General features: G+C 44.5%; 43 protein-coding genes and 2 tRNA genes (1 of these 45 running past the window's edge). 18 read left to right on the top strand and 27 right to left on the bottom strand.

The window, feature by feature from the left end; genetic code table 11:
- Window positions 1–67 precede the first annotated feature (67 nt).
- On the top strand, window positions 68–601 hold the full coding sequence (locus ACQY2W_RS04770; RefSeq protein WP_428049904.1) for a type IV pilin protein: 534 nt from the start codon (window positions 68–70) through the stop codon (window positions 599–601).
- Window positions 602–646: 45 nt separating this feature from the next.
- Here ACQY2W_RS04770 and ACQY2W_RS04765 read toward each other — a convergent pair whose 3' ends face one another.
- Entirely contained in the window at window positions 647–1,210 is a 564-nt protein-coding gene (locus tag ACQY2W_RS04765; protein WP_428049902.1) for a type IV pilin protein, read from the bottom strand.
- 310 nt (window positions 1,211–1,520) lie between these two features.
- Complete coding sequence (locus ACQY2W_RS04760; RefSeq protein WP_428049900.1) at window positions 1,521–1,694, bottom strand: hypothetical protein; 174 nt, start codon at window positions 1,692–1,694, stop codon at window positions 1,521–1,523.
- Window positions 1,695–1,911: 217 nt separating this feature from the next.
- On the opposite strand from ACQY2W_RS04760, the gene smc reads away from it, so the two are divergent.
- Both smc and ACQY2W_RS04750 read left to right on the top strand, forming a co-directional pair.
- The gene (gene smc, locus ACQY2W_RS04755; protein ID WP_428049898.1) at window positions 1,912–5,394 is read left to right on the top strand and encodes a chromosome segregation protein SMC; all 3,483 of its coding nucleotides are present in this window, start codon (window positions 1,912–1,914) and stop codon (window positions 5,392–5,394) included.
- Window positions 5,394–6,131, top strand: a complete 738-nt coding sequence (locus ACQY2W_RS04750) for a metallophosphoesterase family protein (protein WP_428049896.1) — start codon at window positions 5,394–5,396, stop codon at window positions 6,129–6,131. The genes smc and ACQY2W_RS04750 overlap by 1 nt, the downstream gene beginning before the upstream one ends.
- On the opposite strand, the gene ACQY2W_RS04745 is transcribed toward ACQY2W_RS04750, so the two are convergent.
- Window positions 6,128–7,465: a glycosyltransferase family 39 protein gene (locus tag ACQY2W_RS04745; RefSeq protein WP_428049894.1), complete on the bottom strand. Its 1,338-nt coding sequence runs from the start codon at window positions 7,463–7,465 to the stop codon at window positions 6,128–6,130. The genes ACQY2W_RS04750 and ACQY2W_RS04745 overlap by 4 nt on opposite strands.
- Before the next feature lie 117 nt (window positions 7,466–7,582).
- On the opposite strand from ACQY2W_RS04745, the gene ACQY2W_RS04740 reads away from it, so the two are divergent.
- Both ACQY2W_RS04740 and ACQY2W_RS04735 read left to right on the top strand, forming a co-directional pair.
- On the top strand, window positions 7,583–8,248 hold the full coding sequence (locus ACQY2W_RS04740) for a type IV pilin protein (protein ID WP_428049892.1): 666 nt from the start codon (window positions 7,583–7,585) through the stop codon (window positions 8,246–8,248).
- 54 nt (window positions 8,249–8,302) lie between these two features.
- Window positions 8,303–8,375, top strand: a tRNA-Ala gene (locus ACQY2W_RS04735).
- Between the two features lie 177 nt (window positions 8,376–8,552).
- Here ACQY2W_RS04735 and ACQY2W_RS04730 read toward each other — a convergent pair.
- The 4 genes from ACQY2W_RS04730 to ACQY2W_RS04715 all read right to left on the bottom strand — a co-directional run bounded on the left by ACQY2W_RS04730 (window position 8,553) and on the right by ACQY2W_RS04715 (window position 12,289).
- Window positions 8,553–9,767: a hypothetical protein gene (locus tag ACQY2W_RS04730; RefSeq protein ID WP_428049890.1), complete on the bottom strand. Its 1,215-nt coding sequence runs from the start codon at window positions 9,765–9,767 to the stop codon at window positions 8,553–8,555.
- 77 nt (window positions 9,768–9,844) lie between these two features.
- Window positions 9,845–10,672 carry a deoxyribonuclease IV gene (locus ACQY2W_RS04725; protein ID WP_428049888.1) on the bottom strand — a complete coding sequence of 276 codons (828 nt, stop codon included), beginning with the start codon at window positions 10,670–10,672 and terminating at the stop codon, window positions 9,845–9,847.
- Window position 10,673: 1 nt separating this feature from the next.
- Window positions 10,674–11,717, bottom strand: a complete 1,044-nt coding sequence (locus tag ACQY2W_RS04720; protein ID WP_428049886.1) for a threonine aldolase family protein — start codon at window positions 11,715–11,717, stop codon at window positions 10,674–10,676.
- A 62-nt stretch (window positions 11,718–11,779) separates the two neighbouring features.
- Window positions 11,780–12,289: a type IV pilin protein gene (locus tag ACQY2W_RS04715; RefSeq protein ID WP_428049884.1), complete on the bottom strand. Its 510-nt coding sequence runs from the start codon at window positions 12,287–12,289 to the stop codon at window positions 11,780–11,782.
- A gap of 133 nt (window positions 12,290–12,422) precedes the next feature.
- On the opposite strand from ACQY2W_RS04715, the gene ACQY2W_RS04710 reads away from it, so the two are divergent.
- Entirely contained in the window at window positions 12,423–13,394 is a 972-nt protein-coding gene (locus tag ACQY2W_RS04710) for a KpsF/GutQ family sugar-phosphate isomerase (RefSeq protein ID WP_428049882.1), read from the top strand.
- 23 nt (window positions 13,395–13,417) lie between these two features.
- On the top strand, window positions 13,418–15,193 hold the full coding sequence (locus ACQY2W_RS04705; RefSeq protein WP_428049880.1) for an ABC transporter ATP-binding protein: 1,776 nt from the start codon (window positions 13,418–13,420) through the stop codon (window positions 15,191–15,193).
- 397 nt (window positions 15,194–15,590) lie between these two features.
- Here the strand turns inward: ACQY2W_RS04705 and ACQY2W_RS04700 are convergent, their stop codons facing one another.
- The 7 genes from ACQY2W_RS04700 to ACQY2W_RS04670 form a co-directional block, all read right to left on the bottom strand.
- A complete protein-coding gene (locus tag ACQY2W_RS04700) occupies window positions 15,591–17,771 on the bottom strand; it encodes a hypothetical protein (RefSeq protein ID WP_428049878.1) in 2,181 nt (726 codons plus the stop codon).
- Between the two features lie 42 nt (window positions 17,772–17,813).
- The gene (locus ACQY2W_RS04695; protein ID WP_428049876.1) at window positions 17,814–18,902 is read right to left on the bottom strand and encodes a Fic family protein; all 1,089 of its coding nucleotides are present in this window, start codon (window positions 18,900–18,902) and stop codon (window positions 17,814–17,816) included.
- An 87-nt stretch (window positions 18,903–18,989) separates the two neighbouring features.
- Window positions 18,990–19,994, bottom strand: a complete 1,005-nt coding sequence (locus ACQY2W_RS04690; protein ID WP_428049874.1) for a tyrosine-type recombinase/integrase — start codon at window positions 19,992–19,994, stop codon at window positions 18,990–18,992.
- A gap of 141 nt (window positions 19,995–20,135) precedes the next feature.
- On the bottom strand, window positions 20,136–20,318 hold the full coding sequence (locus ACQY2W_RS04685; protein WP_428049910.1) for a helix-turn-helix transcriptional regulator: 183 nt from the start codon (window positions 20,316–20,318) through the stop codon (window positions 20,136–20,138).
- Between the two features lie 242 nt (window positions 20,319–20,560).
- Window positions 20,561–20,758, bottom strand: coding sequence for a helix-turn-helix transcriptional regulator (locus ACQY2W_RS04680; RefSeq protein WP_428049872.1), 198 nt, complete (start codon window positions 20,756–20,758; stop codon window positions 20,561–20,563).
- A 22-nt stretch (window positions 20,759–20,780) separates the two neighbouring features.
- Window positions 20,781–21,863, bottom strand: coding sequence for a hypothetical protein (locus tag ACQY2W_RS04675; protein WP_428049870.1), 1,083 nt, complete (start codon window positions 21,861–21,863; stop codon window positions 20,781–20,783).
- A 553-nt stretch (window positions 21,864–22,416) separates the two neighbouring features.
- Complete coding sequence (locus ACQY2W_RS04670) at window positions 22,417–23,415, bottom strand: hypothetical protein (RefSeq protein WP_428049868.1); 999 nt, start codon at window positions 23,413–23,415, stop codon at window positions 22,417–22,419.
- A 566-nt stretch (window positions 23,416–23,981) separates the two neighbouring features.
- On the opposite strand from ACQY2W_RS04670, the gene ACQY2W_RS04665 reads away from it, so the two are divergent.
- From ACQY2W_RS04665 to ACQY2W_RS04640, 6 genes are read left to right on the top strand one after another with little or no spacing between them, the layout of a single operon-like run.
- The gene (locus ACQY2W_RS04665; protein WP_428049866.1) at window positions 23,982–24,668 is read left to right on the top strand and encodes a hypothetical protein; all 687 of its coding nucleotides are present in this window, start codon (window positions 23,982–23,984) and stop codon (window positions 24,666–24,668) included.
- Entirely contained in the window at window positions 24,664–25,395 is a 732-nt protein-coding gene (locus tag ACQY2W_RS04660) for a glycosyltransferase family 2 protein (protein ID WP_428049908.1), read from the top strand. Before ACQY2W_RS04665 ends, ACQY2W_RS04660 begins: the two co-directional genes overlap by 5 nt.
- Window positions 25,385–26,092, top strand: a complete 708-nt coding sequence (locus ACQY2W_RS04655) for an HAD family hydrolase (protein WP_428049864.1) — start codon at window positions 25,385–25,387, stop codon at window positions 26,090–26,092. The genes ACQY2W_RS04660 and ACQY2W_RS04655 overlap by 11 nt, the downstream gene beginning before the upstream one ends.
- Window positions 26,013–26,336, top strand: coding sequence for a hypothetical protein (locus tag ACQY2W_RS04650; RefSeq protein WP_428049862.1), 324 nt, complete (start codon window positions 26,013–26,015; stop codon window positions 26,334–26,336). Before ACQY2W_RS04655 ends, ACQY2W_RS04650 begins: the two co-directional genes overlap by 80 nt.
- Window positions 26,317–27,372, top strand: coding sequence for a WavE lipopolysaccharide synthesis family protein (locus ACQY2W_RS04645; protein ID WP_428049860.1), 1,056 nt, complete (start codon window positions 26,317–26,319; stop codon window positions 27,370–27,372). The genes ACQY2W_RS04650 and ACQY2W_RS04645 overlap by 20 nt, the downstream gene beginning before the upstream one ends.
- Window positions 27,350–28,462, top strand: coding sequence for a WavE lipopolysaccharide synthesis family protein (locus ACQY2W_RS04640; RefSeq protein WP_428049858.1), 1,113 nt, complete (start codon window positions 27,350–27,352; stop codon window positions 28,460–28,462). Before ACQY2W_RS04645 ends, ACQY2W_RS04640 begins: the two co-directional genes overlap by 23 nt.
- A 651-nt stretch (window positions 28,463–29,113) precedes the next feature.
- On the opposite strand, the gene ACQY2W_RS04635 is transcribed toward ACQY2W_RS04640, so the two are convergent.
- Window positions 29,114–29,185 (bottom strand) — tRNA-Val (locus ACQY2W_RS04635).
- A 204-nt stretch (window positions 29,186–29,389) separates the two neighbouring features.
- Entirely contained in the window at window positions 29,390–30,490 is a 1,101-nt protein-coding gene (locus ACQY2W_RS04630; protein ID WP_428049856.1) for a linear amide C-N hydrolase, read from the bottom strand.
- Window positions 30,491–30,661: 171 nt separating this feature from the next.
- Between ACQY2W_RS04630 and ACQY2W_RS04625 the strand changes: the two genes are divergently transcribed.
- Window positions 30,662–31,210: a type IV pilin protein gene (locus ACQY2W_RS04625; RefSeq protein WP_428049854.1), complete on the top strand. Its 549-nt coding sequence runs from the start codon at window positions 30,662–30,664 to the stop codon at window positions 31,208–31,210.
- Between the two features lie 46 nt (window positions 31,211–31,256).
- On the opposite strand, the gene ACQY2W_RS04620 is transcribed toward ACQY2W_RS04625, so the two are convergent.
- The 4 genes from ACQY2W_RS04620 to ACQY2W_RS04605 are packed head-to-tail and all read right to left on the bottom strand — an operon-like array spanning window position 31,257 to window position 37,615.
- The gene (locus ACQY2W_RS04620) at window positions 31,257–34,475 is read right to left on the bottom strand and encodes an efflux RND transporter permease subunit (RefSeq protein WP_428049852.1); all 3,219 of its coding nucleotides are present in this window, start codon (window positions 34,473–34,475) and stop codon (window positions 31,257–31,259) included.
- 3 nt (window positions 34,476–34,478) lie between these two features.
- On the bottom strand, window positions 34,479–35,630 hold the full coding sequence (locus ACQY2W_RS04615) for an efflux RND transporter periplasmic adaptor subunit (RefSeq protein WP_428049850.1): 1,152 nt from the start codon (window positions 35,628–35,630) through the stop codon (window positions 34,479–34,481).
- A 3-nt stretch (window positions 35,631–35,633) separates the two neighbouring features.
- Window positions 35,634–36,968, bottom strand: coding sequence for a TolC family protein (locus ACQY2W_RS04610; RefSeq protein WP_428049848.1), 1,335 nt, complete (start codon window positions 36,966–36,968; stop codon window positions 35,634–35,636).
- Window positions 36,965–37,615 (bottom strand): TetR/AcrR family transcriptional regulator, encoded by a 651-nt coding sequence (locus tag ACQY2W_RS04605; RefSeq protein WP_428049846.1) that lies wholly within the window; start codon window positions 37,613–37,615, stop codon window positions 36,965–36,967. The genes ACQY2W_RS04610 and ACQY2W_RS04605 overlap by 4 nt, the downstream gene beginning before the upstream one ends.
- Window positions 37,616–37,762: 147 nt before the next feature.
- Here ACQY2W_RS04605 and ACQY2W_RS04600 point away from each other — a divergent pair, with 147 nt between their 5' ends.
- Window positions 37,763–38,290, top strand: a complete 528-nt coding sequence (locus ACQY2W_RS04600; protein ID WP_428049844.1) for a type IV pilin protein — start codon at window positions 37,763–37,765, stop codon at window positions 38,288–38,290.
- A gap of 9 nt (window positions 38,291–38,299) precedes the next feature.
- On the opposite strand, the gene rlmB is transcribed toward ACQY2W_RS04600, so the two are convergent.
- The 3 genes from rlmB to ispH are packed head-to-tail and all read right to left on the bottom strand — an operon-like array spanning window position 38,300 to window position 41,042.
- Entirely contained in the window at window positions 38,300–39,055 is a 756-nt protein-coding gene (gene rlmB, locus ACQY2W_RS04595; RefSeq protein WP_428049842.1) for a 23S rRNA (guanosine(2251)-2'-O)-methyltransferase RlmB, read from the bottom strand.
- A gap of 11 nt (window positions 39,056–39,066) precedes the next feature.
- Complete coding sequence (locus ACQY2W_RS04590) at window positions 39,067–40,167, bottom strand: 6-phosphofructokinase (protein WP_428049840.1); 1,101 nt, start codon at window positions 40,165–40,167, stop codon at window positions 39,067–39,069.
- Window positions 40,164–41,042 carry a 4-hydroxy-3-methylbut-2-enyl diphosphate reductase gene (gene ispH, locus ACQY2W_RS04585; protein WP_428049838.1) on the bottom strand — a complete coding sequence of 293 codons (879 nt, stop codon included), beginning with the start codon at window positions 41,040–41,042 and terminating at the stop codon, window positions 40,164–40,166. Before ispH ends, ACQY2W_RS04590 begins: the two co-directional genes overlap by 4 nt.
- A 94-nt stretch (window positions 41,043–41,136) precedes the next feature.
- On the opposite strand from ispH, the gene ACQY2W_RS04580 reads away from it, so the two are divergent.
- Window positions 41,137–41,835, top strand: a complete 699-nt coding sequence (locus tag ACQY2W_RS04580; RefSeq protein ID WP_428049836.1) for a type IV pilin protein — start codon at window positions 41,137–41,139, stop codon at window positions 41,833–41,835.
- Between the two features lie 54 nt (window positions 41,836–41,889).
- Here the strand turns inward: ACQY2W_RS04580 and ACQY2W_RS04575 are convergent, their stop codons facing one another.
- The gene (locus ACQY2W_RS04575; protein WP_428049834.1) at window positions 41,890–42,738 is read right to left on the bottom strand and encodes a hypothetical protein; all 849 of its coding nucleotides are present in this window, start codon (window positions 42,736–42,738) and stop codon (window positions 41,890–41,892) included.
- A 220-nt stretch (window positions 42,739–42,958) separates the two neighbouring features.
- On the opposite strand from ACQY2W_RS04575, the gene ACQY2W_RS04570 reads away from it, so the two are divergent.
- A complete protein-coding gene (locus ACQY2W_RS04570; protein WP_428049832.1) occupies window positions 42,959–43,480 on the top strand; it encodes a type IV pilin protein in 522 nt (173 codons plus the stop codon).
- Window positions 43,481–43,544: 64 nt separating this feature from the next.
- On the opposite strand, the gene ACQY2W_RS04565 is transcribed toward ACQY2W_RS04570, so the two are convergent.
- Entirely contained in the window at window positions 43,545–45,908 is a 2,364-nt protein-coding gene (locus ACQY2W_RS04565; protein WP_428049830.1) for a sodium-translocating pyrophosphatase, read from the bottom strand.
- A gap of 148 nt (window positions 45,909–46,056) precedes the next feature.
- Between ACQY2W_RS04565 and ACQY2W_RS04560 the strand changes: the two genes are divergently transcribed.
- Complete coding sequence (locus tag ACQY2W_RS04560) at window positions 46,057–47,220, top strand: ankyrin repeat domain-containing protein (protein WP_428049828.1); 1,164 nt, start codon at window positions 46,057–46,059, stop codon at window positions 47,218–47,220.
- Between the two features lie 63 nt (window positions 47,221–47,283).
- Here the strand turns inward: ACQY2W_RS04560 and ACQY2W_RS04555 are convergent, their stop codons facing one another.
- Together ACQY2W_RS04555 and ACQY2W_RS04550 are read right to left on the bottom strand one after the other, a co-directional pair.
- On the bottom strand, window positions 47,284–47,805 hold the full coding sequence (locus ACQY2W_RS04555) for a ferritin-like domain-containing protein (protein WP_428049826.1): 522 nt from the start codon (window positions 47,803–47,805) through the stop codon (window positions 47,284–47,286).
- A 111-nt stretch (window positions 47,806–47,916) separates the two neighbouring features.
- A protein-coding gene (locus ACQY2W_RS04550; protein ID WP_428049824.1) for a type IV pilin protein crosses the window boundary here: on the bottom strand, window positions 47,917–48,000 show its 3' portion. It continues 441 nt past the right edge of the window; 84 of the gene's 525 nt are visible here — the last part of the coding sequence; the start codon falls outside the window, past its right edge; the stop codon is at window positions 47,917–47,919.

The following is a 48,000-nucleotide window of genomic DNA, read 5'->3' as shown; positions in this document are numbered from 1 at the left end:
AAAAAATAAAACTTGACATCGTTTTTTTTTTTTGCTACATTTTATTTAATGATAAAAAGGAGGTTGTATGAAAAACAAGCAAGCATTTACGTTGATTGAATTATTAGTAGTGGTACTTATTATCGGCATACTCGCGGCGGTTGCGGTTCCGCAGTATCAAAAAGCGGTAGCTAAAAGCCGGCTTACGCAAATGTTAGTGCGCGTGAAAGCGTTGCATGACGGTGCGGAAGTATATTATTTAGCCAATGGATTTTATCCGAATGATGTGCGTGATGTAGATATAGATATTACAAGCGGAGCTGAAGTGAAGCAAAATGTAGGGTGGACGAACAGTTCTATTCCGTCCGCATTTTATCCGGACGGAATGGAATGTATTATTATCGGAGGACATTATGTCGGTTGTGCGCAATGGTCTAAAGATGTGTATGTGCAAAAGTCGTTTAACCATGCCGTGGGATCGGACGTCTCCACTGCGGGCAAAACCAGTTGTTGCGGCGTGCAAAATACAATGATGGACGAGGTTTGCCGTTCCGTTGCCCACAAAACGACACACGATTGGGTTAATGGTAATTACCATTATAATTGTTACTTTTTGGAATAGCATGCCTTACTAAAAAACACCCCGCTTAAAGAGCAGAAGCAATTTTTAGTTGGTAAATAAAAAATAGTTCATCCCGCCCGTGAAATTCGGAATTTCAGTTCCGCGGAAAATTTGTTGGCAATATGCACCCTTGTTTTTGCTAAATTTATGTTGTACATAACTGCGGGAGTAACCCTCTGCGCAGAAAATACTTTCTGTCGGAAAATCGCCGGGGCGGTCTGCGTATATTTCAAAAGCCGTTCCCTGATACGGGCCCGAAATGCGCCCGATAGATACACCGTTCCCGTGGCTATCCGGGCTGCTAAAAAGCTGCAAGGACCATTCCCCGTTGGAAAGTGGGGCTTTATAAGCCCCCGTTTCGTACCATTTTTCATGTCCGGTCCAAGGGATATCTACGGCCAGTTCGTCTATGGAGCTGGGCCAACTTCCGTTGGCTAACTGATAGGCCTTGGCGGCCTGATAGACCGATTTTAATAAAGTAAGTGCCTGTGCCCCCTTAGATTTTTCCACGGCTTTTTGATACTGTGGCAGAGCCACGGCCGCGAGTATGCCAATAATAAGTACCACTACTAATAATTCAATGAGCGTAAACGCTTGTTTGTTGTTCATATTTGGACTCCTTGTTTTTTTATCCGTCCCTTTATTATCGTTTTTTTTTTTGATCTGTCAAGCAAAATTTGGCGGTTTGTTAAAATTACGATGAATTTTAATAGTTTGAAAATCAGGTGAGAAATGTGTTTGAGGGAAAAAGTACAAAAACACCCCCAACCCGGGCGTGTTCCTTTTACCAACAAAAAACACCCCGCGGTTTCGGGAGTGTTCCTTTTACCAAAGAAAACACCCCCCGGTTTCGGGAGTGTTCCTTTTACCAAAGAAAACACCCCACTCAAACGAGCGGGGTGTTTGGCAAAACGTAAACTTATTTGGCGTTTACCATTTTGGCGCGAGAGATATCACCTTTCTTATCTAAGAAATAGAGATATCCTTTTTCTTTTCGGGCCATTTGCACACGGGCGATATCACCGTCTTTGTCAATGTAGTACAAGAAACCGTCTTCGCGGTCCATGCCTACTTTCAATACTTTTTCAGCCATTGTTAAACTCCTCCTTATAAGGATCGTCGTTAATATTAACGTACACTAACGTACACATCAAGTGTAATAAAAAAAATTAAATTTTGCAAGCATTTTTTTTCGTCTTATGTCCCTCGGGGGTCAATTCCTCCGTTCGCGTAGGGAGTCGTTTTCCCGCTTTTTTACCTATATAATAGGGTAAAATGCTATAATCAACCTATATACCTAGGGGAAGATTATGTATTTAAAAGCAATAGAGATTATGGGGTTTAAGTCGTTTGCCGATAAATCCCGCCTTGATTTTGAACCGGGCATTACCTGCGTGGTTGGCCCGAACGGATGCGGTAAATCTAACGTGATTGATTCCGTGCGCTGGACGATCGGCGAGATGAGTTGGAAAGCGTTGCGTTCGGCGTCCATGGTGGATATTATTTTCAACGGTACGGCTAAACGCGCTCCTTTAAATATGGCGCAAGTGAGCATGATTTTTGATAATGCGTCGCGCCAACTTCCCTTAGATTTTAACGAAATTACCGTTACCCGCAAAATTTTCCGCTCCGGCGAAAGTGAATATTTTTTAAATAAAGTCCAATGCCGCTTGCGCGATATCCGCGATCTGTTTTTAGATACCGGTATCGGCGGCGAAGGGTACGCAATTATTGACCAGGGCGGTGTGGAAAGCGTGCTTTCCGCGTCGGCCGAACAACGCCGCGAAATGTTTGAAGAAGTCGCCGGCGTATCCAAATATAAAGCCAAACGCGAAGAATGCGTGCGCCGCTTGGAGCGCGTAGATTTGGATCTGGCGCGTCTAGCGGATACGGTTGCGCTTATCCAAGAGCAAATCAAAAAGTTAGACAGCGAAGCTAAAAAAGCGCGGCTCTATCAAAAGTACCGCGAAGAACTCAAAGAAAGCGAAATTGCTATTTCCGTTTGCTCTATTAAAGAAGCCGACGGACTTATTGCCAAACACACCGCCGAATTAGACCCTATTGTTACTAAACAAAACGATTTGGAAAACCGCATTTCTGCCCAAGAAGGCGCGTGTGCGGCGTTAGACCTTAATTTAACGCACAAACAAAAAGAGATGGCGGAGTTTAACGAAAAAATTTCCGCCAGCAAATACCAAGTGGGTTTGTTGGAAGGCGCGATTAAAAACTGCGACAACTTAACGGCCGAACTGACCGCCCAAGTAGCCGCCTCCGGCGCGGAAGCCCAGCGCGGACAAAACCGTTTGCAAGAGCTCGTGCCGACGATTGCCAAACTCAAAGAACAGTTGGCGCAAGTCAGCGCGGAATTAGACCCCTTGCAAAAAAATTACAACGAACAAACCGCCGCCGCGCAAAAGTTAGAAAACGATTTGCGCCAAGCGGAAAGTGATTTGCAACGTGCATCGGGCGAACTAATGAACATCGTGCAAAAACAGATGGAAGTTTCCAACCGCATTTCGCTGGAGGAATCTTCCGCCCAGCGCGAAAACGAAGATTTAATTGCGGCCGAAAAAGTCAGCCAAACACAAACGCAAGGCCTCGCCGAGCAAGAAGAAAAGTTAAAAGAAATCGTTTCGCGCGTAGAGACGGCACAAGCCGCCGCTAACCAAGCACGCGAAGATATTTCCAAGAGCGAAACTGCTTTGCGCGAACTCCAACAAGAGCGCAGTACGCTTAACGAAAAATTATCCGCCGTCAAATCAGCCGTAGCCGGACTAAAAGCCAAGTTGGAGATGATTCAAACCCAAGGTAAAAACGACCCGTACTGGGTGGGGGCGCAACTGGTCAGCAAGAGCGGACTTTCCGGCGTAAAAGGCACACTTCGCAAAGCGTTAAAATATCCGGCGGAGTTAGGTGTTATCGTAGAAGAAGCGTTTGGAAAATACTTAGACGCGGTGATGTGCGAGAGCGAAAAGACCGTTACTGCCGCCGTCACGCTACTTAAAGAACACGGCAAAGCGCGTGCTAAATTTATCGTTTTATCCAAAGTACCTGCGGCTAAACATACCGCGCCGCAAAACGCGCTCAAGGCGCAACTTTCGTATCAGCCGGAGTTGGAAAATTTAGTGGACTATATCATCGGCGGATACAGTTACCAAGACGGTACGGTGCAAGATGAGTTTTTCATTGGCGGCGGTGCAAAAGACGTGCGCGCCCCGGAAGCATACTGGGGCGAAGAAGAAACCGTCCGCGGCGAAATGACAGCTAAATCGGCCGAAGAAGAAACATTGTCCAAAGAAATTATTACTAATTACGAAGCGTTGCAAAAAGCCGAAGAAAATTTAAAAACTTTGCGTACAAAATTGCAGGAAACCGCTGTGGCGCTCAACACGGTGCAAAACGAACGCACTAACCAAGAACGTCAAATTGCGCAAACGAAACAGGAACTGGACCGTGCCGCCCGTCGCAAACAAGAAATTACCTTGCGCGTAGATAACCGCAAACAAACGGTGGAGGCGCTCAAAAAACAAGTAGAAGAATTAAAAACGCGCCACGCGCAAACGCAACAACGCGGCGAAGAATTAAAACAAAAACAAACCGATTTGCGCGCGCAGGCCGAAACCTTAAAAGGCACGCTTAATGAACTAAGTGCTAAACTCTACGACGTGCGTATTAAGAAAAATAACGTGGAGTTAGATTTAAAATCTACCGAATTTGAATTTAATAGCTTAACCGACAGCGAAGGCAAACGTAACGAAAAAATCGCTTCGTCCAACTTGCGCTTAAAAAGTTTGGCCGAAGAAAAACTGTCTACGCAAGCCAAGCTTTCTTCCGAGCGCGATGCGCTAGCGCAGTTGGAACTGACCGAGCATCAAATGCGCGGCGAAGTAGAAGCCCTTAAAAAAGAATTTAACGAAAAAACAACCGCGCTCAATGCGTGCAAAAAAGAGTTTTCCGACTTGACGATCAAAAAGAACGATTTGGAAAACGCCCTTTCCAATGCGCGCCGCCAACGCACGACGGTTGTAAACAATTTGTTTGAAAGTTGGAACATCACGCCCGAAGAAGCGCAGCTTAATTACGGCGATAAAACCGTAGATTACGAGCGCGTAAAAATGATGCGAAAACGCATTGAAAATATGGGAGCCGTCAATATGACCGCGCCGGAAGAATATGACGCACTTACCGAGCGCAACAACTTCCTAAAAACGCAAATTAACGATTTGGAAAGCGCGAAAAAAGATTTAAAATCGGCGATTAGCAAAATCAACCAAACCACGCGCGAAAACTTCCGCTACACGTTTGACCAAGTGCGTATGCACTTTAAGAATATCTATCAAACGCTGTTCCGCGGCGGCGAGTGCGACTTGGTGCTTACGCAACCGGATAATTTGTTAGAAACCGGTATTGAAATTTTTGCCCAACCGCCGGGTAAAAAATTGCTTAACATTACCTCTATGTCCGGCGGCGAAAAAACGTTGACGGCGATGTCGCTATTGTTTGCTTTCTTTACGCACAACCCCTCGCCGTTCTGCATTATGGACGAAGCCGATGCCGCTTTGGACGAAGCCAACGTGGAACGCTACGTAAACCTCATTAAAGAATTTTCCAAAACTACGCAATTTATCGTTGTTACGCACAACAAACGTACTATGGAAGCGGCGCGTATGCTCTACGGTATTACGATGGAAGAGAGCGGGGTGTCTAAGGTAATGTCTGTGAACTTGGCAGACCGCACCAACCCCGAAGACGTTAAAAAGAAAGAAGCCATAGAAGCCCTTGCGGAGGCCTAATGAAAGTAGGTGTATTTTCCGACGTGCACGGCAACTTGGAAGCGTTGAACGCTTGTTTGGAGCGGTTAGATAAAGAACAGGCGGAGCGGTTTATTTTCTGTGGCGATTTAATCGGCTACGGGCCGGACCCGGAAGCATGCGTGCAAAAAATTTTAAAGTTGCCGCTACTGGCGTGTGTGCTGGGCAATCACGATGCGGCTTTGCACCAACCGGAGTTGGAAGCTTTCTTTAATTATGATGCGCGTTTGGCGTTGGAAAAAAGCCGCAAAATGCTTTCCTCGGCGTCATTGGATGCGTTAGCCACCTTGCCCGACCGGGTACAGATGCCCAGTTTCTGCGTTGTACACGGCACGCCGGCCGACCCGATTAAAGAGTATTTCTCCAGCGCAAAACAATTTCAGGTATATTTGCCGTTGTGGGAAGGGACGGTTTGTTTTGTAGGACACACCCATCTGCCGTTTTCCATGAAAGGCACGCCGCGCAGCTGCTCGGTTACGCTGTGCAGCACAGATAAAACCGTCATCAATTTTACCCGCCATTCACGTTATGTGATCAACCCCGGTGCCGTCGGTAAACCGCGTGATAAAAACCCGCAGGCCTCTTTTGGCATGTGGGATACAAAAGCGGGTACATTTACGTTTTTTCGCGAGCCGTATGATGTCAAAACAACGCAGGCCAAAATGCGTAAGTGTAAATTTCCCTCTTTTTTAATTGAAAGTTTGGCAGTAGGTTATTAGTTTTTTGATGAGTTTTTATGTTGCGCAAGCCACGTGCTTGCCACGATACCTGCCGTGATACAAAGCACAAATTCAAACGGCGCGCGAAGCCGCGCGTACGTGCCAAAGAAACCGGACCCCACGGCCCAAAAGTAACCGATATATATTCCCAAAAACAAAGCTGTTTTAACATGGGTTTTGGCTAGTTGCCACAGCCCCCAACTTCCCAAAAATACCACGCTTATTATTTGCAGAAATGCTAAAACAAATAGTAGTTTTTCCGCTAGTGTAGAGAGCCACGGACGCGGCAAAAGAGCTGTTTGATTGAGCGTTTTTTCCGGCTCATCGGCGCGTGCTAACAACAGGCGCGTTAAATGCACGTGATTGGTGCCCAGGAGCGTTTTTCCGGCCCACAGCGGCCAGTGCGTCAGACGGTGTTTCCAACTTTGTTTAAGTAACGGCGCGGCTAAGCGTTTATATTCTTTTACCTGTGCGGGAGCCGGCCACGTGTCAAATCCGGCGGGCAACAGCGCCAGTAATTTTTGATGCGCTTGCGGCACGGTCAGCCCGCTTTGCTTAGCGATAAAATCTTCGTTCCAAATATACAGATTATACGCGCCGACGGATGTAAACCCGCCGTACCCCGTTTGATATTTATTGCGCACTTGCCACGCCCCGATTGAAACGATCAGCGGCACCATAAAACAAAGTACCGTTTGCTTAAAAAGCGTACGCGATTTTTGGCGTAAAGCAAGTGCTAACAACAACATAAATGCCATCGGCACAAAATAATACACAGCAGGGCGCACATAGACAGCCGCGGCTAATAATACGGCGGCCCCTATTAGATCACGCGCTTGCGGATTTTCCAACCACCGCACCGCCAAAAACACAAACCACGCGAGCAGAAACACACACAAGGTTTCCGTTAATACCGCAAACGATAGCGAGAAATATAACACGCTTGCCGCACAAAACCCGGCGGCCCAACGGGCGGCGGATAAATCAGCCAAGCGGCGTGTTGTTAAATAAACGGGCAGTAAAAGTACAAGAGATAAAAGGTTTTGTGCGGCGGCCACGGCCCATGTCATATTACCGGTTACAAATTGCACAAGTGCCAAAAATGCGGGATATCCCGGCGTGCGCATGAGGAGCGGACTGGCGGATACGGCCTCCCAAAATTGACCGTAAGCCAAAAAAGTTTGTGCGGGATAAACGTAGGTAATTGAGTCGGGGAACGCAAGCACTTCTTCGCCCAGCGGTCCGAAAAAATACAAGCACAGCAAAGTTGCCAGTTTAATACTTGCGCAAACCGCTATAATCTGCCACAAAATTTTATCTTTATACCACGGCATACGTTTATTGTATGAAATAACGTCGTTAATTTGCTGAAGAAAAACTTTTGCTTGACATCGTTTTTTTTTTTGCTACATTTTATTTAATGAGATAAGGATATCATTAAGGAGCTTTGTATGCAAAGAGAAAATGGAAAAGATGTTAATAATAAATGTCATACCCGAAGGTTTTTGTCGGGTATCTCAACCGCTTGGAAAACACAAGGAGAAGATCCCCGAACCCTGCGGGCCGCACGTTGCACGCCGCCAACCTCGGGGATGACACCTGATTCTAAAGGAATAGGCCCCGGACTCCGGCCTTCCGGGGCTCCGCTTCGCTCCGGTTTTACGCTTATTGAATTATTAGTCGTTGTTCTTATCATCGGCATTTTGGCGGCGGTGGCGTTGCCGCAATATCAGTTAACGGTGGCAAAGGCACGGTTTACACAACTGGTAACTATCAGTAAAGCCATTGTAGATGCACAACAAGTTTATCATTTGGCCAACGGTGTATATGCGTCGCGTGCGGACGAACTGTCTATTGAATATCCAATGAATGCAAGTGGAACTCTCTTTAAAACGGATAAATGGCAGTGTGAATTTACGTATGCTAATTCCGTGGTGGGCGGACCTCCCCGCACTAGCTGTACATTGTATAATCCTCATATTACGCTTCAGTGGGAGCATACAAGTCGGGGTTTCAACTGCTGTACTTATGGGGATTATAAAGGGGAAAAACTTTGTCAAAACATCACGCAAAAAAAGACGCCTTATGGGTCGCATTGTTACAGCGGAACGCGATGAGCTAATGGAACGGTTTGCACTTTTTGGATAAAACTGATATAATAAATACATAACGGGCCTGTAGCTCAGCTGGGAGAGCGCCTGCATGGCATGCAGGAGGTCGCAAGTTCGATCCTTGTCAGGTCCACTTTTTAAAAAAGAAACCCGCGCGAGAGCGTGGGTTTTTTTTGAAAATGTGGCTGACGGCAGGCGCTACGGCAACGCCGTTGCGGCTGAGGAGGTCGCAAGTTGGGTCTTCGTCAGGTCCACTTTTTAAAAAAGAAACCCGTTCCAATGAACGGGTTTCTTTTTTTAACTGCTAAAATTATAACATCCCATCTACCCGGAAAAACCGATTCTTTTTCAGATCCAGGTCATACGTATATTTATACTGTCCGTCCGGGCCGGCAATATGCACATACACCCGCGTGGCGTGGTCTAAGTCCGGGATAAATTTATCTAAATCGTGCAACGACCAGAGCGGATTTTTGTCTAACGTGGCCGGAGTTGCGTTATCATACGTAACGTCTATTTGCATAATGCTTTCGTTAAGTTCAATTTTGCCGACGATTTGTCCGTTAAACAAAACGACCCGTGCGGCACTATGCGGCGTTTCATATTCGCGCAATAAATATTCTACGTGTTTCAAAGGGATAAACTCGCTCACTGCGTTTAAACCGTCTTTGAAGAATTTGCGTTTGTGCGGGGGGACCCACGTGCCTGCTTTTCCGGCGGCGTCGTAAGACGTGTTGTAAATGCCCAAGGCATGACCATTCGCATCCACTACAAGCCCGCCTTGCATAGCCAAAGGGGAATAGAGCTGCGACGTATGCGCAAGGCCGCGTTCGCTGGTCTGCATAAACGGAGCCAGACCCATTTTATACAAATTGCCGTCATCATGAAAACCATACGCTAACGCGCCTCCGTTTACGGTGTTGCGGGTGCTGGGAATTACCGGCAACGCCACTTCGGCGATATCTTCCGGCACTTCAATTAACGCCGCATTGCTTCCGTCCGCACTTCCTTGCGCAACAATTTTGCCCGGGAATGAAATGGGACGTTCTTGCGGAATAGTAAAAGTTAGGCGCACATCCGGTCCGGTCCGGGTGGCGATATCGGCGGTGGTAATGCCCCACAAACGCACCGTGCCGTTGGGCAAATTCTGGGCAAATACAAAGCCGGAACCGACGGGCTCCGTGTTGTACCCTTTGGGGGAAACTGTAAAAACAAAGCGTTGGATATTGTTATCCAGCGGTTTAATGGAAGGCGGTACAAAAAGGGATCTTTCTAAGGCAGCGTTGGCTAATAAATTAACTGAATTTTCCAAGGCATCATGCGCGGACATCGCTTGGGGCGATGAAAATTTGTGATATAAAAAATGGGGTGAAACTGTCGGAGAACTGCGTAACGGGTTTAAAAACGGTTTTCCCATGCGGGCGCTGCGCAACAACGCGCGTGCACCGCCTGTGGGCGGAAAACCGGCCCATGCGCTGTTGGCCGCTAAACAGGCAACTAAAAACAAAAGTATAGATTTTTTCATACTTATACTATATTGAAGTATGGACAGAGAAAACAGAGTCTTTAGACCCAGACCCGGCTGGGTCTTTTGGACTCTGTTTAACGAGCCAAACTGCGCAGTAGTTTTATTTCGCGTGCGTAGCCGTCTAAATCGTTAGGAGTTTCCAAGCAGAAAGGCAGATTTTTGAGGGCGGGATGATTGATGACGGTGGCGAGCGTTTTGGTGCCGATCGTACCGCCGCCGATTACGGCGTGGCGGTCTTTGTGTGCACCGACAGGGTTTAAACTGTCGTTTAAGTGAACGGCTTTTAAAAGTTTTAAACCGATTTGTTTATCAAACTCGGTTAGCACGTCGTCTAGTTTTGTTAAATCGTATCCGGCGTCGTTAATATGGCAAGTGTCTAAACAAACGCCCATTTTTTTATTTAATTTTACACCGTCTAAAATGCGTTTCAGTTCATCAAAACGGCCGCCGATCTCACTGCCTTTGCCGGACATCGTTTCCAATAACACGGTGGTGGTTTGTTTAGAAGTTAAAATTTCATTTAACAGTTCAATGATAAACTGCGTGCCTTTTTCCACCCCTTGCCCCACATGGCTACCCGGGTGAAAATTGTACAAATTGCCCGGCACATATTCCATGCGGTTAAGATCATCTTGCATAGTAAGTAATGCAAACTCGCGCGTTGTGGCCTCGGCCGAGGCCGGGTTTAACGTGTAAGGCGCGTGGGCAATAATAGGGGCGAAATGATTTTCCTTTAACAGCGTGCAAAGCGCGGCCGCGTCTTTGGGGTCAATGGCTTTGGCTTTGCTGCCGCGCGGATTGCGCGTAAAAAATTGGAACGTGTCCGCGCCGATTTCAAGCGCGGTTTTCCCCATGGCCTCAAATCCGTCCGACGATGACAAATGACATCCGATGTGTAGCATACTATTTCCCCATAAGTTGTTTGAGGTCGGCAACGAGCTGTTTGACGTCGCTTTCTTGCGTGGCCCAACTGGTGCAAATGCGAATCACGGTTTCGTTCTTGCCGTGGGAAGCGATATGCGAAAACGCATACGTTTGCTCTAATTTTTTAAGCACATCGTTAGGCATAACGAGGAACTGTTGGTTGGTGGGGGAATCGTATAAAAAATTTAGCCCGGCCTCTTGGCACGCGGTGCGGATCTGCAACGCCAAGCGGTCGGCGTGTGCGCCGAGTTTTTCATACAAACCGTCTTGTAAAAGCGTTAAAAATTGAATGCCCAAAATACGGCCTTTGGCTAAAATCGCGCCGCGCTGTTTCATAATGTAGCGAAAATCTTTTTGCAATTTCGGGTTGACCAAAACGACGGCTTCGCCTAGTAGCGCGCCCAGTTTGGTGCCGCCGATATAAAACGCGTCACAACATGCGGCAATATCCGCCCAGGTAACGTCGTTTCCCGGTGCGGCCAGCCCGTAGCCCAAGCGCGCACCGTCCATAAAAAGATAGAGGTTGTGCTCATCACATACGCGGCGCAAATCGCCCAGTTCCTGTTTGGTGTAGAGTGTGCCGAACTCGGTCGGGAACGAAATATACACTACTTTAGGTTGGGGGGCAAACTCCGGGTTGTCATCTTGCCAATGATCCTTGCAGACTTGAGCCACCTGCTCGGCGGTAATTTTTCCGTTTTGGTGCGGCAAAATTGAAATATGGTGCCCGGTCATTTCTATCGCACCCGTTTCATGTACGTTGATATGTCCGGTTTCCGGTGAGATAACACATTGATACGGTCGTAACAAAGCCGCCAATACGGTTAAATTGGTCTGCGTGCCGCCGCTGATAAAGTGGACCTCTGCTTGCGGCGCGTGACAAAGCTGTTTGATGAGTTGTGCCGCCTGCACGCAATAGGAGTCCGCCCCATACCCGGGCAGTTGCTCCAAATTGGTTTGGGCCAGTTTCTCTAAAATCAGCGGATGCGCGCCTTCGCTATAATCACAATTAAACCGTATCATACAGGTTATTTTACTTTTTTTGGGGAAAAAAGAAAGCCCCCTTGCTGGGGTAAACGTATTATTTAGTAAGCGTAAGCTGCCCATACGCCGTTGTTCCAAAAAGGCGTCTTTTTCCCTGTGACTTGCTGGCAAATTTGGTTGGGGATGCTTTGGCCGATTTTGGCACTGCATTCTCTTTGTTTTCCTGCATGGATGGTGGTGCTATTGGGTTCGTGTTCAAAATACCGGTGATAATACAAGCCGATGTTTTCATTTTTACAGGACATTTGTGTAACATCAAAAGAGCATGTGCCCCAATCGTAAGTAAGGGTTACTTGTCCATTGTTCGTGGACACAGATTGGGCTTGTGGGAAAGACACGCTCAACACTTCTACATCTGTTGTATATGAACCTTGGGCTAAGTAAAGTGCCTCTTGGGCCGAACTGACTTGATCTACCAATAGTTGCAATTGAACAAATCGGCTTTTTGATACCGCGAGACGGTACTGTGGCACGGCCACCGCCGCCAAAATGCCGATAATAAGGACAACGACTAATAATTCAATAAGCGTAAACGCTCGTTTATGTTTCATAAAAGTCTCCTGTTGGTTTTTTGCTGCCCCTTTATTATCGTTTTTTTTTTTGATTTGTCAACTCCCCTGGCAAGGCCCCCGTATGTTCCGGTTTTTTAGTATAATAAAATATCTGTATAGAGAGGATAAAACTATGCCCGAAAAATCCCTTGTTGCTCAAGATAGTTGCGCCGTTAAAGATACCGTCGCGCGCGAGGTGGCGTGCCTGAAAAAATTGGAAGATTTACTGGTAAACGCGCCTTTGTCGCACGTGTTAGATTTAATGCAACAGACCAAAGGCCGCATTATCTTTACGGGGATGGGTAAATCGGGCATTGTGGCGCAAAAAATTGTGGCGTCGTTAGCCAGCACGGGTACGCCGGCGTTTTTTGTCCACCCGGCCGAGGCCAGCCACGGCGATTTGGGGATGATTTCTACCGAAGATATGGTGGTGGCTATTTCCAACAGCGGCGAGTCAAAAGAATTAGCCGATATTTTAAATTATTGCAAACGCTACGGTATTGTGTTGGTGGGTATTACTAAAAATGCCACGAGCACACTTGCTAAATACGCCGATTGCGTGTTACCTTTGCCCGATATGCCGGAAGCCGACCCACTGGGGCTCGCGCCCACTTCGTCCACCACGGCCACGCTTGTATTAGGCGATGTGCTTACGGTGGCACTCATGAACCGCAAACAATTTACCAAACAAGATTTTCAAGTCCGTCATCCCGGTGGCAAACTGGGGGCTGTTTTACAGCGCGTGCAAGATATTATGCACACGGGCGAAGAAATCCCTTTATTGGATGAACACACCCCGATCCCTACTATTTTGGTAGAAATGAGCAATAAACGCTTGGGATGTGTGGGTTTTACCGATGCGTCCGGCAAACTAACCGGTATTTTTACCGACGGAGATTTGCGGCGTAAAATGTCGCCCGCGCTTTTTAACCAAACCGGCGTGGATGTGATGACTAAAAACCCGAAAAATGTTTCCGGCGAAATGATGGCCGCCGAGGCCTTGCATTTTATGAACGAAAAAAAGATTACCACGCTGTTTGTTACGCAAGCCGGCAAACCCGTGGGCATTATTCATATTCACGATTTGCTTAAATTAGGTCTGTAAGCCAAAAAATTTTAGGAGAAGACATGAAGAAAATTAAAGAAGTTGTTGTTAAACAAATGTCTGCCAACGCTTTAATTAAAAATTGCCGCCGTATGTGGCCGTATATCAAACCGTTTTGGTTTCGCGCTTGTCTGGGCGTTGCGTTAACGATCCCGGTGGGTGCATTAGATGGTGCGGTAGCTATGTTTTTAAAACCGTTTATGGATAAAGTAATGGTGGATAAACAGCCGCATTTCTCGGCCATGATTCCGTTTTTGATTGTCGGTTTTACCATTGTGCAAGGGGTGCTGTTGTACGCCTCTAACTACATGAACACGTGGGTCGGACAGAAAATTACACAAGGCGTTAAACGCAAATTGTACGCCAAACTCCTCTCTATGGATACGGCTTATTTTGATACCAATAATTCCGGTACGGTGTTGTTCCGTTATTCCACCGACGCCGAAATGGCGTCCACCGGGTTAATTGATAACATGAAGAAATTTTTATCTAAGACGTTTTCATCGGTATCCTTGGTATTTGTGCTTATTTATAACTCGTGGCAACTGGCTATTATCGCTATTTTGGTATTAGTGTTCTTTTTGCCGCTCATGAAAATCGTGCGTAAAAAAATGAAAGATATTTTAACACGCACGGTGGGTAATTTGTCCTACGTACTCACTATTTACAACGAAACCTTTGCCGGTAATAAAACGATTCGCTCGTTTACGTTAGAAGAAACGTTCCAAGACCGTTTCAAAACTGCTACCGATTTGACGTTTGCCTTAGCGATGAAAATGGTAAAAGGCACTAACTGGCTTTCCCCGGTGATGCATATTTTAATGTCTATCGGTATTGCGCTTGTTATCGGGTGCGGGGGGTATTTAATCGTACACGGACAAATTACCAGCGGTAACTTCGTGGCGTTTATCGCCGCTCTTATGATGTTGTACTCGCCGCTTAAAGGCGTGGGGAACAACTATGTGGCTATCCAAAACTCGTTTATGGCTATTGACCGTATTTTTGAGATTTTAGATTTACAGCCCAATATCAAAGATCACCCGGATGCTAAAGAACTGACCGAAGTGCGCAAAGAAATCATTTTTGATCATGTGCATTTTGAGTATGTGAAAGGCCGCGAAGTATTGCATGATATCAATTTGAAAATTCCGGTAGGCAGCACGGTGGCGTTGGTGGGCAATTCCGGCGGCGGCAAAACGACGGTCTCTTCGCTTTTACCGCGGTTATATGATATCCACAAAGGCAGTATTAAAATTGACGGAACAGATATTAAAAACATTTCCCAAAAATCACTGCGCCAGCAGATTGCTATGGTGTTCCAAGATAACTTTTTGTTCTCGGGCACGATCCGCGAAAATGTTTTGTTAGGTAACGGCGACGCTTCGGAAGAAGTCATTTGGGCCGCCCTTAAAAACGCGTGTTTGGACCAGTTCGTTAAGGAGCTTCCCAACGGGTTGGATACAGAAATCGGTGAGCGCGGCATTTTGCTTTCCGGCGGACAAAAACAACGCTTGGCGATTGCGCGTGCATTTGTGAAAAACGCCCCAATTGTAATTTTGGACGAAGCCACCAGCGCGTTGGATAATAAGTCCGAACGGGTGGTACAAGAAGCGTTGGATAACTTAATGAAAAACCGCACCGTTATTGTGATTGCACACCGTTTGAGCACCATCCAAAATGCTGATAAAATTGTGGTCGTCAACGACGGCAAAATTGCCGAAGAAGGCACCCACGAAGAACTAATCAAGCGCAACGGCGCGTATGCGGCTTTGTATGCCATGCAGTTTAAAGGCCATTAAAGTATTTGTTAGCTTGTAAATAACGTAAAAACCCACCTCAACGGTGGGTTTTTTAATGGTGCCCAGTACAGGGTTGCCTTCCGGTCATTTTGCTTTGCTGACGCAAAATGCCTGCAGGCCGGGCTCGCGGTTTTTGCCTTTCGCGGCTTACGCACGCTCAAACAAAAACATCGCTCCGCCTTTCAATCCCTGTCGCACACCAAGCAGTTGGTGTGCTACTGACCATTAAAAAACCCACCAAAAAGGTGGGTTTTTAAATGGTGCCCAGTACAGGGATTGAACCTGTGACCTTTCCCATGTCAAGGGCGCATCGGCCCTTGACAGGGAAATTTCTCGTCGATAAAATGAGTGTTTCGTTTGACATTTTTTGCCACTGCCCAAATATTGACAATGGGGGTTATTTAGCAGCCTCTTTGTTTTGGTAGCGGATGTTTAGTAACTCAGCAAATTTCCTATTTCTTTTACTGGCCCGTTCCAGTAGAGAAGACCATTTAATAATTTCTTGGTATAAAACCCCTTTAACAATTTTGCTCTCATCCTTGATTCCATATAAAGTTTCGGAGGGATGAAACCACGTACCTTCTTGAATCCCTGGTTGGAAACCACCTGTATCATATTCATTAATATTTTCAATAATTAAATATCCATAAAATTGATTGATTTGAAACTTCTCTTTAGAGCAATTTGCAATTAGGCGTGCATATCTTTGGATTTGTAACAAATAATCCTTAGCATCAGTTTCTGGGGCTTTTAATTCTATCAAAACACATTTCCCTTCTTCTGGAAATAGACAGATATCAGGTCTTCTTTCAACAGGAATTTTAATACCATAATTTTGAATCTCGGCTTCTAGATTTTCACGGAATAAGGTCTCATTATCGATTTTGATGTCCTTTAAGGCAATTTCCGAATGTCCCGAAAAATATATAAAATCTTCGTTTAATATCCACAAATCGCTATTTGTTGGAACTGTGGATTGATATTTTCTAAATAATAGATTGTGCAATAATTCTTCTGTTTGTTTACGTATTTCATTTTTATTCCATTGTTTTTGTATTGTAGTTTCCTTGGAAAGGATTTTGTCAAGTAATGCAATAACCATTTCACGACGAGCAATATATAAACTTAAGTCTTCTGAATTCTGCTGAGGAATTAAATTAAGTAACTCTTTGCTTTTCCATTTAAGTTTTTCAAAGTATTGCTCATCGGAAGGGTTTAAATCACAAACGGTATCGTATATTTGCTTGATTTCAGCATCTTTTTTTGACTTCTTCTGAGCTTCTGTAATATAGAACTTTTCTAAGATTTTTTGTGTCGAAATATCACCTAACTCTAGGTTTGTCTTCCGTTGAGTATCATCAGATATATTAAAAGTTTTTACAATAGAGTTCACGTTGGCATTACGTTCATCGAGGACGGTTTTTAAAGAGGGATAAAATTTTGTTAAAGATTGTCGAACAGAATCTTTCACATCTTCTAAAAATATATATTTCTCATCAGAAGGAAATAATGAATTTTGTAAAGTTTCTTGTTCTATATTATGTTTGTCAGGAAATTGGAGTTTAGAACGACTTTCGTCAGCTATAGGTAAACTATCTAAATATTTTCCCTGGATAGCTGTTAAGAAATGGGAATTTCCAATAGTTTCTTTCGATTTAAAAATATCTGGAAAGGATAAGTCCTGAATGGCTGTATTCTGGCTATAGAGTGTGATTTTGTTCCCTGAAGCGACAGAACTCGGCAGTACGAAATTTGTTGCTTGTAGCTGAGCGGCTTCTGTGGTAGACTCCCAAATTACCTTAGGAGTATTGTTTGTTTCTCCACCTTTGTTTTTAATTTCCTGTAGTACTGGTTTTTGGTAGGCAACTTCCAATTGAACAGTATTAGCAGGAGTTGGTATATCTTTTAAATCGATATTTTGTGTTTCTTTTAACTTGTCATTATAGAAGAAATTAATGGTAATTTTAGGGAAGGAATGCCCTGAAAATTTAAAAAGGTATTGAATAATCAAAGAAATTTTGAGTTGTTCTATAGATAAGGAATCATAATATGTTTGGTCACTTTGGTTTTTTAATTGACTCATTGTCACGCGAGTTCCTGTCTGTTTCTCATTTGGGACTTTCGTAAACAAAGCATCTCCAATAAAATTTTTTCCATTTTGTTTATTATAATGGAATATACGTGAAAAAACAGACCCATTATCTAAGTATATACTTTCAAATCTCACATCTTCGAAACTATGAACGTACTGTAGCCTTCCTGAGCCACGATTTCCTTTCCCTTTTGTTCCATTAAATAAATCGTTAAAACGGGCATAATTAGATTCAGTGAATCCAATACCATTATCGGCAATTTCTATCGATTTAAAAGATTTGAGTTTTTGAGAATCGATATAAATGAAGAAGAGATTAATATTTATTTGGCCACTTTCTAAGTTTTGCTGATATTTTTCTTCAATAGCTTCCCACGCGTTAGTAAATGCTTCAAAGATAGGGGCTAATTTATTACCTGCTTTATGAACAACTCTAAGTGCACCTCTTAAATCTACTGTCGCAGATTGTTTCACTGGTTCTTCCATATGTTTTCTCTCCTAGACTCTATTAGAAATATCTTACAACATTTATCTATTCAGTTTATAATGCGTTGTTCTTCCTGCTCCAATCTGCTCTAAAATACCACGCTGTTGTAAATCGGCTATATCACGGCTAGCGGTATCGTGAGAACATTTACATATTTTAGCCCATTTGGTGCTGGTTAAATTGCCTGTAAAGCCGTCAAACAGCATATTGAGCATCTTGCTTTGGCGGTCATTGAAAGTTTCCCCTTGATGCTGTTTCCAGAAAGTTGCTTTAGCCAAAACCGTCTTTAACAGTTCTTCCGAATCTTTGATGGCCTTCTCTAGCGTATGTAAAAACCACTCTAACCAATCCGTAATATCCAAATCACCTTGTTGCGTAATTTCCAGTTGTTTGTAATACTCTTTACGCTCTTTGGCAATCTGTGACGACATAGAATAGAAGCGGTTGGAAGAAGATTCGCTTCGCGCCAGTAATAATTCCGTTAAAGCGCGGGCAATGCGTCCGTTTCCATCGTCAAACGGGTGCAAAATAACAAACCACAAGTGCGTAGTAGCGGCTTTGAGCACATTATCGGTTGGGTCTGTATTGATAAACTGAAATAACTTTTCCATTTCCGCATCCAAAACAATAGCGGTGGGGGCTTGGTAATGGACTTTTTCTTGTCCCATCGGCCCCGAAACAATCTGCATTGGGCCTAATTTATCATCACGATAATCGCCCGCTTTAATCGTATAAAAACCACTCTTTCCGTCAGGGAACATATGTTGATGCCACGTACACAAACGCGCCTTGTTGATAGGTGCCTCATAGTGCTGAATAGCATCTAACATCATTTCCACTGTGCCGTCCACATTGCGGGCTACGGAAATATCCTCATTAGGTAGTCCCAAACGCCTGGCAATAGAGGAGCGAACTTGCGCTATATCTAGCAGTTGGCCTTCAATTTGGTTGGATTTCAAAATTTCTTCCGTAAGCGTTTGAAGCAAGGCGTTATCTTGCATAGCAAATCCGATATTTTGCATTTTACCCAATAACAATCCTTGCGCTAGTTTAACCTGTGCAAGCAAGGATAAAATTTTGGTTTCATCCCACGTAAAGTGCGGCCAATTTCCATTTTGATAGATATACATAATTCGCTCCTGTACACCCATTATAGCATAAACTACGCATAAAGTACGCAAAAAGTGCGTAGTTTATGCGTAGATTACGGCTTTCTCCTATACAATACTAAGCGGGATCATCCCATCCATCACCATCATTTTACTGGCGATTTCACCTGTTTTGAACCGCAAATAGCGTTGCGTAGTGGTTATTTTGCTATGCCCAAGGAGTCTTTGTAAAAACTCCAAACTCCCGCCACGATTTAAGAAATTAATTGCGAAAGAGTGTCTCATATCGTGTGGACGTATATGGCCAACGCCTGATTTTGCGGATGCCTTGTTGAGTTGGTATTTTAATTTATCTTTAGTCACCTTTTCAAATACGAGGCCACTTTTTTGCGGATTTAAGCCCTGCAATATTTGTTCAATATCTGCGGTTAGACCTATGGTGCGCGGGCGTTCGGTCTTCGTTTTAGGAATATAGATAGTGCGGTGCGTAAAATCAATATTTTCCCAACGCAGACCCAATAATTCTTGCCGTCTAAGCCCCGTATAAAATCCAATGGTTACACAAGGACGCACTTCATCACTAATGAATGGTAAGAGCCTTTGAATTTCTTGTTCATTTATCGGATGTGGCTCAAAAGGTTGTTCCGCGCGTTGTTTTTTAACCTTTCGGCACGGATTAGGCCCGCTATATTTATCCCAATCGCTCAAACAATTAAAAAACTTGCTGATGATGCCAAAGTAGCGGTCAGCAGTGGAAGCTGAAGATTCTTGGACTATTTGGTTATAGAAGGTTTGCACCTCTAATGGAGTAACTTCCTTTAAAGTATAATTGCCAAAATGTGTTGTTATCCTTTTGAACATAGATAAATAAGTTGGTTGGGATGGTAACAAATTGACGTGGTGGGTGGTGAACAACTTGGCCATATCTTTAAATAGTTGGCTTTCTTGCATCAAACGCGGATCATTTTTAGCTTGATAGAAATCATTTGTACGCTTAGCTAATTCTTCCTTGGCGGCTGATTCGTTTGTAGCAACAATTTGGCGGTGTCTTTTGCCTGTTTTATCTTTGTAATCAATTCCATATCGTCCTTTTTTATCTTGGTAAATTTTCATATCAATTTCTCCTATATTTTTCCAGATCGTATTGTATATATGATCCTTTCTTTTTTCAAGATCAAATCTTAAGTTTTTATTTTTGGAGGTTATTGGGCTTACTTTCAATGTTTTATTTGACTAAGCCAAACAACCGAATTTTTACGAATGGTTAAAAGAAAGTTCTGTCGCATCTTCCACCATTTGCTCTATTTTTTCCCGCTTAAAGAGTAATTTTCCTGATAATTTGACTATAGTGCCTTCGGGGAACTCTCTACGGGTTCTTTTAGAATAAATAGTAGCGGGGGAGAGGTGTAAATATGCGGCTACTTCATTTACATCCATCAAGGGACTTATATTAACTTGCATTTTTGTTGTTGTCCTCGGTTTTAAGTGATTGGTTGAATAGGGAACTAAGATTTATCGAATCTGTCTTTATTGATAGTTACTGCCTTTTTATCTTGTAAAAAATGCTCTCATTAGCTTGTCAATCTTACTATATGCTTTTGATACTGATTTTTTACTCTTTATGACTATTTATCCTATTAACCTTACTTATTCTCACATAATATACATTGGCAGACTGACTAGTGATTCACGGTCTTTTCTGCTTGGGATTTTACCAGTTGTTCAATTTGGTAAACTTGCAACTTTTGAGGTCGCGTATGATTATTAAGCCATTTGTTGACTGACACGCAGGAAACGCCTAATAATTGGGCCAATTCTTCTTGGGTAAGTCTGTTTTTTAATCGGTATTCTTCTAGTTGTTTAATTAAATTATTCATTTTTTACTTCCTTTCTAAATATTTACTGCAAATCTTCCATCATTCTGTTGCTTCGGTAATCTAGCCGAAGCGGTTTGAAATTTTGTACTACACGAACTATTTTTCTAACTACATAATCTTTGCGCCCCTTAAAATAATCACCAAGTCGCGCTTGTTTCTTTTTAGCATCGGCATATTGATTGTATTGCGCTTTTTGGCTGTTGTATCGCTTCTCTATGGGATTGAACAGTTCTTTAATAGTATATGCACCGTGCCTTCTTTCTAGGGTTTCCAATCCTGTATATTGGGCGATATCATTTACCGAAACGCCCTGTTTAATTGCGTGAGCTATCTGTTTAAGTTCTGTTTCTTTGGAACATCCTGCGGGGGGTAAATTGTCTACAACTTCTTTTAAAGCACTCACCAGCACTTGTTGAATCAAATTACTATCCCAAACATCTTGTAGAGTAAATTTTTGCTCACATCGTTTGAATTTTGATAAATAATGTTTTACAGCGGGGCTACCATAGAAAGTAACTTCATATCTGAGAACTTGTTTGCCATTTGCTAACAATGTCGTATAGATGTTCCTATTAGTTTTGTTAAAATAACCTTTTCCTACAATTTCTTTGGTCGTTTTATCGTAAAAGCCCACATCCCTGCCCTCATTGCTTACACTTGCCTTATACCCATCTCGTCTACCTTTCCTATAGTGATGAAATTCGGGGGCGTTATATCCCTTGGTTAGACATTTTCCAAGCCGTTTAAAGAGAGCTAGTAGGCAACATTCCACAGGCAAAATGATGTTTTTACCATATTCCAAATAGAAAATTCCTGCATTTTCTATTGCCTTCTTGGATACCATTAAACCCTTTCTAGCAAATGCCGCTTGAATTTCTGACACAATCAATCCCAAATCTGTGTCTGTTGCTTCTTCTAAATTATTTTCAAACAGGCATCTTGGTACAGCCACATCAAATACATACTGTTTCTTCTGGTGATGGTAAAATACGGAGGGTTTATTTTTAGGATTCGTTGCTTTACTTTGTTTTATATCCTCTGCACTTCCCGACCACATTTCTTTTACATCTTCTTCTTCAATACCGCCTTTCATTCTGTCAATCATATTTGTTGACGCTCCTTAAGTTTAAAATCCAAGTCTTTAAACCTGGGAACCTTTTTAGGTGTTCAACAAATATATAAGTGTAAACTTTTCCTAATTTCTCTTAAAAAACAAGGATAATTTTAAATGCTCTTTGTTTCTTTTGTTGTAAGGTAACGTAAAATTGACCTCTGTTAAGTTAGCAGTATTTCTTTATTTCCTGCCTCTACTTAATACTAAAATGTAAACGATTTTTAATCTTTTTTGTTTACACATCGGTTGGGTTGATAAAAAACAATCTTTTTGCATTGTTATATTGTTTAGATGTTCATCAAATTGTCTGCCCAATATGCCAATTCTGCCCTTATATACAATATACAAGTGTTAACCAAAGTTAATTTGTCGACGAAGACAATAAAGAAACTACAATATATTAGAGTGTAGATGTTGATTTCCTGGGCTGAAAGGAAGGGTTAAGAGCGTATAAACAGCGAGGTCAATACTTGTGAGTCGGGTATGGTAGAAGCAACGATGCGGACATCCCAATCTCCGTTAGACCATATTTGTATCTTTACAATTACTCTTTTGTAGAGTTCCTGACTCGTTTTAGATCGCTAAAAGCAGTTGCGAAGGATCTGTCAATGCTGTCTCGCCAAAACTGAAACCATCCAAAAAAGACAATATGGGTAAAGAATGCTATTTTATCATTTGAAGCCCATTCTTCCTCGTTGTATTGTAATTTGTTGTGTTCGAATATTGAGTCAGGGCCTCTGTACAAAATATTTGTGTTTATACCTTCATCATCAATACAGAAACGATAACGCGTAGCGGTATAAAAATATTGGCGTAATTTCTTTAACCACAATTTACTGCTAACAGTATCGGCGTATGTAAATACACTATGAAAATTGGCAGTTTTGATTAGGTAATTTACTACCATATCAAATTCTTTACACAAATCCTTTTTCGTTATAAATTCTTTGAAAAATTCACTAAACCCGCAAGCCATTTTATGAAGATATAAATATAATCTGGGGTCTTCATCTAAAAAAATTTTATTGTCTTCTAAAAATTGATAAAACTCTGCATTAATTTTACTTGCTTTTTCTAGGAGATTGTTGGGTATTTCTTGAGAGTCTATATAATATGAAACGAATAAATCTGCTACACTAATATCTGTAATATCTTGTGGAGTAAATCCTGGAGTTTGTTTTTTGTCTATTGCTCCGCAAGGAAATATAATAGACAAAAATAGCATATTAATATCTCTGAATTTCAAAAAACGATTTCTTAATTCCAATAATTTATCTTGTTTTTCTTTGATAAATCCGCCATACACGAAATTGCAACGTTGAATTTCTATCTGTTGTTTGTTAAATTCAAGTTGTTGTTTATTAATTTGAATTTGCTGTTTGTTGAGATTCTTCTGTTTGTTGGATACCCAGAGTTGCCAAACTGCAACGCAAACGGCGATAAAAGCCATAGCAGTTGGGCCAATAGCGGCGATCCAATCAGCTACATCTTTTGATGTGTTGAAGTCTAAAACCACCCAGGGGAATATACTTTCTGTGAACATATCTTTCTCTACTTTTTTCTAAATTTCTCCCTGTGCTAGGGATACTTATTTTCAATATACTAAATAAGGAAAAGAACGAACAATGTGTTGTGCTTTTGAGTTTCCTTGGTTACCATTTGATAGCTTAAATATGGTAACATAGATATATATTTGACTTAGAGGAGTAGGTAGTAATTTACTGGGCCTTAGACGTGGCCTGTATACAATTTGTAACGTTTTTGGAATCCTATTGAAGGATAGGATGGTACTTAGAAGATTCTAAGTCCAAGTTCGTCCAGAAACAGCTGTTTAGATAGAGGGTATAAACGGGTAGCTCCCGAGTATGCCTTCTATCGAATGTCGTATATCCTTGGCACATTGCGTGATTTAAGGATTGCGACTACGGTTGTTTTGTGAGACTAAGACCCGAACTTGGCTTAGATAGCAACTCAACCGTTTATTTTTAGATACCATCTGCTTTGCAGGATTCCATTGATTTGGAGTCCTGCTTTTTTATGGACTCCGCAGGGGGATACCTCCGCCAAGATATTCCCCCTAGATGATTTTTAAACTGAGGAGATGGTATTATGCAAATTATCGCACACCGAGGCGCGTGGAACGTACCGCAAGCCCCGCAACAGCCGAACTCGTTAGAGGCGTTTAATCAGGCACTTGTTCATCATTGGGGCATTGAGGTAGATATACGAGATTACAAAGGAGAACTGCGGGTCTCTCATAACCCTGCCGATGAAAATTCGCTTCCCTTATCTGTATTGCTTGATTCGTACCAAGCCCATAAATCTACGGCTTGTATTGCTTTTAATATCAAGGCCGATGGTTTGCAACCTTTACTCCAACAACAGGTAGAGCAATATCATATCAAGCATTATTTTACGTTTGATATGTCTATTCCCAACACAATAGTTGATAATCAATTCGGCCTTCCTTTTTTCTTGCGCCAAAGCGAATTTGAACAATCGTTACAACACTTAGGGCAACTATATCAACTCTGCAAAGGTTTGTGGATAGACCAATTTGAAGAAGACGAGCGTGTGTTGGCTTATAATTTGCTTTCTATTTCTAATCATCTGAAGGCAGACAAACAGATTTGTTTTGTTTCACCTGAACTGCACCCTTGGGGAAAGCAAGAACAACAATACTTAAAAGTGTGGCTGAAACTGAAAAACTTGTTAAACGATTTGGGGAATCCCAATATTTACTTATGTACAGATTATCCTAAACAAGCGGAGGAATATTTCAATGCAAGAGATTAACATAGTAATTCCTATGGCAGGACAAGGGAGTCGTTTTGCCAAAGTGGGATATAAAAAACCTAAACCGTTTATTGACGTTTTGGGTAAGCCGATGATTGCACACGTGCTAGAAAATTTATCTATGCCAAACGCACGATTTATTTTACTGGCACGCGCAGAGCATTATGAAAAAGAACCCGAAACAATTGCGTGGATAAAACATAATTATCCCGCCCAATTCGTGCTGATTGATAAATTGACGGAAGGTGCGGCTTGTACGGTGTTGCACGCCCATCGTTTAATCAACAACAATACGCCTCTGTTAATTGCCAATTCCGACCAATTAGTAGATATGGAAATTGCACATTACTGGGAAGATAGTCGGCAGAGAGGTTTAGATGGCTCCGTCTTGTGTTTTGAAGATAATCATCCCAAATGGTCCTATGCCAAACTGGATGACAACGGATTGATTACGGAAATTCGGGAGAAACAAGTTATTAGTCCTCACGCTACGGTGGGTATTTACTATTTTGAGCGGGGGCGTGATTTTGTAGAGAATGCCCTAGATATGTTTGTGCGTAACGAACGTGTAAATAATGAGTTTTATGTGGCTCCTGTTTACAACTATGCTATTAGGCAGGGGGAAAAATTCGGGATTTATTCTATTGAGAAATCACAAATGCACGGTATCGGAACGCCCGAAGATTTAGATGCTTATTTGGCTTGGAGGAAAGGCAATGACCATTAAGGCCGTATTATTTGATATGGATGGAGTGCTATTGGATGCCAAAGAATGGCACTATGAGGCACTTAATAAGGCATTGGAACTCAAGGGCTATGCTCCTATTTCCCGCCAAGATCATCTCACTACCTACGATGGTTTGCCTACGGCTGTTAAATTGCGCCGGCATCTACCCGATATTAGCGAGGAGAAGCGCAAGGAAATCAATGCGTTAAAACAGGAATTGGTGTTGGAGATAGCGGGCAGGTTATGTAAAGAAAATCCGTTACACGTAGAAGTATTGCACGCCTTAAAACAGAAAGGATATTCTTTGGCGGTGTGTTCTAACTCTATTCGTCATTTTGTAGATGAAATGATGATAAAAACACAACTGAAACCTTATTTGGATTTCTTCCTCTCCAACCAGGATGTAACAACACCAAAACCCAATCCCGAGATTTATCTTACCGCTATTAAACGGCTAGGTTTGAATCCTACGGAGGTGGTCATTTGTGAAGATAACCCCCACGGTTTGGCGGCGGCGCACGCTAGTGGAGCGCACGTCTTTCAAGTAAAAACCGTCAATGATGTATGTTACCAAAACTTGAAAAAATTTATTGAACAATTAAACGGAGTGAAGAAATATGAAAACAGACAAATTGACCAGGATGGTAAAAGGGTGGTTCGTGGGAAAATTTACGCCCACGGTACTCAGCACAAATGATGTGGAAGTGGCGGTTAAACGTTATAAAAAGGGCGATTATGAGTCGGCGCATTATCATAAAATTGCCACGGAAATTACAGTTATTATTTCGGGGCGCGTAAAGATGAACGGTGTGGAATATGGTTCTAACGATATTATTGTTATGGAACCAGGTGAAACGACAGATTTTGAGTGTTTGGAAGATAATACTGTCAATGTGGTAGTAAAACATCCAGGAGCCAATAATGACAAATATATTGCGTAAGATTTCTATTGATCCGAAGGATATTTCAGTGGTGGTACAAGGAGCAGTAGACGCGCGACTAACTCCTCTGTGTTTGGCGAGTATTCGCCAATATTTACCTGGGGCAGAAATTATCCTATCCACGTGGAGAGGAACAGAAACTAAAGGCTTAGATTATGATATTTTAGTACTGAATCGGGATCCTGGTTGTAGTATTTGTGATGAACAATGGAATGTAAAAAATAATGTTAATAGACAAATTATATCAACAAAAAATGGACTCAAAAAGGTCCAACGGCGCTATGCTCTGAAACTGCGTACAGATATTTCGTTAACCTCTCTCAATTTTTTACGTTATTGGAAAAAATTTCCTAAACGTACTGATGATTGCCGCGTGTTAACAGAACGCGTATTAATTAACAACTTATATTGTGCTAATCCACATAAAACAAATTTTTGTTTTCACGTGTCGGACTGGGTTTTTTTTGGTTTGACAGAAGATTTATTAAAGATATGGAATATTCCAAGTATATCCGTTGCCGATAGTGTATATTTCAAAGGGCACCCTCGCCCAAAAATAGACCCTATTCCGACGTGGTTATTTCGTTGGATTCCTGAACAATATATTTGGACTTCTTGTTTGCTTAAGAGTGGACAATCGTTTGTGTTCAATCATTTTACAGATATTTCCAGTAAAAATCTATATGAAAGTGAATTGAGTTTTGCCAACAATGTTGTCATTATTAACTATGAAGATTTTGGTATCAATTTTATGAAATTTGATCCTTATAAATGGGATTATTCTGCTCAATACACTCATAAAGATTGGTTGCAATTATATAAGCAATACTGTGATCCAAAATTTATTATGCCATACAAGATATACATAGCCCCAGATATTGAACGTTTGTATCATCACTACAAATGTTTTTTTCAGCCCATAGAAAAAATGATATCTAAGGGGAGACATTGGATAGAGGAACTTTTCCACATTATGGGCTATATAATCAAAATCCTATCTAAGAGTGTCTATTATGTCTTTACCGAAAAATACTGAAATTACTGTTATTTTGCAAGGGCCTATTATCCCTACAATTACACAAAATGCTATTGATGCCACTAATCGGGCCTTACCTGGGGCTCGTATTGTTTTGTCAACGTGGAACAATGAGGATATTCGCGGTATATCGTGCAACCAGATTGTCATTGGGAATCCGCCTCCTTCCGTAGTTATTCATAATAATCCTAAAAATCCGAGTTTAAATAACACCAATCGTCTGATTTTTGGGATGCAACAGGTTCTTCCTCAGATACGAACTAAATATGTTCTTAAATTGCGTACCGATATTATTCTACAAGATGCGGAGTTTTTGAAATATTGGGACGCATACCAGCAACGAGTTGAACAGTATCAATTATTCCGTCATCGCGTTTTAAATTATTATTTGTTTGCCCCGCAGTTTAATTTCCGTCAGGGGGTAAAAATACCTACTTTGTTTCATCCCTCTGACTGGATGTTTTTTGGATTCACTGCAGATATTAAAAAATTATTTGATATTCCTCTACAACCAGATCCTGCTTATTCTTTGTGGTGGAACAATCATTCTAAACCAAATTATCAAATTGACCCTTGGCCAGGAGCAATATTCCGCTATTCTCCCGAACAGTATTTGTTTTATCAAGCGTTACATCAGAAATTCCCCGAAATTACCTTTGACAGTTATTTTGATATCACCCGCGAGAAAGAACAAATGTCCCGTTTAGTGATGGTAAATAATTTTGTTGTTTTAGATTATCGTCAATGGCATATCAAAATGCCCAAATACCAACATCGTATTGGCACAATTCCCCTGGGGCAAACCTCACACGCACACTGGCAAGACGATTATAAAACATATTGCGATTCAAAATTTAAGATATCGCTAAGAAATATTTGGTTTAAATGCACAAAATTAGATATAGGAGAGATTGTAAAAGCGAAAAAAATAGAGCTAGAAAAACGGTTTGTTAGCACTTTTTTCTCTTCTCTATATAAAAAGCATTTGTATAAAAAATACCAATGCTCTCCTGCAAAACTAAAACAGAAATTAAATGCTTTATCAGCCGCTAAACGTATCTATGTATATGCGGAGGATGTTAAACGATAGCGTGTTTGTATCAAAAATAAAAATAATATTGAAATCGGCTCAATTTTTTGAAATCAAAAATCGGTCTTATATGTATCATTTTTGGGGGATTATGGGTAAGAAAGTGGTAGAATTTTTCCAAAAAATTTTCATCCTAGGTTTTGTTTCTAGAGTCCAAATTTTATTTTTCCGATGTTACCGCCTTAATTCTACCGCTAGATTTCGCCGCTCTTCTTTTTGACGCGCGAAATATAGCCATTTATAGCCGCTTTTGCCCGCTATTTTTCACCTTTCCCGCGCAAATTTGCCCGCTCCGTCGAGGCCATTTTGCCAAATTGCCAATTAAAACCGTTAAAACGCCTCGTTTTCCTTCTAAAAGCCATTGCCAGAATATTGACAATAAAACTACAAAAATCTGCAAAAATGCGCAAAAAACGGGCTTTTTGGGGTGTCCGCTAAAAAAGTCTAAAATCAGTATAAAACAAGAAATCCTCGTCGGGAAACGAGGTTTGCTGACGCAAAATGCCTGCAGGCCGGGCTCGCGGTTTTTGCCTTTCGCGGCTTACGCACGCTCAAACAAAAACATCGCTCCGCCTTTCAATCCCTGACGGAACAACAAGCAGTTGTTGTTCCTACAAGGGCATTTTTATTGGCAAAAATGCCAATAAAAAATGCCCAGTACAGGGATTGAACCTGTGACCTTTCCCATGTCAAGGGAACGCGCTACCGCTGCGCCAACTGGGCTTAAAATTGTTCTCTACAACTTAAATTGTTCAACTTCGCTACTACTTTTCCTGTCGGCGCGTTCCCTAAGAGCGGGAACGTACTTTGTGTTACAAGCGCTGCGCCAACTGGGCTTAAATCTATCTATATTATAGCATATCTTATAGATAAAACGCCCGCCCGGTGTCATACAACGGGTGGGCGTTTCTGTCAATTTTAGCGCAACTAAAATTTCCGTTCGTGAAATGTTTCGCGCGGTGTTTCGTCCATGTCCGTTACCGTATAGGGTACTTTAGCAAAATCAATTTTGGTCAAGTCCACTTTGCGGATAGCGGAATTGTACATGGTGCGGTAATAGAATGCCGGGTGTGTCACATCGGAAACGGCGGTCCATTGGGTCGCGCTGGGCATATCGGGTATTTTCTCGCCGGGGGCATATTCTGCCCCGATAGGCAAATCAAAATTATTTAAGATGTGAAACGCCTGCGTTACCGCCGCGTACGTATCCGCCGGCACGGGGGCACTGTGCAAGAAAAAGAACGCACGTACCAAGCGCGAGGGCGGTGTTAAGTCGCCGGGCAGGCCCATTAAATTCGTGCCACCGCCCAACGAAAATAAGTGCACATCCCCAATTGTTTTATCGGGTGTTTCTCCGCCGGAAAGGTGGATATAATTATTCAAGTTGGACTGATGCCACGGAAAGCCCGGCGAGTTAGTAAACACGCCCAAATTATTTTCGTAGATGTGGCGTTCGCCGCGGTCGGTAATTTCTAAAATCATGCTTTTGCCCGAAGCATCACTCATGCGCCAATGTCCGGTGGCATAGTGGCCGCTGGCGTCGGGTTTGCCGATAGGGATAATCTCAATTTTTTTAAGTCCCTCCAACGCTTCGTCTACACTGGCGAAGTTGGTAAGCATATACCGCACGAGCTCCCCGTCGCTTACTGATTTTTTAGCGTGCTTGGCTTCGTACGGCGTTAAACTGCCGTAATGCGAGAAATAAAAGATCCCCACGTTGAGCCCTTTTTCATTTACCCCTTCTGTTACAAAGCGCGGCTCTACGGTGCTGGCCCCCACGGCACCGTATTTATTGTGCCACGTTTTTCCGTTTTCGCCTGCCGGCGTGAGTGCGGTGTTTTTCATACCCCGCGGCATGACAATTAGTTTGCTGTTTAAGTTGCCGCCTTTCCACTCAATTGTGCGCGCGAGTAACCGCGTGCCGTCTTGCGCGTTGATGGCGATACCGGTGCAAGCATACGCCTCCGGCGCATACAAAAGTCCTGCCGTCAGTACGGCAAGAAGTAATTTGTAACTTAGTTGTTTCATACGATTCCTCCTTAAAAGATATTTCTATTAGACTATATTTCGCGCCGATTTCTTTGTGGTAAAAAGGGTTAGAATAAGATTATTTTTATTTGTTTTCGTCGTTGCAAAAATTGCCTATTGACATCGTTTTTTTTTTTGCTACATTTTATTTAATGATAAAAAGGAGGTTGTATGAAAAACAAACAAGCATTTACGCTGATTGAATTATTAGTGGTTGTTCTCATCATTGGCATTTTAGCGGCGGTGGCGTTGCCGCAGTATCAAAAAGCGGTAGAGAAATCACGCGGTACACAGGCCTTAACAATGTTAAAATCAGTCGTTCAGGCGCAAGACGCTTATTACTTGGCTAATGGTGACTACGCTGCTACTTTTGATGAATTGGCCTTGGATATCCCATGGACCGGTACGGCGCAATTTTTGTCGGGTGCTACGGACAGTAAATCAAATAATGATTGGGTAATACAAATTGAAAAAATCAATTCATATATGAATGTTCATTTGGGGCGTATTTCCGGAAAATATCAAGGGGCGGGGTTTGTGTGGGTTTACAGCACAACAAGCGGTATGCCAACGGGAGAAATATTGTGTTTTGAAAGGACGGCTTCTGCTTCGGTTTTATTTGATGCAGATTTGCCGGCAGGTTCGTATTGCACAAAACTATTTTCCGGCACATTAACATCAGGTGGGACTGCCGGACGTTATTATTCTTTACCGTACTAATCCGTTAAAAACCCCCGCTATTAGGCGGGGGTTTTTATATTCATACTTATTTTACTTGTTTCCAACTTTCTTGTGCTTGGGCGGCTTTGCGTGCGGCAACACGTGCTTTGTGCCGTCCGAACTTTTCCACATACGTTTGCACGAGCAAGTAGAATAGCGGAATCAGCGCAAGCCCGGCCATGGTGCCGATAAGCATACCGTAGAACACCGGCACGCCCAATGCGCGGCGGCTGGCGGCTCCGGCGCCGGTAGCAATTACCATGGGTACCATACCCAAAATAAATGTAAATGCGGTCATCAGTACCGGGCGGAACCGTTGGGTTAGACCGTCCATGGCGGACAGGTAAATAGACGTTCCGCTGGCGTGTTCGTCTTTGGCAAATTCCACAATTAAAATGGCGTTTTTAGCGGCTAAGCCGACGAGTAATACAAGCCCTAGTTGTGCGTAAATACTCAGCGAAAAACCGGGCGTCCATAAACTGGTCAGCCATAACCCGAACAACCCGCCTCCTACCGCGGCGACGACGGACATCAGTACCGGTATCGGGATCGTCCAACTTTCGTATTGGGCCACTAAGAACAAATACGCAAAGATTACAGCTAACAAAATCAGCGTATTGATTTGGCCTTGGTTTTGTTTTTCCTGGTAGCTCATACCGGTCCATTCGTACGAATAGCCGGGGGGAAGATTTTTCATAATTTCTTCCGTAGCGGCCATAGCGTTACCCGTGCTGGAGTTGGGGGCGGCGTTAGCCATAATGGTCGCTGCCGGATATTGGTTGTAGCGCGAAATTTGCCGCGGCGACAAAATGTACTTCATATCTACCAACGCCATCAGCGGTACGAGTTCGCCTGTGGCACTGGTAACATACATTTTGTTGATGTTTTCCGGTGTCATGCGGTACTTGCCTTGCGATTGCATAATCACTTTGTTGATTTGCGTACCGAAGTTGACGTCGCTTACGTACGCCGAGCCGAGGTAATTTTCCAAAATAGAAAAAATACTGGAAACGGGCACTTTCATGGCTTCGGCTTTGGCACGGTTGACGTCCAAATAGATATTGGGCGTGTCGGCTTTAAAGGTAGAATAGGCCAGTTGCATAGACGGATCTTGCATCATTTGAAAACCCATGAAGTTAGCGGTATTGGCTAATTTTTGGTAATCAAAATCATTAAGCGTTTGCAAGCGCAAATCTAACCCGCCCGACGTGCCCAACCCCGGGATGGCGGGCAGTTCAATAGCGCGGATGGTAGCGTCAGCGATAGAGGCAAATTGTTGATTAAACCGTTGGGCAAGTTCAGATTGGGATTGCCCTTGCACAATATCGCGGCGGAATAATTTTTTGATGCCGCGCGTCAACCAGTTATCGCTTTTGCGTGTGTTCCACGGTTGGAGCGCGACGAAGGCGATGCCGGTGTTTTCTCCGCTACCGCCCAACAAGCTAAACCCGATCACGTTTGTTACGTGTTTGACGCCGGGGGTTTGTTTAATGCCGCTGACGACTTGGTCTATTACGTTTTGCGTGCGTGCGAAGGTGGCCCCTTCGGGCAGTTGCACATCCACGAGCACAATGCCTTGGTCTTCCAACGGAATAAACGACGTGTTGAGGAATTTTAAAAACCCGATATCTAATACAACAAATCCCAAGAATAACAGTACAATAACTGTCTTGCGCGATAAGCGGCGTACAAGCCCGCGATAGCCGCGTGCTCCGCGTTGTACAATCATATTAAACCAACGCAACGCAAATATATTTGTTTCCGGGATCGGCCGTAACATGGTGGAACAAATGGCCGGAGAAAGCGACAGCGCGTTTAGAGTAGAAAAACACACCGCTACGGAAATGGTTACCGCAAACTGCGTGTAAATTTTTCCGGTGATACCACCCATAAACGTAATCGGTACGAAGATAGCCAACAGTACCAGCGTAGTGGCAATCAGCGCACCGGAAAGTTCTTCCATGGCTTGCGTGGCGGCTTCCACCGGGGTTTTCTTTTCGCGGTTCATCAGCACGATGACGCGTTCCACCACACAAATAGCATCGTCCACCACAAGCCCGATAGCGAGTACGAGGGCGAACAGCGTAAACATATTGATAGAATAGCCCAATGCCATCATTACGGCAAACGTACCCAGTAGTGAAACCGGGATGGTCGCCGCGGGAACGAGGGTGGCACGCCAGTCTTGCAAAAACACATAACAGACAATAACGACTAATATGAATGTGATAAACAGCGTGAGTTCCACTTCTTCCACAGAGGCGTTAATAAAATCGGTGGTATCTATGGAAAATTCATACGTAAGTCCGTCCGGGAAAAAGGTTTTTAAGCGTTTGAGTTCCGCGCGGACCTCTTTTATCGTTGCCAATGCGTTTGCTCCGGAGGAGAGGTTAAGCATAATCGGCACAGATGGGTGCCCGTCAAATGAAGCGGCAAAACTGTACGTTTCTTGTCCTTCTTCCACTTTGGCGATTTCGTTTAAACGCACGAGCCCGCCTTGTTCATCGGTACGGACGATGATGTTGCCAAATTCTTCGGCGGAGTTTAACCGCCCTTCCGTTTGCAAGGCATACACGGTCAGTACGGAGCCGTCGTTTGGACGCGCGCCGATTTTGCCCAAAGACGGTTGGTAGTTTTGGCTGGCAATAGCTGTTTTGACGTTGGCTATGGAAATGTTCATGGCGGCCATTTTGTCCGAATCTAACCATACGCGCATACTTTTGGCCGCACCGAACACACGCGCCTCACCCACGCCGGTAATACGGCTTAAGTTTTTTTGGACGTTGTTGTTTAAATAATCACTGATATCCAAGGTGCTCATTTTGCCGCTGGGGTCGCTAAACGAAACGAGCCCCAAAATATTAGACGAACGGCGAAAGACGGTTAATCCTTGTGCAGTAACAGCCGCCGGTAAGAGTGGGGTCGCTTGTGAAACACGGTTTTGCACTTTGACTTGTGCGATATCCGGGTCCACGCCGGTTTTAAAGGTAACCGTAAGCATATACGAGCCGTCGGCAGAGTCGGAGGACATATAGAGCATATCCTCTACCCCGTTGACGCTGGACTCTAACGGGATACCCACCGTTTTAGCAATTACTTCGGCGCTGGCGCCGGGATAAACGGCCCGCACAACTACTTCGGGCGGGGTGATTTCCGGGTAGAGGGCTACCGGTAGTGATTTTAGCGCGATAAACCCGGCTAAACACAAAATGAGTGAAATAACAAGCGCAAAGCGCGGACGTTTAATAAAGAATTTGGCGAACATGGTTTACTTTCCCTCCGCGTTGGGCATTGCCAGTTCGCTCACGGTAACATCTTGGTTGTTTTGCAATTTTTGTTGGCCGATAGGCACAATGCGCTCGCCGTCTTCCAACCCGGCGACCACGACATATTGTCCGTTGACCATATCTCCGAGCGTAACGTATTTTTGAATAACTTTATTGTCGGCATTTACGGTCATTACGTATTGGCCGCTGGCATCTTGCGAAACAGCTGTTTGCGGAATTAAAATCATCGGGCGGAATTTGTCCATGCTGACCGTTACGTTTACGTAGTTGCCGGGGATGAGTTTATTTTCTTTATTATCGGCTTGTGCGTAGACGGCAATAGTAGCAGTTTGGGCGTTAATTTCGTTGTCGGAAAACACGTTGGCTTGCGGCATTTCAATCGTTTGTCCGTTGGGCAGCGCAATTTGGATGTCCGGCTGTTTGGTGGTCAGTTGGTCCATGCCCGATAAACGTTCTTTATCGGTAATGGAAAACACCACGCGGATTGGGTCCATTTGAATCACGCGGGCCAGCCGGTCCGCGCCGGCTTTGGCTAAATTGCCTTTGGTCATAAGGGCTTTGCCGATGTAGCCGCTAATCGGGGATCGGACCTCGGTATATTGCAAATCTAATTTAGCCAAATCTAAACTGGCTTGGGCTGATTTGACGTTAGCTTGTGCCGTAGCCAAATTGCTTTCGGCTACTTCCAAATCGGCTTTAGAAAGCATGCCGTCTTGATAAAGCGATTTTTCACGGTTGTAGTTGCTTTGAATTTGTTTCAAGCTGGCTTTGGCTTTTTCCAAGGTGGCCTCCGCGGCAGAAACGGCGGCTTTGTAGCGGGCTTGGTCAATAATAAAAAGCACGTCGCCTTCTTGCACCAGGGAGCCGTCTTTAAACAACACTTGGTCAATGTAACCGGATACTTGCGGGGTTACATCGGCGGCGTTGATGGCCTCCACTCTGGCGATAAAGTTTTTGCCTAACGCCATCGGCCGTTTGGTTACGGTTTGTACGACTACACTGGCCGGGCCGCCGCCGCGTTGCCCGCCGGCTGCCCCCGTCATCATGTGTTTGGCCGTCAAAAAGCCGATCACTCCCCCTGCAAGAAGGACCAGCAAGTATTTTGTGTAACGTTTTACTGTTCTTTTATTCATAAATCAATTTTCTCCGATGCTTTTATATAAGTTGGCTTTGCTAAGCAGTAAGCTGTAAAAAGCCGTAATTTTATTTTGCCGCGCGTCGGCCAGTTGGGCTACGGCGGAAAGTAAATTCAAAATATCCGTTTTACCTACTTCATAGTAGCGGAAAGCTACCCGGTGGTTTTCTTCGGCGCTTTCCAAAACGGTTTGGCTGATTTCGTAGGAACGTTGGGCCGTTTTATAGTTTTGGTAGGCACTCCATACTTCATTTTCCACTTGACGTTTGATGTTTTGCGTTTGATTTTGGGTCTGTTTGTATAAGTAAGAAGCTTGCTCGGCCGCGTACATATTGGCAAACCCGGAGAAAATCGGCCATTGGAGGAGCAACCCGGCGGCATTGTTGGCGGCGTAGGGCGCGTGGTGTTTCCAGTTGTCCCCTATGCCGGCCGTGGCGGTTGCACTAAGCGAAGGCAACAGGCGCGCGCGGGTGGCCGTCAAATTGGCTTTGGCGGCCTCTTGCGTATGTTGTTGGGCCAAGAGTTCCGGGCGTTTTGCTAACGCTTGCTCCATGAGTTCTTGTACATTGTCGTTTTTGATTTCAGTGTCTTGGTCGTTGAAAGTGGGTTTGGTTAACTCAATCGGCGTATCCGGCCGTAAGTTAATCAGTACAGCCAACGCGCCGCTGTTTTGTTTGACTAAATTTTCATGTTGCACAACGGCAAGCAAAGATTGTTCGTAACGTGTTTTGGCTTGCAATTTGTCACTCAAGGACACCATGCCCAGTTTGTAGCGTTTTTGGGCCTCTTCGTAGGATTGCTTGTACGTATCCAAACTGGCGTTAGCACTTACCAAAGATTCTTGTTCGGCGAGCAACTTTAAGTATGCCGTTTGCACGGCCAAAAGTAAATCTTGCATAGCGGCACCGTATTGCGACTGGGCGGCTTTGGTATATGAACGGATACTGCGTATGTTCGCTTCACGTCCGCCGAAGTTAAAAAGTAACCACGATGCTTCGGCTTTGCCTTGTATAGGTTCATTTTGCAGGTAGGAGCCGTGTTCTATTTTTTCGCCGGTAATTTGGCCGATACCTGTTAACGTAACAGATGGCAAATAGTCAGCGCGCGACGCCCCGAGCGTGGCTTCTTGCGCTTTAACGCTCATATATTGCGAAGCCAACGCCGGGTTGGTGCAAAGACTGATTTGGATGAGGTCTTCTAAGTTCAAGCTTTGCGTGGTTACGTCTTTATCCACGCACCCCTGCGGCGGACGTACGAGATAGGCGCCCAACGGGTCTAATGCCGCGGCGGGCAACGTCAAACTGCATAACGCAGCTAAGAACAGATATTTTTTCATTTTGTTTCTTTTCCTTTTTGATACGAATTTAAAATAGCCAAGGTATGATGCCAAACGACATCTTTGATTTGTTGGCGAAGCGAGGGGGAAATATGAGAAATTCCTAATTTGTTCAAAATAACCAGTCGGTGGCACTCGGAGAGCATTACTTGCCCGAAAATGCTATGAGCTACCACTAACAACTCGGGCGATCTGGCGGGCAAGCCGGTCAGTTTAACAAGTAACAAGTGGGGCAATTCTTGATACGGAGCCAAGTGCGATAAAAGCATTTTGCGCATAGGGGCAGACTCCAATTCCACCCGTGTAAAAATGCGCTCCAACGGCAAATCGCGGTTGCTCAGCCCGCACTCCAATAAATAATCTAACATGTGCCGCAATAATTTTAAAGCTTGCTCGCGCGAATAATTACGCACATCTTTTTCCGTCGGGAGCGGAATATTTTTTCCCCATGATTTGCGGCGGTGTTCTTCTGCCAAAAATTGTAAAGTTTCTTTGTATAGCTTGCGTTTATCGCCAAAATAATAACGGATAGCCGATACGTTTACCCGTGCCGCGTTGACAATATCCCGCACGGACGTGCCCGAAAAACCTTTTTGGGCAAACAGGCGTGTGGCGGCACGGAGAATTTTTTGGCGTGTATCTTTCATACTTAAATTATATAAAAAACGAGGGTAAAAATTCAAACAACTGTTTGAATTTATCCTTTTTGATTCAAAAAGAAGAATCTTGCCTATTGACTTTGTTTTTTTTTTTGATTTAATTTAGAAAGACATAAACTCAATGGAGGGATATGTATGAAAAAAGAAAGTCGTTTGTTGGGCTGTTTAGACACAAAAGCATTTACGTTAATTGAATTATTGGTGGTTGTACTGATTATCGGTATTTTAGCGGCGGTGGCGTTGCCGCAATATCAGAAAACAATTTTAAAATCACAATACAGTACACTCAAAGATCGCGCACGTACTTTAGCACAGGCCCAACAAAGGTATCATTTGACTAACGGGACGTACGCCGAGGAATTGGCTGAATTAGATATTGATTTTGCTATCACGCGAGAACAAAAAAACATGCATTCTTTTTATCTCTATTTTAGAGACGGAACCCGATGTGAAATATATTTTGGGGCGAACAACCGCGCTGAATGCGGAAAAGTCATCTTTGGCAAATGGATATTTTACGAACGGGATAATTCGGGGGAGTATAGCCTTTGTTCCACAAACAGTACTAATACAAACGATATGTTTAATAAATTATGCCAAAACGAAACCGGAGCCAATAGTTCTTGCTCGGAAACAAAATGCTATTATTCTTACAACTCCTAAAAGTACCACCTAACGCAGTTGCACTTTGGCCATCATGTCGTACATGATGATACTGGCGGCGGCAGACGCATTTAAACTATCCACTCCGCCTAATTGTTTCTGCTCAATGGAAACAATCTCGTCGCAATTTTCGGCGGTTTTTTCGCGGATGCCAAACCCCTCGGAGCCGATTACCAATACCGCAGGTGAATTGTATTGCACTTTATGGATAGGTTTGCCGGCCATATCCGCACCGTAGATCCAAAAGCCCTCTTCTTTGAGGTCATTTAAAGCGGCAGACAAGTTGGCTACTTCCACAATGTTGACGTTTTCAATAGCCCCGCACGCTACTTTATACACAGCGGGCGTGATGCCGACGGTCCGGCGGTTGGGCAAGATAATGGTAGAAAAACCCAAACACGCCGCACTGCGGATGATTGCGCCCAAATTTTGCGGGTCGGTCATTTCGTCCACGGCGAGCCATAAATCTTTTTTGTTTCCGTCGGATTCGTAAATAGCATTGGATAATTTCATCAAACGCACCGGCTGAATTTTAGCCATAATGCCTTGGTGATTGGCGTTGCGGGTTAAGCGGTCCAATGTTTTGTTATCAATGCGGTCAATTTTTACGTTAGCGCGTTTGGCCAGCCGGATAATATCTTCTACGGCGCGGTGCCCGGCTTTACTGTCGGACACGTACAGTTGGGTGACGTTGCGTTTTTTACTGCGTAAGGCCTCTTGTACCGGGTGAATCCCGTAAATCATATCTAAATTATTTTCATTCATAAAAACACCTCTTAACCGATTTCGCGCGAGCCGAAACTCATGCCCACTTCCAACGCAGCTTTAACTTCCGCCCCGTGCGGGTCTACGCGTTTTAAGTTAGCAATTGCATCGGCAATTTTTACTTCGTCCATACCGAAGTTGTGAAAAGCCGCCATGTAACCAAACTTGCCTTCCAAAATCATATCCATGGCTTTTGAGCCGTAGAGCGTAGAGAGCCAGCGGTCAAACGCCGTTGGTGTGCCGCCGCGTTGGGTGTGGCCCAGTACGCACGCGCGCGATTCAATGCCGGTTTTGCTCTCAATCATATCGCTTAATTTATTAGCAATACCGCCTAAACGGATAGCGTCTGTACTGCCCGCTACCGTGCGCGCAATGGCTTGTTCGCCTTGTTCGTTTTTCGCGCCTTCGGCGGCGACAACGATACTGAAATTTTTACCCTTGGCTTTGCGGTTTTGGATGTAATTAACGATTACGTCGTCGTTATACGGAATTTCCGGGATGAGCACAATGTCGCCCCCGCCCGCGATAGCGGAGCGCAAGGCAATCCAACCCGCATAACGGCCCATGGTTTCCACAATCATCACGCGGTGGTGGCTTTGGGCGGTGGTGTGTAAGCGGTCAATGGCTTCCGTGGCGATGTGCAAGGCAGAGTCAAACCCGAACGTCTGATCGGTAGCAGACAAATCGTTATCAATCGTTTTGGGCACAGCCACAATGGGCATCCCCATTTCCACAAACTTTTGCGACATGTGAAGTGTGCCGTCGCCGCCGATCGTAATTAAAGCATCCAACATATTTTCTTTAAAATTGTGCATGACTACGGAAGATAAATCACGCGGTTTTTCCGGCGTGCCAAACGGCGGCAACGTGTAGTTAAACGGGTTAGCGAGGTTGCTGGATCCCAAAATTGTACCGCCCAACGTCAAAATGCCGGAGACGGTATCGCCGGATATTTTAATAAACTCGTTGCGAACAAGTCCGTCAAAACCGTTTTTAAAACCTAACACTTCTATCCCGTGGCTCAGCGCATTTTTGCTGGCCGCACGAACGACGGCGTTTAAACCGGGGCAATCTCCTCCGGCTGTTAAAATTCCGATACGTTTAATTGTCATTTATCCCCCTTAGGTGCTTGGCGGCGCAACTGACGCACGCGGTCCACGACGCGGTCAATGACCCACTCGGGCGTGGAAGCACCGGCTGTAATAAAAATTTTTTTAGCTTGTAAAATTTGGTTTTCGTCCAGTTCTGTTTCCGTTTCCACATGCGCAACAGCGGAAGAAAGTTCTTTACATAGTAGCGCCAAGCGGGCGGTGTTCGCGCTGTGTTTGCCGCCTACTACAATTACTAAATCGGCACTTTGTGCGCACTCAATGGTTTCTTTTTGTCGTTCTTTGGTTGGCTGGCAAATCGTGTTTGAAATTTGGCAAATGTCCGCTCGTTTTTTGATTTCTTCGGCGGTTTCGTAAAAGACACTTTCTTTTTGGGTGGTTTGGGATACCACATTAACTTTATCAAAATGCGGCAAATTTTTGGCTTCTTCCGGCCCGGAAACAACCGTGCCGCGCCCTTGCGTATATCCCATAAGTCCGATTACTTCTGCATGGTCGCCGTCGCCCACAATTACCGTATGATATCCTTGCTTGGCAAATTTATCAATGATGTTTTGCGCGTGTTTTACAAGCGGACACGTAGCGTCTTCCACCGTCATACCGCACGATTCAATTTCCTGTTGAAATTGCGGTGTAATACCGTGCGCACGGATCACAAGTACACCGGATTTGTCGGTAGCTTGGTCGGGCGAATCAATGGCGGTAATTTGTTTGGCGCAGAGCATGTCCGTCACTTGTTTGTTGTGAATTAAAGGCCCAATGGTATAAACGGGCTTTTTGCCCGCGGCCTCTAATTCCAGCACTTTTTCAATGGCGCGTTTGACCCCGGGGCAAAACCCCGCCCGTTTGGCTACGATAACATCCTGTGTTGCAGACATACTTATATTATAGAAAAAAACGGTTATAAAAAATTTTACTTGACATCGTTTTTTTTTTTGCTACATTTTATTAAATGAAACAAAGGAGGTTTTTATGGAAAAAGAAAATAAAAAAAGTCTGTCATGCCGGAAGGTTTTTATCCGGCATCTTCGTATTTTTGTTTCTGATGGGATGGTTAACGAGCGAGAGGAAATCAGAAGATCCCGGATTACAAATTTCCGGGATGACAGGTCTTTATTTAATAACGGCAACGCATTTACGCTTATTGAATTATTAGTCGTCGTGTTAATCATCGGTATATTGGCGGCGGTGGCGTTGCCGCAATATACAACGGCGGTGGAGAAATCACGTGGTACGCAGGCATTAGTTCTTCTCAAATCGGCGGAGCAAGCCGTGCAACGGTATTGGATGGCAGCGGGTACCTATCCTGCCAGTTTTGATGACTTGGATATAGAAATGCCCGATTGGACAGGTACTACCCAATGGTATACGGCAGATGAAAATCACGTGTTAGATGTACGTTCTAACGGAGATTGGTCGTTGCAATTGTACAAAGATAATGATAGTAATATATCGCTATTTATGGGTCGGATTTCGGGCAAGTATAAAGGGGGCGGGTTTTCGCGCTGGGCTTTAACAAGTAACGGAATTGCCCAAGATAGATCTCGTTGCCATGAAATGGTGCAAGGAGCGATGAGTTTTGCACAAGCGGATGGGGCGTATTGCACGCAAATTTGGAAAGGCACCTTTTTGCCGGGAGGGGTTGCTTTCCGTAACTACACTATGCCGTAGAAAAACCGGGGCGAAATAAAAAGTTTCGCCCCGGTTTCACTTAATATGCAAATTTTATCTTCCTACCCAGTTGCGTAAGGCAAACCACGAGAGGAAACTGACTCCAAAGAAAATCAGCACGAGTATCACAAACCATATTCCGCGCCACATGGGTGTATTGGTGCTGGTCGGCGTGTCTTGCGCGGCAAATTGTTGCAACATAGCGGTTGCGCGTACGTCAGGGGCGGCGTCCGTAACGACGGGAGTGGAGGAACTGTCATTGGTTTCGCGGTCTAATTTTTCCACTAATTTTTCCAACTCCCCTAAAATTTGCAACGCACGGAAACGGAACGATTCCATCTCCTCTACCGGAATCAAGCGGTGTTCGTGGTAGATAAGGGCGTTTTCGTTGAGTTCCAAATAAATATTCGGTTGCGTTTTAAAAAGTCCGATAATCATGGGCGTAAATAAAATGCCCGATGCTTGGCTTGGCGCATGCAGGCGGTAACGTGTATCAATGGCGGGGATATTTGTTTTCATCAGCATATGTTGCGAGCGCGCAAACGGCGACGACAAAGGAGCCGCTTTTAATAACGGGAATTGCCGTTTTTTAAGTTCTGCCGTAAAAATGGTAATGTGTTGCAATTTGTTTTTGGCATTTTCATCTTTATAAATGGTATCGTCGGCCCAGCGGATAAAAGCTACGTTGTCCGAGCAAGTAAATACGTTGTTATACTGATGAAAGTATTGCGTAAAAAACTCTAAGCGTCCGGCAGTTAATTGGGTGGTAACGGTGTCTTTGCGTTTATCAAAAGCACACCCGTTAGCCCGGGCAATACGTGCCAGATCGGCCGTGCGGGAACGGGTGGAGGCCACTAGCCCCACTACACATCCGGCAATAATAAAAGAAAGAATTAAAGTCATACCTATATCATAGCATAAAACACAACAAAAAACCGTCGCTTGTGTGGGCCGGGTTATTTGTAAATTTTCCGTCGGAAAAATAAAATACAGAGCAACACTGCACAAACAGTGTGGCTCTAATTAAGTGAAAGTTGACTCCCAAAATGCCTGCCCCCGGCAAGGGGGGGTTGACATCTTTTTTTTTTTGCTACATTTTATTTAATGATAAAAAGGAGGTTGTATGAAAAACAACAAAGCATTTACGCTTATAGAATTATTGGTGGTGGTTTTAATCATCGGCATTTTGGCGGCGGTGGCGTTGCCGCAATATCAAAAAGCGGTATGGAAAAGCCGTTTTGTTCAAGCTAAAATCATGGCCCGGAAAATTGCCGATGCGGAGGAGGTTTATTATTTAGCCAATGGTGCTTATACAGACGACTATACCCAACTGTCTCTGGATCTTCCGACCACATGGGTAGATGACCATAACCATATGGTCGGGTTTTCTTGGGGCAGTTGCACAATGTCGGCAAATCAGGCGACCCAGCGCGCATCGGTGTATTGTGTGTTACCCAACAGATATTTATCTTATTACGTTGACTATCAAAATAGTTCTTACGCGCATGGAAAAACTTTTTGTTTGGCTACCGGCCTTTCCGGTAAACCGGCTACGTCTGATATCAATTACCAAATTTGCAAAAGTGATACAAACGATCCTTATCCTGCCAGTTGGGGTGATAATACCTACGGGTGGGATTACTAAATGTGTATAGGGTAAACAAAGAACCCCGCTCCTAAGAGCGGGGTTCTTTTGGTAAAACTTACTATTATTTCGTTACGTCTTGTGCCGGTTTTTTGCTGGATAAAATCGCCCAACTTAAAACCGCCAAGAGCGCAATTACAACCACCCAACCCAGTTTGCCTAAGGGGGTAAAGTCGTTGTGGTAGTTTACAATGATAGGCGCAACGATCACGGCTACCATGTTCACTACTTTAATAAGCGGGTTGACAGCCGGCCCGGCGGTGTCTTTTAAGGGGTCGCCCACCGTGTCGCCCACTACGCTGGCTTTGTGGCGTTCGGACCCTTTACCGGTGTTGGCGGCAATATCAGAGGGCTCATCTTCCACCACTTTTTTGGCGTTATCCCACGCACCGCCCGCGTTAGACATAAACACCGCTAGGAGTTGCCCGGAAACGATAATTCCGGCCAAGAAACCGCCTAACGCTTCCACGCCAAACGCTAAACCGACGATAATCGGCGAAACAATACCCAGTAACGCCAAAATGACCAATTCTTTTTGCGCGGCTACCGTAGAGATATTAACCGCGCGGGTATAATCGGGTTTGGCTTTGCCTTCCAAGACGCCCCCTTTAAATTGGCGGCGCACTTCCTGCACAATTAAAGCAGCGGCGCGGCTGACGGCGTTAATGGCAAACGACGAGAACAACCACGGCAGAGCCCCACCGATAAGCATCCCCACAAATACAACCGGGTTGGAAACCACAATGCCTACGTTAGACAAAAGTTCCAAGGCCTTGCTATCGCCCGCGGCGGCCCACGCATCATTTAAGAGGCGTTGGACGTTGCTGACGTCTACCATGTAAGAGGCAAACAAAGAAACCGCGGCAATCACGGCAGACCCAATCGCCACGCCTTTGGTAATGGCTTTAGTGGTGTTGCCTACGCCGTCTAAATCAGCCATAATTTGGCGGGCTTTTTTCGTTTCTTCGTCGTCGTGACCGTGCCAGCTCATTTCGCCGATACCGTTGGCGTTATCGGCAATCGGGCCGAACGAGTCCATGGCCACGTTGTTACCGGTCAGCGTGAGCATACCGATACCCGTCATGGCTACACCGTAGAGAATAAAGTTAAATTTCTCTACCGGGCTTAAACCGTCAATCGTGCCGAACACGACTACGGACAAGAAGATAGACGCTGCAATCACTAAGGTCGTCCACACGGCACTTTCAAAACCGACGGCAATACCCGACAAAATCGTCGTGGCCGAGCCGGTAGCCGTTGCTTTTTTAATTTCTTGTACCGGTTTGCCTTCGGTGCCGGTAAAATATTCGGTCAAGCGGTCAATGCAGATTGCGAGCAAAATACCGATAGTTGTAGCCGCAAACGGACGCCACCAACCGCCGGGCACGTTGGCCATATAGAAGTAAGCGAGCACGCCGAAAATCGCCACGGAAATCGCGGCGGAAATGGAGTACCCTTTGAAAATAGCTTTCATCGCGTTACCCGCGGTGCGTTTGGAATCTTTCACCGCGTACGTGCCGATGATAGAGCACAGCACGCCGATACCGCGTACCAAAAGCGGATAGACAATCCATTCGTGGTGGCCGGTAATGCGCCACAACGCAATACCTAAAATTAAGCCGGACACGATCGTCACTTCATACGATTCAAAAATATCGGCTGCCATACCGGCGCAGTCGCCTACGTTGTCGCCCACGAGATCGGCTACTACGGCGGGGTTGCGCGGGTCATCTTCCGGGATGCCGGCTTCCACTTTGCCCACGAGGTCGGCACCAACGTCCGCGGCTTTGGTATAAATACCGCCGCCCACACGCATAAAAAGCGCAAGCAGCGTGCCGCCAAAACCGAAACCTAACAAAGCATCCGGCGCGGCAATACCGAAAATGATAAAAATAATCGTTCCGCCGAAAAGCCCGAGCCCGTCGGTAAGCATACCGGTTACCGTGCCGGCGCGGTACGCAATACGTAACGCGTCGCCAAAACTGCGTTTAGAGGCCGCGGCTACACGCACGTTGGCGTCCACGGCAATACGCATACCCAGTTGACCGACGAGCAGCGAAAACACCGCACCCAAAATAAACGCACCCGCACGCCCGAAAGCGGCAATGAGTTTTACTTTGTCGGCGGATAAACCCGCAAAGCGTTCCATGGAGTCTTGCGACACAGGAACGATGTAAACAGATAAAAACAAACAAACGGTCAGTAAACCGATTAACGGCAAAATCGTTTTTAGCTGACGTTTCAGATAGGCATTTGCCCCTTCTTCAATAGCACTCCATACTTTAACCATTTCCGGGGTGCCGGTATCTTCACTCATTACTTGCTTGCGCAAAAATAGCGCGTACAACAACCCCAACACCGCAATCAAAAGCACGCCAAACAGCGCGTACTGTTCAAAACAGCGTAGGGAGCTAATTCCGTACCACATGTTTTTCTCCTTGTAAAAAAATAATTGAAAGACTACCTATATTATAAACATCCGTCCTAAAAAGTGCAAGTTTTTTTTGACCGTAACTTTTTGACACGGTCTCGGCAATTTTATATAGTAAATAACTGTATTTATAAGGAGGATAAAGATGTGGTTTTTTATTATCGTTTTTTGCGCCTTGTGCGTTCTTTTTAAATCTGTTTTTGCGGTTTTGCCGTTTATCGGCAGTATCATGCTGTTGGGTATTTTGTTGTTTTTGGCGTTGTTTTTGTGTTGGACGCGCAGACAGCCGGTGCTGTTAGTGATCGTCATTTTAGCGGTGATTGGTTTGCGGGGATATTTAACCTTACCACAACCGGCGCAACCGGTAACTGCCCCTGTGGCGGTAATGCCTAAAAAAACGCCAACAGATACGGCGCCTCGTCCGTCGGAAATACCGGCCGGACAACCCGTGTGCCCGCCGGACGTAAATACGGCCCATGAACACGGGTGGACTCCGCTTAAACAAGCTATTTTTGAAAATGATGTTCAAAAGGTTTCCGAATTATTATCCCAATGCGGCGGCGACCCGAATTACGAACAAACATGGCTTACGGCGTTGCAATATGGAGGGGCGGAAGTGATCGCGGCGTTATTGGCCAAAGGCATGGTAATTCCTAACGATGTTTCGGGGGTCGTTTTGCTAGCGTATGCGGGCCAAGCGGAACCTGTAACGGATGCACTTGCACAAGGCAGACTTTCCGCACAGGAAAAAGAGTATCTGCTCCCTTGGGCCGCCGCCGGAGGGAATGCGGCGGTTGTCCGTATGTTGTTAGAAAACGGCATTACCCAAAACCGTAGTTTGGCGTTGCAGACGGCGGTTAATACGGGCCGGACAGAGGTGGTCCGCTTGCTTGCGCAAGGACAGACACTTCCCGAAAAAGAGCAAAAAACGCTCATGCGCTACGCCGTAGAAAAAGGGCAGGTGGACATTGTTAAAACACTTTTGGAAACGGGGATTGATGTGAACACGACAGATCCTTTTGGTTTTGGGCAGACGTCCTTATTTATTGCGGCACGCAAAGGCGATTTGATGATGACGGAAACACTGCTTGCGGCGGGGGCCGACCCGAATTTGGCAGATGCGACGGAGCGTCAAACTCCCCTGCATGAGGTGGTGGAATCATCGGGCCGGATAGAGGTAGTACGTGCCTTGGTGGAAGCCGGGGCTGATGTAAATGCCAAAAATAACCGTCCGCAAACACCGCTTCAACTGGCCGTAAACAAACCGGAAATTGCCGAGTATTTACGTGCCCACGGTGCACATGAATAGAGATAATAGTTTACATAAAACAGCCCCCGGACAACTCCGGGGGCTGTTTTTGCAATAGCTGATTTATTTTTTCTTACATTTGCACGCGATGTTAGGTAGTACTACTTCGTAATCGGCGGCTAAATCTTCCAATTCTTGTTCGTGTTCAATTTCTTCTTGCAAGATTTGGCGGACGATATGAGATGTAATCAGGTCTTTACCAAATACATATTTAAGTAGTTTATTATATACTTCTATGGCACAGCGTTCGCCCTGTAAGTTTTGCTTGAGGATGTTGGATGCCTCGTGATTTTTCGGCTCCAAATAGCCGCACGTGCTTTGTTTGTACCACTCTGCCGGACTGAGCACCGGCGTGCCGCCCAGTTCAATAATGCGTTTGGCGAGTTTTTGCGCGTGGTCTAACTCCTCTTTGGCGTGTTCTTCCAGTTCCGGCCGAAGTACCGGGGCCATAATGCCGCTGGCAATTTGCGCACCGGCCCAGTATTGGTAATAGGCCAACCACTCATCACTAAAAGCTTGATTGAGTAGCCGCACTACTTCGTTTACGTCCAATCCGGCGCACGCTACAATTTTCCGTCCTGTCATTCCCATAATATACCCCCTATAATACAGGTAAGATGTGCGCGGTACGTTCGCCCGCGCAACATAGTATATCACTTCGCACGTCTGCGCTAGAGTGCGAAAAAGGGTTAGATTTTAGGGAAGGACAAAATAACGATTATTTCCGTCATCAATGAGCGTTCCACCCAAAGATAAACAGGTTTTTCGTTGTTCGTCTGT

It is taken from the genome of Candidatus Avelusimicrobium caledoniensis, assembly GCF_902756455.1.
GTDB classification, from domain to species: Bacteria; Elusimicrobiota; Elusimicrobia; order Elusimicrobiales; family Elusimicrobiaceae; genus Avelusimicrobium; species Avelusimicrobium caledoniense.
This window is presented reverse-complemented; position numbering and strand designations above follow the sequence as displayed.

Coding starts and splice junctions, on each gene's coding strand:
- ACQY2W_RS04770 (WP_428049904.1), top strand. CDS start 68: ATGAAAAACAAGCAAGCATTTACGTTGATTGAATTATTAGTAGTGGTA.
- ACQY2W_RS04765 (WP_428049902.1), bottom strand. CDS start 1,210: ATGAACAACAAACAAGCGTTTACGCTCATTGAATTATTAGTAGTGGTA.
- ACQY2W_RS04760 (WP_428049900.1), bottom strand. CDS start 1,694: ATGGCTGAAAAAGTATTGAAAGTAGGCATGGACCGCGAAGACGGTTTC.
- smc (WP_428049898.1), top strand. CDS start 1,912: ATGTATTTAAAAGCAATAGAGATTATGGGGTTTAAGTCGTTTGCCGAT.
- ACQY2W_RS04750 (WP_428049896.1), top strand. CDS start 5,394: ATGAAAGTAGGTGTATTTTCCGACGTGCACGGCAACTTGGAAGCGTTG.
- ACQY2W_RS04745 (WP_428049894.1), bottom strand. CDS start 7,465: ATGCCGTGGTATAAAGATAAAATTTTGTGGCAGATTATAGCGGTTTGC.
- ACQY2W_RS04740 (WP_428049892.1), top strand. CDS start 7,583: ATGCAAAGAGAAAATGGAAAAGATGTTAATAATAAATGTCATACCCGA.
- ACQY2W_RS04730 (WP_428049890.1), bottom strand. CDS start 9,767: ATGAAAAAATCTATACTTTTGTTTTTAGTTGCCTGTTTAGCGGCCAAC.
- ACQY2W_RS04725 (WP_428049888.1), bottom strand. CDS start 10,672: ATGCTACACATCGGATGTCATTTGTCATCGTCGGACGGATTTGAGGCC.
- ACQY2W_RS04720 (WP_428049886.1), bottom strand. CDS start 11,717: ATGATACGGTTTAATTGTGATTATAGCGAAGGCGCGCATCCGCTGATT.
- ACQY2W_RS04715 (WP_428049884.1), bottom strand. CDS start 12,289: ATGAAACATAAACGAGCGTTTACGCTTATTGAATTATTAGTCGTTGTC.
- ACQY2W_RS04710 (WP_428049882.1), top strand. CDS start 12,423: ATGCCCGAAAAATCCCTTGTTGCTCAAGATAGTTGCGCCGTTAAAGAT.
- ACQY2W_RS04705 (WP_428049880.1), top strand. CDS start 13,418: ATGAAGAAAATTAAAGAAGTTGTTGTTAAACAAATGTCTGCCAACGCT.
- ACQY2W_RS04700 (WP_428049878.1), bottom strand. CDS start 17,771: ATGGAAGAACCAGTGAAACAATCTGCGACAGTAGATTTAAGAGGTGCA.
- ACQY2W_RS04695 (WP_428049876.1), bottom strand. CDS start 18,902: ATGTATATCTATCAAAATGGAAATTGGCCGCACTTTACGTGGGATGAA.
- ACQY2W_RS04690 (WP_428049874.1), bottom strand. CDS start 19,994: ATGAAAATTTACCAAGATAAAAAAGGACGATATGGAATTGATTACAAA.
- ACQY2W_RS04685 (WP_428049910.1), bottom strand. CDS start 20,318: ATGGATGTAAATGAAGTAGCCGCATATTTACACCTCTCCCCCGCTACT.
- ACQY2W_RS04680 (WP_428049872.1), bottom strand. CDS start 20,758: ATGAATAATTTAATTAAACAACTAGAAGAATACCGATTAAAAAACAGA.
- ACQY2W_RS04675 (WP_428049870.1), bottom strand. CDS start 21,863: ATGATTGACAGAATGAAAGGCGGTATTGAAGAAGAAGATGTAAAAGAA.
- ACQY2W_RS04670 (WP_428049868.1), bottom strand. CDS start 23,415: ATGTTCACAGAAAGTATATTCCCCTGGGTGGTTTTAGACTTCAACACA.
- ACQY2W_RS04665 (WP_428049866.1), top strand. CDS start 23,982: ATGCAAATTATCGCACACCGAGGCGCGTGGAACGTACCGCAAGCCCCG.
- ACQY2W_RS04655 (WP_428049864.1), top strand. CDS start 25,385: ATGACCATTAAGGCCGTATTATTTGATATGGATGGAGTGCTATTGGAT.
- ACQY2W_RS04650 (WP_428049862.1), top strand. CDS start 26,013: ATGAAAACAGACAAATTGACCAGGATGGTAAAAGGGTGGTTCGTGGGA.
- ACQY2W_RS04645 (WP_428049860.1), top strand. CDS start 26,317: ATGACAAATATATTGCGTAAGATTTCTATTGATCCGAAGGATATTTCA.
- ACQY2W_RS04640 (WP_428049858.1), top strand. CDS start 27,350: ATGTCTTTACCGAAAAATACTGAAATTACTGTTATTTTGCAAGGGCCT.
- ACQY2W_RS04630 (WP_428049856.1), bottom strand. CDS start 30,490: ATGAAACAACTAAGTTACAAATTACTTCTTGCCGTACTGACGGCAGGA.
- ACQY2W_RS04625 (WP_428049854.1), top strand. CDS start 30,662: ATGAAAAACAAACAAGCATTTACGCTGATTGAATTATTAGTGGTTGTT.
- ACQY2W_RS04620 (WP_428049852.1), bottom strand. CDS start 34,475: ATGTTCGCCAAATTCTTTATTAAACGTCCGCGCTTTGCGCTTGTTATT.
- ACQY2W_RS04615 (WP_428049850.1), bottom strand. CDS start 35,630: ATGAATAAAAGAACAGTAAAACGTTACACAAAATACTTGCTGGTCCTT.
- ACQY2W_RS04610 (WP_428049848.1), bottom strand. CDS start 36,968: ATGAAAAAATATCTGTTCTTAGCTGCGTTATGCAGTTTGACGTTGCCC.
- ACQY2W_RS04605 (WP_428049846.1), bottom strand. CDS start 37,615: ATGAAAGATACACGCCAAAAAATTCTCCGTGCCGCCACACGCCTGTTT.
- ACQY2W_RS04600 (WP_428049844.1), top strand. CDS start 37,763: ATGAAAAAAGAAAGTCGTTTGTTGGGCTGTTTAGACACAAAAGCATTT.
- rlmB (WP_428049842.1), bottom strand. CDS start 39,055: ATGAATGAAAATAATTTAGATATGATTTACGGGATTCACCCGGTACAA.
- ACQY2W_RS04590 (WP_428049840.1), bottom strand. CDS start 40,167: ATGACAATTAAACGTATCGGAATTTTAACAGCCGGAGGAGATTGCCCC.
- ispH (WP_428049838.1), bottom strand. CDS start 41,042: ATGTCTGCAACACAGGATGTTATCGTAGCCAAACGGGCGGGGTTTTGC.
- ACQY2W_RS04580 (WP_428049836.1), top strand. CDS start 41,137: ATGGAAAAAGAAAATAAAAAAAGTCTGTCATGCCGGAAGGTTTTTATC.
- ACQY2W_RS04575 (WP_428049834.1), bottom strand. CDS start 42,738: ATGACTTTAATTCTTTCTTTTATTATTGCCGGATGTGTAGTGGGGCTA.
- ACQY2W_RS04570 (WP_428049832.1), top strand. CDS start 42,959: ATGAAAAACAACAAAGCATTTACGCTTATAGAATTATTGGTGGTGGTT.
- ACQY2W_RS04565 (WP_428049830.1), bottom strand. CDS start 45,908: ATGTGGTACGGAATTAGCTCCCTACGCTGTTTTGAACAGTACGCGCTG.
- ACQY2W_RS04560 (WP_428049828.1), top strand. CDS start 46,057: ATGTGGTTTTTTATTATCGTTTTTTGCGCCTTGTGCGTTCTTTTTAAA.
- ACQY2W_RS04555 (WP_428049826.1), bottom strand. CDS start 47,805: ATGACAGGACGGAAAATTGTAGCGTGCGCCGGATTGGACGTAAACGAA.